This is a genomic window from Arthrobacter sp. MDT2-3 (genome assembly GCF_059090465.1).
The window spans coordinates 335,341-393,011 of record NZ_JBNHFS010000004.1 but is presented as its reverse complement, the minus strand read 5'-3'; the positions used below and the strand labels follow the sequence as shown (position 1 = coordinate 393,011).

The window sequence follows — 57,671 nt, the reverse complement described above, 5'->3', positions numbered from 1 at the left end:
TTCCGCGCAGACGGCGTCGTAGATGTCGTCGTGGACGTAGAGGCGCTTCAGGGCTGCGCAGGTTTGGCCGGTGTTCAGGAATGCGCCCCAGAAGATGTCTTCGGCGATGGCTTTGGGGTCGGCGTCAGGAAGGACGATGCCGGCGTCATTCCCGCCCAGTTCCAGGGTGAGCCGCTTGACGGTGTCCGCGGAGGATTTGATGATGGCGCGGCCGCCGGCGGTGGAGCCGGTGAACATGATCTTGCCGATCGCCGGGTGGTTGGTGAGGCGTGCGCCGACTTCCCGTCCGCAGGAAACGGCGGTAAGGATGCCGTCAGGGAGTTCCTCGTTGAGGACCTTGACCAGGGCCAGGACGGAGAGCGGGGTGTTGCCGGACGGTTTGACCACAACGGCATTGCCCATCCGCAGGGCCGGGGCGAGCTGCCAGACGGCGATCATCATGGGCCAGTTCCACGGGCCAATCGCACCCACGACGCCGATGGGCCGGTAGTGCAGCTCCGCACGGGTCTCACCATCATCAACGATGGTTTCAGGCTCCAACGGCAGGCTGGCCGTGGCCCGCAGCCAGGCCACGCAGGCACCCACTTCGAAGCGGGCATTGGGGCCGTTCAGCGGCTTGCCCTGCTCACGGGAGAGCAACTGGGCGAGTTCCTCGGCGGACCGTTCGACGGCGTCGGCTGCTTTCAGGAGCGCGGCGGACCGGGCATCGTGGCCCAAAGCAGCCCAGGCGGGCTGGGCAGCCTGCGCGCCGGCGACTGCCTGCTCGAGGTACTCAAGGTCATGAACGGGTGCCTCCCCCACAGCCTCGCCCGTCGCGGGATCAAAAATTGTCCGGCCGGTGCCGGCAGCGGGGGCAATGGACGCGAGAAGTGCATCGTAGGTTTCCAAGGGATACTCCACTTCGAGTAGCAAGGACGCCAGCCGGTCGGCGTAGCGGGTTGCTCCCAGTCTGGTTGACGGGCAGGGCCGGAGGCTTGTCTTTATGCGCAGGACAGTTGGAGCAGAGAGAACGCTCAAGCGTGACGCAGGCATGCTGTCCGGAACACCGGCGGGATGTCAGTTGGTATAGGGGTCGGTGATGCCGATGTATTGGGTGGTGGCGCAGGAGCCGGTTGAAGTAGCGGCTGTAGAGGTAGGACGCGAGGCCGTATTCGCTGGCGTTGGCCAGCCGGACCGCATCTGCTTCAGCGTCCAAAGCGGCGATGGCGTCATCGCTGGTGCCGGAGGCGAAGGTGGCGAGTACCGCCCGGTGGCGGGATCGTGCACGTCGAATGTGCCGCCGTCGGACGCTTCCCGCTCCGGTGAGATGGCAGGGGGCAGCGCAGACGTAACTGTCATTGAAAAAGCGTCCCTGGGAAGGGAAGGATCAGTAGCTGGCAGGGGTGTCGCCGCCTGGCTTCTGGATGTATCGCTTCGCGAGGGCTTCGGAGCCTCTCGCTAAAAGGGCGACGTCGGCGCCTACGAGGATGAAGTTGGCGCCGACGTCCAGGTAGTGGCGGGCGGTGTCGGGGTTGAAGGCGTTGACGCCGGCCGGTTTACCGGCCGCCTTCGCGGTGGTGAGGCAGTGTTCGACGGCGGCGCGCACTTCGGGGTGTTCCTGCTGGCCGAGCAAGCCCATGGACGCGGCGAGGTCGGAGGGCCCGATGAAGACAGCGTCCACGCCGTCGACTTTCAGGAGGTCCTCGACTGCCTCTACCGCGGAGGTGGATTCAATCTGGACGGTAACGCTGATGGTCTCGCTGGCCCGGGCCAGGTAGTCCGGGACCCGGTTCCACCGGGCGGCGCGGGCCAGCGCCGAGCCGACCCCGCGGACGCCGTGGGGCGGGTAGCGCGTGGCAGCCACCGCAGCCTCTGCCTCGGCCACGGAGTTGACCATGGGGATGAGGAGGTTCTGCACGCCCAGGTCCAGGTACTGCTTAATGACCACGGTGTCGTTCACGGGCGGCCGGACCAGGGTGTGGACCGGGTAGCCGTGGATGGCCTGGAGTTGGGCGAGGATGGATTCGAGCCCATTGGGGCTGTGCTCGGCATCGACCAGGAGCCAATCGAGGCCGGAGCCTGCACAGATCTCGGCGATCAGCGGGCTGCCGGAGCACACCCACATCCCGGCAAGGGGCCGGCCTGCTACACCCTTTTGCGCAGCCAGGGCGTCGCGGAAGGTGTCTTCTATTCGAAGCGGCATGTGACACTCCCCAGGGGTCCGTAGTCTGCGTGGACAGTATCGCCCTTGTACACCCAGAGGGGGCGGGTGAAGGAGCCGGCGAGGATGATGTCCCCGGCCTTGAGCGAATCGCCATGGGCGGCGATCTTGTTGGCCAGCCAGTGCACCCCGTTGGCCGGGTGGTCCAGCACGCCGGCGGCCACCCCGGTTTCCTCCACGGTCTGGTTCTTGTAGAGGATGGCGGAGACCCAGCGGAGGTCCACGGCGTCGGGCTTCACCGGACGGCCGCCGATCACCATGGCGCCCATGGCGGCGTTGTCGGAGATGGTGTCCACGATGGTCCGGCCCTCCATTTCGATCCGGGAGTCCAGGATCTCGAGGGCCGGGACCACGTAGTCGGTGGCGTTCAGGACATCGAAGATGGTGACGCCGGGTCCTTTGAGCCCGTCCTTGAGCACGAAAGCCAGCTCCACCTCCACCCGCGGGTGGGTGTACTGATCCCACTCCACCGAGCAGCCGGTCTCCAGCACCATGTCATCGAAAATGGCGCCGTAATCCGGCTCGGTGATGCCGGTGGCGTCCTGCATAGCCTTGGACGTGAGGCCGATCTTGCGCCCCACCAGGGTCCGGCCGGCTTCCTCGTTGCGGCGCCGCCACAACTGCTGCACCGCATAGGAGTCCTCCACGGTCATGTGCTGGTAGCGGGCAGTCAGGCGGGGAACCGGGGTGCGGGTGCGGCCGGCTTCCAGCAGCTCGTCCGCGATGGCCTCAATCGTCTTGGCATCCAGCATGACTACAGCTGCGCTCCGAGCTTGAAGCCCTCAGCCCCGGCTGCTTCGCTGGGCCGGGTGTAGGAGAAGCCGTCGGCGCCGACGGTGACGGCCATCTCGGACTTTTCCTCGCGTTCGATGACGGGTTGGGGGTTGCCGTCCAGGTCCAGGACGAGGGAGGCTTCGGTGTACCAGGACGGGACCACGGGGTTGCCCCACCAGTCGCGGCGCTGGTTGTCGTGGACGTCCCAGGTGATGGTGGGGTTGTCGGGGTCGCCGGTGTAGTAGTCCTGGGTGTAGATCTCGATGCGGTGTCCGTCCGGGTCCAGGATGTAGAGGTAGAAGGCGTTGGAGACGCCGTGCCGGCCGGGGCCGCGTTCGATCCGGTCGCTGATGCGCAGGGCGCCCATTTTGTCGCAGATCTGGATGATGTTGTGCTTCTCGTGCGTGGCGAACGCAACGTGGTGCATGCGGGGTCCGTTGCCGCCGGTCAGCGCCGTGTCGTGGACCGTCTGTTTGCGGTGCATCCAGGCGGCGTAGGTGACCCCGTCGGAGTCCTTGATGTCTTCGGAGACGCGGAAGCCGAGGTCCTCGAGGTAGGCGCGGCCGCGGGGGACGTCCGGGGTGACCTGGTTGAAGTGGTCCAGGCGGACCAGTTCGCCGGCGGAGTAGAGGTCGTAGCGCTGGGTGAGGCGTTCGACGTGCTCCACGTCGTAGAAGAACTCGTAGGGGAAGCCCAGCGGGTCCTCGACGCGGACGGAATCGCCCACTCCCTTGGTGAAGCCTTCCTTGCGGCGCTCCACCCGGCAGCCCAGCTCGCGGTAGTAGGCCTCGGCGGCGTCCACCTCGGCGGGGGACTTCACCCGGTAGGCGAACGCTGCGACGGCGGCGACGGGTCCCTTGCGGAGCACCAGGTTGTGGTGGATGAACTCCTCCAGGGAGCGCAGGTAGATCGCGTTCTCGTCCTCTTCGGTGACGTGCAGGCCCAGGACGTCCACGTAGAACTCGCGGGACTTGGCGAGGTCGGTGACCACGATCTCCATGTAGGCGCAGCGGACGATATCCGGGGCCGGGACGGTGGGGGTGGGAACAAAATTGGTCATGATGGTCTCTCTTCTTTGAGCAGTTTCTACGTAATTAAGGGGTTAGCCTTCGTTGGCCAGGGAGGCTTCGATGCTGCCGAACTTGGGGGTGTGGACGGTGCCGAGGGTGATGTGCACTGCCTGCTGATCGGTGTAGAAGTCGATGGAGCGGTAGCCGCCCTCGTGGCCGAGGCCCGAGGCCTTGACGCCGCCGAACGGGGTGCGGAGGTCGCGGACGTTGTGGCTGTTCAGCCACACCATCCCGGCTTCCACGTTCTGGGAGAAATTGTGGGCGCGGGTCAGGTTCTGGGTCCAGATGTAGGCAGCCAGGCCGTACTTGGTGTTGTTCGCCAAAGCCAGCGCTTCGTCGTCGTTCTCGAAAGGCGTGATGGCCACGACGGGGCCGAAGATCTCCTCCTGGAAGATCCGCGCGTCGGGGGCGACGTCGGCGAACACCGTGGGGGCGATGTAGTTGCCCTCGGGCAGGTGGTCCGGGCGGCCGCCGCCGGCCATGAGCCGGCCTTCGGACTTGCCGATCTCCACGTAGGAGGCCACCTTCTCGTAGTGCTCCGGGTGGACCAGGGCACCCACCTGGGTCTTGGGATCGTGCGGGTCCCCGACAACGATGTTCTTTGCCCGGGCGGCGTACTTCTCGCAGAACTCGTCGTAGATGGCGCGTTCGACCAGGATGCGGGAGCCGGCGGTGCAGCGCTCACCGTTGAGGGAGAAGACCCCGAACAGGGCCGAATCGATGGCGGCGTCCAGGTCGGCGTCGGCGAAAACGACGCACGGGGACTTGCCGCCGAGCTCCATGGAGAGGCCCTTGAGGTTCTCAGCCGCGTTGCGGAAGATCGTCTGCCCGGTGGTGGTCTCGCCGGTGAAGGAGATCAGCGGAACGTCCGGGTGCTTCACCAGGGCGTCGCCGGCTTCCTCGCCCAGGCCGTTGACCAGGTTGAAGACGCCGTCGGGCAGGCCGGCGTCCTTGAAGATGGTGGCCCACAGCGACGCTGACAGCGGGGTGAACTCGGCGGGCTTGAGGACCACGGTGTTGCCGGTGGCCAGCGCCGGTGCAAGCTTCCACGACTCCAGCATGAACGGGGTGTTCCATGGGGTGATCAGGCCGGCGACGCCGATCGGCTTGCGGTTCACGTAGTTGATCTGGGAACCGGGGACCTTCATGGCGTCATCGAACTGGGCCACGATCAGGTCCGCGAAGAACCGGAAGTTCTCGGCCGCGCGCAATGCCTGGCCCTTGGCCTGGGTGATGGGCAGGCCGGTGTCGAAGGTTTCCAGCTCGGCGAGCCGGGCTTCCTGCGCCTCGACGGCGTCGGCGATTTTGTTCAGGACGCGGGCGCGTTCGCGGGGCTTCATCTTCGGCCACGGGCCGTTGACGAAGGCTTCGCGGGCGGCGGCGACGGCGAGGTCGATGTCCTCTTTCTGGCCGGCCGCGGCGGTGGCGTAGTTCCGGTTGGATACCGGGTCCAGGACGTCGAAGGTCTTGCCGCCCACGGAGTCAACGAACTGGCCGTTGATGTAGTGCTGGATGTGGGTGGGAAGATCCTGCGGCACGTAGTGCGTGGCGGTTTCTGCAGAGGTCGTCATCGTTGAAGTCCTTACTAGTGCTTGGCTTGGGCGAGGTAGGCGTCCAGGGTGGCGGAACGGTGCAGGCGGGCTGCCTTTTCGATCGAGTCGGCGTCTGCTCCGGTTTCGATGAGCTGGAGCAGTGCCTCGTGTTCGTCCACGGAGTCGCGGGCGCGGCCGGGGACGAAGCGGAAGGTGGAGGACCGCAGTGCTGCGAGCCGGTTCCAGCCGCGGTGCACGAGGTCCAGGATGTGCGGGTTGGGGCAGTGCTCGAACAGGACGCTGTGGAAGTCCTGGTTGAGCCGGGTGAAGCGGACGGGGTCAAAGTGGTCCAGGCATTCGCGCATTTCCGCGTTCACGGCGCGGGCCCTGGCAATGGCCACCGAATCGATCAGCGGGGCGGACAGCGCAGTGGCGGCGCCTTCCACGATGCTCAGGGTCTGCATGGTGTAGAGGTATTCGGTGGGATCGATGCCGGCCACGGTGGCGCCGACGTTGCGTTCGAACGTCACCAAGCCCTCCGCCTCGAGCCGGCGGATGGCCTCCCGGACCGGGACAACGCTAAAGCCCAGGTCCTTGGCGATAATGCTCAGCACCAACCGGTACCCGGGAGTGTAGGTCCCCTCGATGATCCTGGATTTAACGGCCTGGTAGGCCTGTTCGGACTTGCTGCCGGGGGCAGCGGCAAGCTCAACCATTGCTTCAGTCACCAGCGTTGCCTGCCTTCCATTCCTTGTACCTTGCCTGCCACTCCGCGTTCATGGGGTAGAGGCCGTCCACGCTGTTGCCCTGCTTGACCATCTCGAAGATGAAGGTTTCTTCCTGCTCCTGCGTAATGCAGTCGTCCACCAGTTCCTCCGCGATGGCCGGCGGGATGACCAGGATGCCGTCGGAGTCCGCCACGATGATGTCGCCGGGCTGGACGGTGGCACCGCCGCAGGCGATGGTGATGTCTGTGTCCCAGGGGATGTGGCGGCGGCCCAGCACGGCCGGGTGCGGGTTGGCGAAATAGGTGGGCATCTCCAGGCCTGCCACGGCGGTGTAGTCGCGGACGCCGCCGTCGGTGATGATCGCCGCGGCGCCGCGCACCTGGGCGCGCAGGGCCAGGATGTCACCCACGGTGCCGGTGCCTTTTTCGCCGCGGGCTTCCATCACCAGGATTTCACCCTCGTTGACCGAGTCGATGGCGCGCTTTTGTGCGTTGAACCCGCCGCCGTGGATTTTGAACAGGTCCTCGCGGTTGGGAACATAGCGCAGGGTCCGGGCCAGGCCCACCACGCGCCGGTCCGGGCGGGTGGACTGCAGCCCGTCGATGCTGACGTTGTTAAGGCCGCGCTTGCGCAGCTGCGAGGACAGGGTAGCCGTGGCCACGCTTTCCAGCTTGGCCTTCAGCTCCGGGGTCAGGACACTTGCTGCCTCGGGCAGCCCGGCGGCCTCGCGGGACCCCCACGCCTCCTCCCGCTGCAGGTCATCAACCTTGGGCCCGGCACCGAATTCCGCGAACGGCGTCGTGCCTTCCTCCACCCGGGTGACCAGGCGGCCCGTGGTGAGGTCTCCTGCGGTGACCTCCACTTCGAGCACGTCCCCGGGTTTGGCGACGGACGCGCCGGCCGGGGTGCCGGTGAGGATAATGTCCCCCTCCTCAAGCGTCAGCAACTGGGACAGGTCCGCCACCAGCCGGGCGAACGGGAAGAGCAGGTCCTCCGTGGTGTCGTCCTGGACCATCTCGCCGTTGTGCCAGGTGCGGATGCGCAGTTTGGCGGGGTCGACGGCGTTTGCCGGGATCAGTGCCGGGCCCACCGGTGTGAACCCGTCCCCGCCCTTGGACCGTAGGTTGGAGCCCTTGTCCGCGTAGCGCAGGTCGTAGACGCCCAGGTCGTTGCTGGCAGTGACGGCGGCAACGTGGCTCCACGCGTCCTCCATGCCTACCCGGCGGGCGGCCTTGCCGATGACCAGGGCGATCTCGCCTTCGTAGCCGAGAAGTTCGCAACCCGCAGGGCGTTCGACGGCGTTGCCGGTAAGGGAGAGCGACGAGGACGGCTTGAGAAAGTAGGACGGCTGGGATGGTGTGCGTCCCCGCTGTGCAGCGCGGCTGGGGTAGTTGATGTGCACCGCGATCACCTTCCGTGCCGCTGCGAGGATGTCCTCTTTGACCTGCTCCAAAGCCGCTCCTTGTGAAGTACGAAATCGTATACGATCAGCTTCGCTCCGCGCGCCGCTGTTTGTCAAGCCCTTTTTTCGCGGCGAAATTGCGGCTCTTGTCGTCCGCATCACACGTGGCGTACAGTGTTTCTCCACAGCGTGGTTTTCTCATATGGAAACCGAAATTCTATTATCGAACACACAATCCGGCCCACCAGCCACACAACGAAGTGAGGATTCCCGTGCAGTTTCACCACCACGGTTACGTATCCGGAGACCCGCGGGTAAAGCCTGCGGCCGGCGTTGGGCTCACCCGCCCCGAGGAACTCCCGGAGGACGTCGATGTGCTGATTGTTGGTACCGGACCTGCGGGAATGGTGGCTGCGGCCCAGCTTTCGATGTTCCCGGATATCAGCACACGGATCATCGAACGCCGCCCGGGCCGGCTTGCTATCGGACAGGCCGACGGCATCCAGGCGCGCAGCGTCGAAACCTTCCAGGCCTTCGGATTCGCCGAGCGCATCATCGCCGAGGCCTACCGCATCACCGAGATGGCGTTCTGGAAGCCGGATCCTTCGGACCGCAGCCGCATCATCCGGACTGCCCGCACTCCTGATGACCCCACGGGCATCAGCGAGTTCCCCCACCTCATCGTCAACCAGGCCCGGGTCCTGGATTACTTCGCCGAATACGCCGCCAACTCACCCACCCGGCTGAAGCCAGACTTCGGGTACGAGTTCCAGTCGCTCAGCATTCAGGACGGTGGGGAATACCCTGTCACCGTGACGCTCCTGCACACCTCCGGTCCGAATGAGGGCCAGGAACGCGTGGTGCGCGCCAAATACGTGGTGGGTGCCGACGGCGCGCGGAGCAAAGTGCGCGCAGCGATTGGCTGCACGCTCGCCGGAGACCAGGCCAACCATGCCTGGGGCGTCATGGATACCCTGGCCGTCACCGACTTCCCCGACATCCGCACCAAGTGCGCCATCCAGGGCGAAAAGGGCAGCATCCTGCTGATCCCGCGGGAAGGCGGCCACTTGTTCCGTATGTACGTGGACCTGGGTGAGGTGGATCCCGCGACGCATCACGCCGTACGCAACACCACTATCGAGCAGATCGTCCACAAGGCCAATGAAATCCTCCACCCCTACACCCTGGACGTGCGGAATGTAGCGTGGCACAGCGTCTACGAAGTGGGGCACCGCCTCACCGACAGGTTCGACGACGTCCTGCCGGAGGACCGCGGCACCAGGACTCCGCGAGTGTTCATCACCGGCGACGCCTGCCACACTCACAGCGCCAAGGCCGGGCAGGGCATGAACGTTTCGATGCAGGACGGCTTCAACATTGCCTGGAAGCTTGGGCACGTGCTTGAGGGGCGCAGTCCGGAAAGCCTGCTTTCCACCTACTCCGCCGAGCGCCAGGTGGTGGCAAAGAACCTCATCGACTTCGACAAGGAATGGTCCACCATGATGGCCAAGAAGCCCGAGGAGTTCGAAAACCCCTCGGACCTCGAGGACTTCTACGTGCGCACCGCAGAGTTCCCGGCCGGATTTATGACCGAGTATGCGCCGTCCATGCTGGTGGCCCCCGCCAAGCACCAGGCGCTGGCCACGGGCTTCCCGGTGGGCAAACGCTTCAAATCGGCACCCGTGGTGCGCGTGGGCGACACCAATCCGATCCACCTCGGCCACCACGCCACGGCCGACGGGCGGTGGCGCATCTACGTCTTCGCGGACGCAGCCCCTGCCGGTTCGCACTCAGCTGTTGTTGACTTCGCCGAGTGGATCGCACACTCGCCGGACTCGCCTCTGGCCGCGACGCCGTCGGGCGCTGACCCTGACGCCTGGTTCGACCTGAAGGTGATCTACCAGCAGCCGCACACGGCCGTGGACATAGGACAGGTTCCCGCCGTTTTCAAACCGCAGGTGGGCCCGTTCAAGCTGACCGACTACGAAAAGGTGTACGCCACCGATCCCGGCGCCGACATCTTCGAGCTCCGAGGCCTGGACCGCGGCGGTGTGGTTGTGGTGGTGCGCCCAGACCAGTATGTTGCCAACGTTCTGCCACTCACCGCGACGGCCGAGCTCGGCGGGTTCTTCTCTGCCCTCCTGAAGCCGCGCCAGTCCTCGGATCATCAGCTGACGGTCTGAGCAGTCCTGTACTCCGCGGCGGCATAGACCCCAAGGATCCGCACCTCGGTGGTGAAGAAGTCCAGTTCCTCGAGGGCCAGCTTCAGCGGCAGGTCCTCGGGGTGGCCTTCGACGTCGGCCATAAACATGGTGGCCGCAAACTCGTTGCCCACCATGTAGCTTTCCAGTCGCGTCATGTTCACGCCGTTCGTCGCGAACCCGCCCAGCGCCTTGTACAGGGCGGACGGGACGTTGCGGACGCGGAACACAAAGCTGGTGACCGCCGGTCCGGGCAACTCGTCCCGGGCCGGCAGCGCCGCTTCCCGGGCCAGGACCACAAAGCGGGTGGTGTTGGAAGGATCGTCTTCCACCCGCGACGCCAGCACTTCGAGGCCGTAAATCTGCGCGGCCAGCGGGGGAGCGAGGGAGAGCTTGCGGGGATCGTTCCACTCACTGACTTCGCGGGCCGACCCCGCAGTGTCGCCGGCGATCACGGGCTTGAGGCCGTGCTCGCGGATCAGCCTCCGGCACTGGCCCAGGGCATGGATGTGGCTGTGGACCTCGGTGGCGTCCTTGATGGTGCTGCCCGGGATGCCCAGAAGGTCAAAGTGGATGGGCAGGAAGTACTCGCCCACAATCTGCAGGTTGGACTGGGGCAGCAGGATGTGGATGTCCGCCACCCGGCCGGCAATCGAGTTCTCGATGGGAATCATGGCCAGGTCCGCCTCGCCGCTGGACACGAGCTCAAACGCATCCTCGAAGCTCGCGCAGGGCACGCTTTCCATGTCCGGGAACATCTGCTGGCACGCGATATTGGAGTTGGCGCCGGGTTCACCTTGGTACGCAATCTTGGAGGCCATGATCCGTATGGTTTCACGCCCCGCGCCTACGGTCCCAACTGGGTAGCGCCAAGTGTCGTTTTGGGTGGTCGAAACGTCATTTGGCGCTACCTAGTTGGGATTATGAGGGGGTGACGCGCAACCAGACATACTGGCGCGGTAGGAGCGTGACGCCCTCGTCCAGTTTCAGCTCGGCTTCGGAGAGGAGGTCGACGGCGGCGCTTGAGTATCCGGCAAAAATTTCCGCAGGCAGGGTCTGCGGCAGGTCGCTGAAGTTGGCCAGTGCCAGAACCCGGGTGCGCTGCCCGACCCGCTGGTAAGCAAGAATCCCGCGGTTGTGGGTGGCGAAGTCCAGCAGCCGGGTGCCGGCCAGTTCAGGAGTGCTCGCCCGGACCTCGATCATTCTTTTCAATCCCGCATAAACGGCGCCTTCGGGACTGGAAGGATCATGGCGGCGGGCGTACTGCTCCATGGGGTAGTACGGCCGGTGGACCCAGCGGCTGTCCGCCTCGTGCCCGGGCTCGGAGGCGTAGCTGTAGTCGTTCACCTGGCCCACTTCGTCGCCTAGGTACAACAACGGAATCCCGCCGGTGCTGAAGGCAACCGAGTGGGCAAGCAGGATCCGCTCCACCGCCTCAGCCGGGTCCACCTCCATTCCGCACAGTGACGCCGTCGTGCCTGAGATCCTGCAGTCGCCTGTCTTGGGGTTGTCTTGGAAGGGAACTCCGCGGGCGAAGCTGCCGGGGAAGCGGTTCACGTAGAAGGAGTTCAGGAAGCGGCGGTGGTCGAAGCCGTTGATGCCCAGCTCGGCAGCGTCCTCGTCGGCGAAGGTCCAGCCGATGTCGTCGTGGCTGCGGACGTAGTTCACCCAGGACGTGCCGTCCGGGATGTTGTGCCGGCGCTCGAGTGCCTGGGCCAGGAGCGAGGCGTCGCGGGTTGCAATGGATTCCCAGATCAGGGCCATTTGCAGGGGGTTGTAGGAAATCTGGCATTCGGCGGGGTCGATGTAGCGGGCCACCTCGTCAGGGTGCACGATGGCCTCGGATTTGAACAGCAGGGATGGCGCCGCCAGCCGGCACACCGCATTGAAAGCCTGCAGCAGCGTGTGGGCTTCGGGAAGGTTTTCGCAGGGGGTGCCCAGCTGCTTCCAGATGAAGGCGACCGCGTCCATACGCAGGATGTCCACGCCCTGGTTGGCCAGGAACAGCATTTCGCCGGCCATGGCGCGGAAAACGTCCGGGTTGGAGTAGTTCAGGTCCCATTGGTAGGTGTGGAACGTGGCCCAGACCCAGCGGCCGTCCTCCATTTGAATGAAGGACCCCGGGTGGTTCTCGGGGAAGATTTCCCGGACGTTCTGTTCGAAGGCGTCCGGCATGCTGCGGTCCGGGAAGATCCAGTAGTAGTCGCTGAACTCGGGATCGCCGGCAGCGGCGCGCCGGGCCCACTCGTGTTCATCGGAGGTGTGGTTGAAGATGAAGTCAACCACCAGGCTGATCCCGTTGGCCCTCAGCTCCGCCGCCAGATCGCGGAGCTGTTCCATGGTGCCCAGCTTTGGGTTCACCTCCCGGTAGCTGGAGACGGCGTAACCGCCGTCTGAATGCGGCTCCGGTGCCAGGAACAGCGGCATGAGGTGAAGGTAGGTGAGGCCGAGTTCCTTGAAGTACGGGATGCGGCTCCGGACTCCTTCCAGGTTTTCGGCGTACCGGTCAACGTAGCAGACGCCGCCCAGCATGTTGTTGGCCTGGAACCAGCCGGGGTTCGCCTCCCGCTTGGCGTCGATGGCCTTCAACCCTGCCGGGCGGTCCTGCCAGGAGCGGGCGCACTGCAGGACGAGGGCCGTGAGCTGGTCCGCCCAATCGCTGCGGGACCCGTACAACGAATGGAAAAGGCGGTGCAGGTCAGGGAAATGCCGGTGGAACCGCTGCTCAAAGTCGGCTCCTGGTTCGATGCCGGCCTTGGCCATAGCTTCGACGGCGTGCTGCCGAACCATGTCGTCCACACCGACGAATTCCTGCATCACGGACCCCTTCCGACTGCCGGCCGGCTCATCCGGCAGGCACTGTTATCGGAGTATCCCATGCTGCGCTGCGCGGGTACGGCCGACGGCGACGCCGTTTACCGCGGAGCGGTTGTTCCGTTCCGGGCCTGCAGGTGCTCCGCGTGGATACCCTGTGCCCGAGTGTGCCGGGCCTGCGTGCGCCTGGCCAGTACGCCGGCAGCAAGGAAAAGCCCCGTCAATAAAACCGCCGCCCCGGCAGCAGCCCGAACGGTGTTTGGCCACCATCCGGCGATGCCCAGGACGGCCGGGACGGTGGCCGTGGCCTGGCTGGCCAGAACAAGCGCCCAGCCGGTGAATACGTCCACTTGTGCCAGGCCCAGGGCCATCGATACGAACAACAGCGCCCACAGTGCGGACCAGCCGAGCCACAGGACAGCAAGCAGCGGATCGTCGCGGAGCCAGGCGGCCGCCAGGAGCAGGCCGACCAAGGCCACCATGCCGCAAAACCAGCCAAGCCCTTTCGAGCCGAGGCCAAGTATCACGTCCAGCCCGGCATACGCGTACGTCAACCCAAAGAGGACCATGCCGGCTGCACCCTTCAGCGTGCTTGCGCTGCCGTCCGCCCCCGTGACGTAACCGACGGCGAGGGACAGCTGGACGGACCCCACCACCAGACTGAGGACGGCTACATCCCGGCGGGGCAGGCGCCCCAGTGTGGCCAGCCCGTTGACGAGCAGCGCGGCGCCGGAAAGGAGGAGGCATAGATATGGCATCAGCGCACCCCGCGCCTGCGTAAGTTGCTGAGACTTCTCGTAAAGTGGAATTCACTTGTCACAATACGGACAATAGAGGGTAATTGCGACGCTACCTAACGGTCAATGGTCGTAATCGGATAAGTTGACGCGTAAAGTTTTGGGACGTTGCCGCCTCCGGGTGGGCCGCCCCTTGCCCGGCCACGTAAGGAAGAATTCATGGATGCACGACTCGAGGCCGTGAAGGCGATTGTCCTGGCCCGGAGCCCTGGTGAGGCAGAATTCCATCAGGCCATCACTGAAGTCTTTGAAAGCCTCGGCCCGGTCCACGACCGCCACCCCGAGTTCCTCGAAGCAGCCATCCTGGGTCGGCTCTGTGAACCCGAGAGGCAAATCATCTTCCGGGTTCCCTGGACAGACGACGAGGGCCGGGTGCAGATCAACCGCGGCTTCCGGGTCGAATTCAACTCCGCGCTGGGTCCCTACAAGGGCGGGCTGCGGTTCCACCCCTCGGTCAACCTCGGCATCGTGAAATTCCTCGGTTTCGAGCAGATCTTCAAGAACGCCTTGACCGGCATGCCCATCGGGGGCGGAAAGGGCGGCTCCGACTTCGACCCCCGCGGCCGCAGCGATGCCGAAGTCATGCGGTTCTGCCAGTCCTTTATGACTGAGCTCTACCGCCACATCGGGGAGTACACCGATGTCCCGGCAGGCGACATCGGGGTGGGCGGGCGCGAAATCGGCTACCTGTTCGGCCAGTACAAACGCATCACCAACCGCTATGAATCCGGTGTGCTCACCGGCAAGGGCATTTCCTGGGGCGGATCACTGGTCCGGCCGGAGGCAACCGGCTTCGGTACGGTCATCTTCACCAACGAAATGCTCAAAACCCGGGGGTTGTCCTTCGACGGGCAGCGGGTTGTGGTTTCGGGGTCCGGGAATGTGGCCATCCACGCCATCGCCAAGGCACAGGACTTGGGCGCCACGGTGGTGGCGTGCTCGGACTCCAGCGGCTACATCGTTGACGAGGGCGGGATCGACGTTCCGCTGCTGCGCGAGATCAAGGAAGTGCAGCGCGGCCGGCTCAAGGAATACGCCAACCGCAAGCCCGGCGCCCAGTACTTCGAGGGCGGTTCGGTCTGGGATGCGGGCGCCACGGTAGCCCTGCCCTGCGCGACCCAGAACGAGCTCGACGGCGCTGCTGCCGCCGCCCTGGTCAGCGGCGGTGTGCTCGCTGTGGGTGAAGGGGCAAACATGCCCAGCACTCCCGATGCGGTGTCCGTTTTCCAGCAGGCCGGCGTGCTCTTCGGCCCCGGCAAGGCAGCCAACGCCGGCGGGGTGGCCACCTCCGCTTTGGAAATGCAGCAGAACGCCAGCCGCGATTCCTGGTCCTTCGAGCACACCGAGCAGCGCCTCACCGAGATCATGGTGGGTATCCACGATGTCTGCGCCGCCACGGCGGAAGAGTATGGTGCGCCCGGGGATTACGTACTTGGCGCGAACATCGGCGGATTCGTGAAGGTGGCAGACGCCATGCTCGCGCAAGGGCTGATCTAGCAGGCACCCGCACGACGGGTGCTCTGCCGTTTGGCGGGCTACTTGTTCTTTCCCCGGGCTGCCACGCTCCACCGGTCCACGAGTTGTCCCTGCCTTACGACGGCAACCTCGTCAACGAGGTTGATGGCCAGGCATACATGGTTGGGGATGACCCGCAGCCGGGTGCCGACGGGTGGCGGCGCGCCGCCGTCGTTCCATTCCACGGTGGCGTGGTGTTCGGAGAGGGCGGTGACCCTGGCTCCGGGGTGGTCGATCAAGCGGCCATATCCACTTGCCCAGGCCGGGCGGTCGCTGCCCAGGATCTTGCTGCCGGCGTCAACGATAAAGCGCGAAGGGGTGCCCGGCGGAGTGGTGTGATGGCTGACCACCGTGGTTGCCACCGTGAGGGAAATGTCTTCAAGAGCGCAGCGGCCCAGCTCGAATTGCTGGGCGTCACCAAACACGTAGACTCCGGGCCGCACTTCGGTGGCAACGGAACCCTCGGTGAGCAGTGCCGTGGGGGTCGATCCGCCGCTTCGGACCTTCGCCTCGAACCCTGCCGCCGCAAGGACTTCTGCCGCTTGCTTCAGTGCTGCCTGCTCCTGCGCCGCCGCCTCGGCGGGCATCCCCGGGGCGTAGCTGTGGCCCGGGAAGGTGAACACGCCTGCCACCCGCAAACCGGCGTCGAAGGCTGCCCGGGCCACCTTTGCCGCCGCTTCCGGCGGGACACCGCTGCGGTGGTGGCCGCTGTCGATCTCCACCAGCACGGCCACGTCCCCGGCCTGGCCGCCTAGGCCGGCCCCAAGCACCGCCGCGCCGGATGCGGAGTCCACACCTACTGAAATTGCTGCCGTTGCCGCCAGCCGCCGGAGGCGCCCGGCTTTTTGGGGCGAGAGCCACAGTGGGTAGGCAATGAAGATGTTGTCTACACCCCGCGACGCAAACACCTCCGCCTCGCCGATGGTTGCCACTGTCAGCCCGGCAGCACCAGCCGCGAGCTGCCGGGCAGCGATTTCGGGGATCTTGTGGGTCTTGGCATGCGGGCGCAGGGCCAGGCCTTTTGCCTGGACGGCCCGGGCCATTTTGGCGATGTTCCGGTGCAGGACATCGACGTCCACCATGATTTCCGGTGTATCAATGTCCGGGGGAATGATTGCGGCATCGGCATCGGCATCCTCGGATCCCAGCCATGGCTCGTTATGGTCAACACTCTTTGGCACCGCAGCCGCTCCTGCACGTCGTTCGCTGATATTCCGAAGCTACCCTACGGAACCCCCGCGCAGCACGGCGTGGAAGGCGTAGGCGGCGTTGCTCCAGACCACGAACAGCAGCGGCGCCGGTGCAAGGGCCACGCCCAGGACCGGCTGGAGCAGTGCCGCCGAGACGATGATGCCGAGCAGCACCAGCATGGCAAGGCTGAGGTACCAGCGCTGGACGCACAGGTAGAGGGATGCTTTGAGCAGGCTCTTGAGCCCTGCGTCCGGGAGCAGCACGGTCCCGGCGAGGGCCAGCACTGCCACGCCGACAACGACGGCCGCCGCCACCACGATGACGGGAACCAGCACTGCCCCGGCGGGCAGCGACTGGACAATCATGAGGTCGACGCCGAGAAAAAGGAGGGCGGCGACGGCTGCCGACCCCAGCGGGGCTGCCCGCCGGAAGCTCCGCCTGTACCCGCGGAGGAACGCGACCACGGGCCTAACGGCAGTGCCGTCGTCGTTGAGTGCCTGAAACGCGGTGAACAGGCCGGCGAGCGACGGCGGCACTGTCACCGAGAGGGCCAGGAAAAACGGCCAGGCCGCGAAGGGATCCGCCACCAGGGCGAGGCAAAGGACCAACGGAGCGTTGGCCAGGGCCAGCAGGACGTTCCCGGCGAGGAACGTGTACACGAAGCCGAAGATGCTGCCGAAGGTGTCAAACCCCAGCCCGGAATTCCACCCCGCCCTCCGGCGCCGCTGCGGCCCTGCCAGGTCCTTCTGCACGGTGGTCATCCCTTCATGCCGCTCGTCGCTATGCCCTGGATGAAGTAGCGCTGCCCCACCAGGAAAATGAGGAGGATGGGGATCACGGAGATCACGGAGCCGGTCATGATCATGGCGTATTCGGCGTCGAACTGGCCCACGAAGGAGCGGAGCCCAAGCTGGACGGTCCAGAGCCGGTTGCTGGTGAGGTAGATGAACGGGCCCATGTAGTCGTTCCAGGTGTTAACGAACGTCAGCAGCGCCAGGCTGGCCAGGGCCGGTTTGGACAGCGGCAGGATGACGCGCGCCCAAATCCCGTACTCGCTCAGGCCGTCGATGCGGGCAGCTTCACACAGTTCATCGGGAATGGTCATGTAGTACTGGCGCATCAGGAACACACCGAAGGCGCCGAACGCCTGGAGCAGGATCAGGGCGTTGAAGCTGTTGGTCAGGCCCAGGTTCTGCATCATGATGTACTGCGGCACCATGTACGCCTGCCAGGGCACGGCAATGGTGCCGATGTAGGCCAGGAAGAGGACGTCGCGGCCCGGAAAGCGGACCTTCGAGAAGCCATAGGCCGCCAGCGACCCGGTCAGGACCTGCAGGCAGGTGATGATGACTGCCAGGTACAGCGAGTTCTGCAGATACCCCATCATCGGAATCCGGGTCCAGATGTCGCTGTAGTTGCTCCACACGAACTCGGTGGGAATCCATTGGATGGGAACAGTAAGGACCTGGTTGTTCTCCTTCAGCGAGGAGGAGACCATCCAGATGAACGGCACCATCAGTGCCACCACCAGCACGGCCAGAACCGCGTAGATCACGACGTCGGTGGTGCGGGCCTTGCGTTCTCTCGTTGAGCGTTTGCGCTGCGAACGGCGGTGGTCTTCCGGAGTGGATGTGAGGCCGGTTCCGGCGAACGGTGCCTCGGCTTTGACGTCTTCGGCCATGTTGGTCATCAGCGTTCCCTCCGCTGTTGGATCTTGAACTGCAGGACGGTGACCGTCAGGACGATGAGGAACAGCACCAGCGAGATGGCGGACGAGTAGCCGAACTTCCCTTCGCCGATACCTTCCTGGTAAATGAGCTGGGACAGCACGGTTGTGGAGCGGCCCGGCCCGCCGTTGGTCATGACCACAATGAGGTCGAAGACCTTGAAGCTGGAGACTGTCAGCATCACCACCACAAAGAAGGTTGTGGGCCGCAGGGACGGGATGGTCACGTTCCAGAAGCGCTGCCATGCGCTGGCGCCATCCACCTCGGCCGCCTCATAGAGTTCTGCGGGGATGGCCTGCAGGCCGGCCAGGTACAGGACCATGTAGTAGCCCATGTCCCGCCAGACGCTGGTGATGATGACGGCGGGCATGGCCCAGTCGGAGCTGGAGGTCCAGCCGGGGGTCTCGGCGATGCCGATGGAGTTCAGGAACTGGTTGATGGGGCCGCTGTCCGGGCTGAACAGCATGTTCCAGACGACGGCGACGGCCACCAGGGAGGTGATGTAAGGGAAGAAGATGGCCACCCGGAAGAAGCCGATGCCCTTGAGTTTGCGGTTGAGGAGCATGGCCAGGAGCAGGGCCAATGCCATGGTGAGGGGGACGTGGCCCGCAGCGTAAACCACGGTGTTGCGCAGGGCCACCCAGAAGGTGTCGCTTTGGAACATTCGCTGGAAGTTCTCAAGCCCAACCCAGCGGGGCGCCGTGAACGAGGTCCATTCCATGAAGGAAAGTGCGAAGGCTGCGATAACGGGGATGAGCGTGAAGGCCAGGAAGCCCAGGAAGTTCGGCAGGATGAAGGTCCAGCCGATCAAGGTATTGCGCCGCGCCTGCTTGCGGTTGCCGCTGCCGTGCCGGGGCAATGCCGGGGCGGCAGCCGGCTCGAGTGTTTCAGTAGTCATGATGACCCGCTCCCGGAAACCGGGGGCGTTCCTCCAATTCAGGATCGGAAAGTTCTGGTTTCCCGGGCCGGCGCTGCCCGCTGGGGGACGCCGGCCCGGGGAAGGGCTACTGCCTGGCCTACTTGCCCAGGACCTCGCCCTTGACGCGCTTGCCCATTTCATTGACGCCGTCGGTGACAGAGCGCTCGCCGACCATGATCAGGTCATGTTCCTGGTTAAGGATTTTGTCCGTAGCTGCGGACTTATCGCTCACCGGCATTTCGAGGGCGGTTTCGTCCGGGGCGAAGGCCTCCTTGGACAGTTCGTCAGTGGGCAGGCCATCCAGCTTGAAGTACTCAGCGGTGACGGACTCATTCTGCAGCGCAGGGACAACACCGATCTTGGAGATTGCCTTGGCGCCCTCCTCGCCGGCGGCCCATTCGATGAACTTTTTGGCTTCATCGGAGTGGGCGGCGTTCTTGTTGACCGCGAAGGCCGTGGGGGAGCCGAAGGTGGTGACCTTGCCGTCCGCTTCCTTCTGCGGCAGCGGAGCCAAGCCCCAGTTGACGTTGGACTTGCCGTCCTTCTTGGCCTGCAGGATGCCGGCGATGTACCAGGTGCCCATGGGCATCATGGCCGCCTGGCCGGTTTCGAACATGGTGCGGTAGCTGGTCTTCTGGCTCTTGGCCGTTCCGAAGTCCAAGGTGGCGCCGCTCTTCTGCAGGTCCAGGGTGGTGTTGTACTGGTCCTCCATGAAGCTGTACTCGCCGCTGTTCTGGTCGGCGCTGTTCTGGGCGGCCGCGATGGCCTGAACCGTGGAGCGCCAGATGTGGTGGTACGTGCCGTAGACCTTCTTGCCGCCCGCTTCTGAGCTGAGCTGCTTGGCGATCTCCGCGTACTTCTCCCAGGTCAGATCCTTGGGATCTTCGATTCCGGCGGCCTTGAAGAGGTCCTTGTTGTAGTACAGCAGCCAGAAGTCCTGCCGGTAGGGTGCTGCGAAGTACTTGCCGTCAATGTCGAAGGCGTCAATGCCGGCGAGGTTGTCCTTGCCAACGGTGTCCACCACGCTGTTGATTTCCTGCAGCTGGCCGTTGTTGGCGTACCGGGCGTAGTCAATGACATTCTTCATGGTCAGGACATCAGTGGTGTCACCGCCGGCGAGCATGGTGGTGACCTTCTGCGGGTAGTCGTCAGCGAGGATGTCCACGGGCTCGATGTCCACGCTGGGGTTCGCGGCCTCGTAACTGTCAAACAGGGCCTTGAATTCCGGTGTGCCTTCATAGTTCCAGACGGAAACCGTCAGGCGGGTCTTGCCGTCCTGGCTTTGGGGCTCGGCAGGGCCTGCGGCACCCGCGCAACCGGTCAAGCCAAGCCCGGCCGTGACGGCCAGGGCGATGGCGGCGAGGGTTGTGCGCTTCATTGCGTTCTCCTTTGTAGGGTTCCAAGTTTGCCGTAATGGCGGTGGTTGTACTTTGGTCAGGCGCTGAGCGAGAGGTCCTCGTGGAGCACTTGGGCGAGGAGCTCCTGGCCGGTGAGGTACCGTTCCAGGTCGTCCAGGGCGGCGTCGGACATCCTCCGGGTTTCCGTTCCCAGCGAACCTGCGATGTGCGGGGTGATGATCACGTTGGGGAGGCCGTACAGCACGGAATCCGCGGGCAGGGGTTCCGGTTCGGTGACATCCAGCAGGGCCGTGATGCGTCCGGTGGCACACTCGTCTTCCAGGGCTTTGGTGTCCACCAGCGAACCCCGGGCTGTGTTGATAAGGGTGGCGTGGTCCTTCATGGCCTGCAATTCAGGGGCGCCGATCATGTGCCGCGTTTCAGGCAGGGCGGGGGCGTGGACTGTCACGACGTCAGAGGCCGACAGCAGCTCCTGCAGCGGAACGAGGCGCCCACCGGCGGCCGCCACGGCCCGTGGATCCGCATGAGGATCGCTGACCAGGCAGGTCACGTCCTGCAACTGCTGCACCAACTGCACCACCCGGCGTCCAATGCGCGAGAAGCCGATCACTCCGATGACCCGCCCGATGTTTCCCAGCTCCCCGCGCCGGGTACTGTAGCTCCAGTCCTCGCGGAAAGTGCGTGCGTCATTGGACAGTACGTGTGCCTTCTTCCCTGCCAGGATGATCGAGGCAAAGGTGAACTCTGCCACCGGGATGGCGTTCGCGTCCGCACCGTTGGTCACCAGAATCCCGCGCTCCCACAGTTCCTCACTCACAAAACTGCGGACCGTGCCGGCACAGTGGAAAACTGCCCGAAGCTTGGGCATCCGTTCCAGGCGTTCGGCGTCGAGCAGGGGAACGCCCCAGCTCGTCAAAAGGATTTCGACGTCGGAAAGCCGCTCCGTGAGCTCCGCACCATCGAGTGAATCCGTCCATGGGCTGGCCCCGAGGTCAACCACCTTTCCCAGCCTTTCCAGCCGGGTGCAATCAAATTGATCGGCAAAGGTTCCACTATTCATGACCAGCAGTGCCTTCGGCTTCAGTGACATCAGGGACCCTCCTTTCGCATTCTTGGCCTGAGCCGTTCCGGTCTGAACATGTCTTGCATCACATCTAACATTCCGTACATACTCATAAACAAGGCAGATCATTCAAGCTGCTCCTAATCGTTCCGAAACATTCATAGTCGAACAAGCGAAAGTAGCCATGGCCCTTCACTCCGTGCCAGCGGGCACCCTTGAACCACCCTTGGCAGCCGCCTGGGGCAGCAAGGCCGCCGGCCCGGAACTGGCAAGCCTGCTGGCCGAAGCGCGGCAGCGCGTACGGGTCCGGCCTGCAAAGGAAGCTGCGTGGGAAGGGGTCCCCGCCGCGCCGCTGGAAGCGCTGCGCCGGCAGGCCGCCAGGGAGAAAGGCACCGCGTGGCCGCAGCCCCTCGTCTCGCATTACGCCCGCTATTTCCGGGACGGCAACCGCACGGCTTACGAAGGCCTTGTAGCGGCACGCCAGCAGCGCCTCATCCGGGCGGTGGTGATGTCATTGCTTCCCGGCCCGGCAGCAGAAGGGGCAGCAGAAGAGGAGAGCTGGATTGATGAGGTGATCGACGGCGTGTACCTGCTGTGCGAGCAAAGCTCGTGGAGCTGGGCTGCGCATGATGACGTATTCTCCCGCTCTGGCGAGGTGGTGCCCAGAATCTCCAGGCCCTACCTGGACCTGGGGGCGGGGGAAGTCGCGGCGCAGCTGGCCTGGCTGGACCACATCCTGGGGGATCGTCTGGAGGAGAGGGCCCCTGGTCTGCGCCTCCGCATCCGGGAAGAAACCGCCGAACGGGTCATCCTGCCCTTCCTGGCTCGCCTCGACTGGCATTGGCTGGGGCTGCACGGCGACGTCCACAACTGGAATCCCTGGATCCATTCCAACCTTCTCGCGGCCGCCATCTTCCTGGTGGAGGATCCATCCGAACAGGTTCGAACAGTCGAACGGTGCATTGAAGGACTGGACCGCTTCCTCGCCTCCTTGCCCCCCGACGGCGCCATTGACGAGGGCTTCGCCTACTGGTGGAACGGGGCCGGCAGGGCGCTGGAAGGACTCGCGCTGCTGGAAGAAGCCACCGGAGGTGGACTCAATGCGGACCTTCCGGTGATCCGTGAACTGGTTGCCTTCCCGCACCGGATGCACATCGGAACGAACTGGTATCTGAACGTCGCCGACGGCCCCGCCCGGGCAGCCCGGGCGCTGCCGTGGGACATGCTGCACCGTTGGGCTGTACGCCTCGGGGACCAGAACGCCACCCGCCATGCGGCGGCCATGGTTTCCCCGTGCCCCGAGCCGGCTTCGGGCCTTGGAAGAGTCCTGCACTCGCTTCTGGGTGCGGCGGATACGACAAGCCCGGACACCCCGCCGCTGATTCCTTTCACGTACCTCCCGTCGGTGCAGATCATGGTGGCCCGGGAGTCCGCAGGCACTGCGGAAGGCCTGTTTGTGTCCGCAAAGGGCGGACACAACGGCGAACACCATAACCACCGGGACGTGGGCTCGGTGGTGGTTGCGGTCGACGGCGTTCCGCTGCTGGTTGACGCCGGCCAGCCCACCTATACGGCGAAGACGTTCAGCCCGGACCGCTACCACATCCGGGCCATGCAGAGCGCCTGGCACAGCGTCCCGGCACCGTTCGGACTGGAGCAGGGCACCGGCAAAGAGTTCGCTGCCGAGGCGCTGCGGGCGCCGAAGCCGGCGGACCGCACGCTGCAGCTGGCCTTGGGAGCGGCTTATGGACTGCACCCGGACCAGTGGATCCGAACGTCATCCCTGGACCGGAAAGCCCGAAAGGTTCTGGTGGAGGACCGCTGGGACCTGGGACATGCCCCGCCGGGAAGAGGAACGTCCGACGTCGACATCGCCTACCTTGCGGCCGGCACCGTTACGGTGGGGCACGGGACGGCCACGGTCCTGCCCGTGGGCATTCCCTCCGCCGGCGGCACCCGCGGAGCCCTCCTGCGCTGGGAGCCAGCCGCCGCCGTCGTCCTCGTTGACGAGTGGCTCCTGGACGATCCCCTCCTCGCGGACATCTGGGGCGCCAAGCTGACACGCCTGCGCTTCCGACTGCCCGCTGCATGCCTGCCGGAACATTCAAACGCTGAACATCCCAGCGCCACCGGCGCATTCACCCTCACCGTGGAGGCAACATCATGAGCCCTGATCAACCGCATGAAGCAGCAGGAAAGGCCCTGTTTTCGCTCCAGCGCAGGGAACGGTTGATGGAGGAACTCCGGGCCCACGGCGCCATCACCGTCCGGGATATCGCTGCGAAACTTGGAGTCAGCGAGTTGACCATCCGGCGCGACGTCAACCTCCTGGCGGACGAAGGGCGGGTATCCCGGGTCCATGGTGGTGCAACGCTGCCCAGCAGGCTGGACCGCTCAGCGGCCGCGGGCCGGCCGCAGCCGCACAGCTACGCCATCGGCATGGTGGTGCCTTCCCTCGACTACTACTGGCCGCAGGTCATCAGCGGCGCACGGGCGGAAGCGGAGGAGCAGAACCTCCGGATCCTGGTGCGCGGATCCGCCTACGATGCCGCGGACAACCGCCGCCAGGTCCAGGCGCTCCTGGACAACCAGAACGTGGACGGGCTGATCGTTGCGCCGGACATGACCGGCGAACAGGGCCAGGAGCTGCTGCGCTGGCTCAACGCGCTCCCCATTCCCGTGGTGCTGGCCGAACGCAGGTCGCCCATAGAAATCCCTGCGCACCGACTGGAATGGGTGGCTACTGACCACACCTTCGGCGCCGGTATGGCGGTCCGGCACCTCTGGCAGGAGGGGCACCGGAGGATTGGCTGCCTTACCGATTCGTCCAGCCCCACCAGCCCGCATGTGGTGCGAGGCTGGCGGCAGGCACTTGCTGCCCTGAAGATTCCGCTGGAGGGCTCGGTGCACGAGGATTCGGCCAAGCAGGAAAACGGGGAACGCGCCCAACACTTCGACCACGTCCTGGAGCTGTGCGAAAAAACCGGAACCACGGCCATGCTGGTCCACTCCGACACCCAGGCGGTGGCCTTCGTGCAGCACTGCGTGGACAGGGGGCAGCAGGTACCGGGAGACATGGCCATTGTGGGCTACGACGACGAGGTGGCCTACCTTGCCGAGCCAGCCATTTCTGCCGTGCGGCCGCCCAAGCAGTACGTGGGTAAGGTGGCTGTGCAGCTGATGGCAGCCCGCCTTGCCGAGGGGCGCATGCGCCCGGTCCACCGGATCGAGTTGAATCCGGAGCTGATCCTGCGTGAATCTTCCGTTGGCCCACCGCGCCTGCCCGGCTCCAGCGTGCTGCAGGAGTCCCGGTGACGGCGGGACTGACGCCGGAATCTCCCTCGTTTGACGGGGCCGCACGTCCGAAAGCGTTGCTGTTGAGCGGCACTGGCAGGTACGCCGACCCGTGGCACCCGTTCGCTGAAACGTCCACTGCGTTGGCGGATTTGCTCCGGGAGGCGGGATACGACGTCGACTTCCCCGCGGACGTGGACGCCGCCTTGGCGGAACTTGCCCGTTCTGGCGAGGTGGACCTGCCGGATCTCCTGGTGGTCAATGTTGGCCTGCCCCGTGATGGGCTGCCGTCCCCCGGCATTCCGGAGGCCACGGCGGGACTAAGACGCTGGGTGAACTCGCCGCGTCCCATGCTCGCCAGCCATGTCAGCGCCACCAGCTTCGTGGACCTGCCGGATTGGGAGGACGGGTTGGGCGGCCGCTGGGTCCGCGGGACATCCATGCACCCTGAGTACGGGCCGGCCACAATCCACATACGGCAGGACTCAGGCCCCCTCGTGGCAGGGATCCCGGACTTCACACTGCCGGATGAGCGGTACTCCTGGCTGCGGACCGCTCCGGACATTAACATCCATGCAACGCACACCCACGAAGACGCGGAACATCCCGTGGCCTGGTCATTCGAACGCCCCGTGCCCGGCTCAGAACCGGCCGGCCGGACCTTCTACGATGCCCTGGGACACGACGGCGCCTCCTATGAGTCCGCCGAACACCGGGAACTGCTCCGTCGAGCCATCTCCTGGCTGGCCCTGCCCCCAAGACCCGCTGCCCCCAAGACCCGCTGCCCCCAAGACCCGCTGACGCCCTGAAACCGCTGACGCCCTGATACCCCTGAGGAATCCATGCCCGCCACAACTCCTCCCGTGTCCCTGACCCTGTCTGCTCCGGACCGGACCCTTTCGCCGTACACCGGACTCACCCGCGAGCACTGGTGCGCCTACGCGGACTACCTTCTGCGCTCGGCCCACCGCTATGCGACGGATGATCACGCCAACCTGCACCTGCCTGGGGCCAACAGCGCCTACGGACCACGAAGCGATTCGCTGGAAGCCTTCGCCCGGACCTTCCTGTTGGCATCCTTCCGGATAAAGGGTGACCCGGAGGGCACCGGCTGGATTGCTGACTGGTATGCGCAGGGGCTGGACGCCGGCACCAATCCGGCCAATCCGGACCGGTGGCCAACCCCCGGAGAACTCGGCCAGGCAAAAGTGGAGGCGGCGTCCCTGGCGGTGGGCCTCGCCCTGACCCGTGACCTCCTGTGGGACAAACTTTCGCAGCGGGTCCAGGAGCAATTGGTCGCATGGTTCGAAACAGTGATCGGTGAGGAGTACCCGCCCATTAACTGGGTCTGGTTCCAGATCGTCGTCGAAACCTTCCTGGCCTCCGTTGGCGGCAGGTACTCGGACGAGGACATAGACGCAGGCCTGGCCATTCACGACTCCCTGTACCGGGGCCATGGCTGGTTCGCCGACGGACCCGAACGCGCCTACGACCACTACGTGGGTTGGGCCTTCCAGGTCTACCCGCAGCTGCTGCAGCTCATGGCACCGGAGGATCCACGGGTCAAGGCCCGGGCAAAGCTCGACGCGGATAGGCTCGCCGACTTCCTGGACGACGCCGTGCACCTGGTGGGGGCCAACGGTGCCCCGCTCATCCAAGGCCGCAGCCTCATCTACCGTTTTGCCGCCGCTGCCCCGTTCTGGTCCGGCCAGCTGCTGGGTAACACCCGGCTGAGCCCGGGCGTCAGCCGGCGGGCAGCGTCAGGCATCCTGGACTACTTCGTCAAGCGTGGGGCCATCACGGAGGACGGGCTGCTCTCCATCGGTTTCCACGGCGAATTCCCGGGGATGAAGCAGTCCTATTCGGGCGCCGGCTCGCCGTTTTGGGCTGCAAAAGGCATGATGGGCCTGGCCCTGCCGGCTGACCACCCCGCCTGGACTGCTGCCGAGGAGCCGCTGCCTGTGGAAACCGGGGACACGCGGCGGCTGCTGGCCGCCCCCGGCTGGCAGGTGGACGGGACTGTTGCCGACGGCGTGGTCCGCATCCGGAACCACGGAACGGACCATGCCAACGCCGGCGCTGCCGTGGCGGACTCGCCCCTCTACGCCCGGCTGGGCTACTCCACATCCACTTTCCCGGACCTGGAGCCGTCGTCCCTGGACAACGCCGTCGTTCTCGTGGACAACGCGGGAAGAACCACCCATCGGACAGGCTTTGAGTACCTCGGTCAGCAGGACATGGGCTTCGCGTCGGTGGGGATCTCCCGAGGCACCTTGAATTGGATAGCCGTTGACCCCGACGCCGGACCGGACCACGGCAGCGGCGCCAAAGGCACAGCGACGCCGGGGCCGGAGGTGACGGTTGTTTCCATAACGCGGGGTGCTGTTGAGTTGCGGCTGGCCCGGGTGCGGGGCACGGACGCGACTGTGGAAGGAAGACTTCGGATCGGGGGCTGGCCGGTGGACGCTGCATCCGGGCTGGTCAGCGAGGTCCGTCCCCTGCCGGGCTTCGGGGTGCCCTTGACCGACCTCGGAGCCTGGCGCCGGGACGGGCCGCACCCCATGGGGGAGCAGCTCGCCATTCCCTGGCTTGGCACCTCCGCCGCGGCCATCGACGGCGACTATGCCGCCGTTGTCATTCTCGCCGGCAAGGGAAGTGCGGAAACCGGCGCCGTCCGCTATGTCCCGGCGGAAGGATTTGAATTTGTTGACGGCACCGTCCTGAGCGTCGCCGACGCATTGGAGTTTTTGTCCGGATAAGACGACTTACAGGCCTCCGAAGCCCGCGCAGCTGGATAAACTCCTAGGCTTCTTCGAACCAGCCGCGGGCAGGGTTGGTCACTTCCGGGACCGAACGGTGCAGCTCCGGCTGGGCGGCCCAGCGGACCCCGTTGGCCAGCACCCGCTGGATTTGCGGGTGGTGGTACACCGGGTATTCCTGGTCGCCGGGGCTGAAGTAGAAGATGCGCCCTTTGCCCCGGGTGAAGGTGACGCCGGAACGGAACACCTCGCCGCCCGCGAAGGAGCTGATGAAGATCAGGTCGTCGGGGTCCGGGATGTCGAACAGTTCCCCGTACATCTCCTGCTCGGGGATAACGATGGGGCTGTCCACGCCTTCGGCAATGGGGTGCGACGGCTTCACGGTCCACACAAGCTCGCGCTCGCCGTCGTTGCGCCACGCGAGGGAGCAGCTGGTGCCCAGCAGCTTGGTGAAGACCTTGGCGAAGTGCCCCGAATGGAGGACGATCAGGCCCATCCCGCCCAGGACGTGGCGGTGGACGCGTTCGACGACGGCGTCGCTCACCTCGTGGTGGGCCATGTGTCCCCACCAGAGCAGGACGTCCGTCTCCGCCAGAACCTCCTCGTCAAGGCCGTGTTCGTCGTCGGTGGCCAGGACCGCCGTCGTGATCTCCGCCTCGGGATAGTAGGAACGGAGCCCTCCGGCGATGGCGCCGTGGATGCCGTCCGGGTAGATATCCCCGATGTGGGACGGCTCGTTGATGGCTTCGTGGACGCCCTCGTTCCAGACCCTGATCCGCAGTTTGCCGTTCATTAGAGACGAACCTCCTTTTGCTCACGCGCGGACTGGTAGCACGCGTCGATGATCTGTGCCCGGTAAAGGGCCAGGGATCCATCATGCTCACCCCAGACATCCTTGCCGCCGCGCACCGCCGTCACGAAATCTTCCACAACTCCGTCATGCGCGCGGCCCGGCAACACCGGCGGCACGTAATCGGCGGAATCGCCGTCCTTTTCGGTGAACACCCGAAGCTGGCCCACGGGTGGAAATGGTGCGCCCTGCACCTTGAGTTCGGCGCCGCCGTCCGTCCCGTAGACCGTAAAGTCCAGGAGGTCGTCGGTTTCGCGGTAGGTGGCCCAGCTCGCCTCGATCAGCAGGGTGCCGCCGCCTTCAAGGCGGAGGAATGCGGACGCGAAGTCTTCCACCTCAAAGGCGTGGCTGGAGGCCAGTGCTGAGTACGCGCTGCCTCCACCCCGCCCCTGCGGGCCCAGCTCCGAGTGGGTGGCAGCGGAGACCGCCACCACTTTGGGTTCGCCGAGAAGATGCAATGCGTAGTCCAACGCGTGGACGCCGATGTCTGCCAGCGGTCCGCCGCCTGCCAGCTCAGGATTGGTGAACCAGCTGCCCAGCGTAGGGATGCCGGAGCGGCGCAGCCAGGAAGCCTTGGCGTAGTACGGCCGGCCCAGCCCGCCGTCGTCGATCACACCCTTCAATGCCTGGATGTCGCCGCGGCGGCGGTGGTTGAACGCGACGTCCAGGACGCGTCCTGCCTTGCGCGCCGCGTCCACCATGGACTGGCCTTCGGCGGCGTTGCGCGCGATGGGCTTCTCACTCAGCACGTGTATTCCGCGTTCCAGGGCGGCCACGGCGATGGGTGCGTGCAGGAAGGTGGGCACTGCCACGCTGACCGCGTCCAGGCCGCCATGCTGCAGCATGTCTTCCCAATCCGCGAATGCATTGGGAATGGAGTATTCAGCCTGCAGGGAGTCGCGGAGGTCCTGTTCCATCCCTGCCAGCGACACGATGCGCACGCCTGCCAGCGAATCGTAGGCTTTGAGGTGCTGCTGACCGGCCCAGCCAATGCCGACGACGCCCACCCTCAGTTCTTCTACTGGCTCGTTCTCCGGGGGAGCGGCGCGCTGTCCCGGCGATTGGTCGTTGTTCACTGATCTTCCTTATCTCTTGGAGGCGGGGGAAGGTTTCGAAGGTGCCGTGTCCGTGCCGTGCGAGGCTGCGTGGGTTTTCAACAGCATAGCTGCCTGTTACTTACACCGATGCGGAACCGCGGCTTCGAAGGACAACGCAAACGGCCGTTGCGGCACCACGTGCGGGTGCTGCAACGGCCGTCCCTGCGTTTCGCCCCGAAAGGCTCAAGGCAGTTGCCTCAGCGGCTAGTTCGCAGTGAAGTAGCTAACGCATTCCCCCAGGTTCTTGAACGTTGGTGACGGGCTCGTCGTCCAGCCGCCGTTCTTGCATGCGTCCTTGCCGGTGGAAAAGGTGAGGCGGTACTCCTTCGTGGTGCCGTCCGGCGCCGTCACGGTGACTACCGCCGCCGGGCTTTCAGCCGTTGCCTGCTGCACCGTCACCTTCGCGTTCGTGTCCAGGGGGTAGCCGACGACGGCGTGCGCCGCCGACCCGGCCAGCACCCGGTAGTCAGTGGTTCCAGGGGTAAAACCGACCACCGAAGCCTGGCTCACGAGCAACCTGCCGAGGTCTGCGAGGCCTGCTTTACCCAACCGGCTGCCGGCAATGGCAACTTCGGCGACCTTCGTGTACGAGCCCGTGGTAACGAACACAACCCGGATGCCGCGGGTGGTGACCGGGTCAAAACGGACGGTAACGGGTGCCGCCGTCGAAAGTCCCGTGATGGAGCCGGCGGACGTGTCCTGCCAAGCGCCGGAAGAGTCCTGGTATTGGACCTTGAGGCTCTGGGCAGCCTTCTCGGCGGAAGCCAGTGTCACCGAATCCACGGTGTAGTCGCGGCTGAAGGCGAAGCTCAGGCTGTCGCTGTTGCGGCCGCCGCTCACCCAGTTGGACCAGCGGGTGGAGGTGTCCGCGTCGCAGGTGTTCTTGGCGATGTACGAGCCTTCGGTGTAGCTGGCGGACACAGCCGTAGCGGGGTCGTCCTTGCAGATGTTGCTGCTCGGAACGCGGTCCACCACCAGAACGGTCAACGTGGCGTCAAGCTCACCAGCTTTGCCCGGAACGGCCAGCGTTCCAGTCGCCTGCAACGCCGACACATCGAGCGAAGCCCATTCCCACACCACATCCAGCGGGTTGCGGGCAGGACCGTCGCCGATCTGCCCGGGGACGCGGGTGGGGGCAGCTGCCTGGACCGCAGCCAGCGTGGAACCAACACCGACGGTCACTGACGCCGGGTCAGTTGCCACGTACCTGCCCACCGTTACGGTGAGTTCAGCATCATCGAAGGCCTGCCCGTACGGATCCGTACCGGAACCCCGGACAGTTACTTTGCCTTCCTTCTGCCATGCGGCAGGGTCGACGTTCTCCCACGTCACCGCCAGCGGCTTACCTGCACCCGCCTCGTACAGGGGGGTCGCCGTGGCGGGGAGGGCAGGTGCGACGCCGATGGGCGTGCTCAGCTGAATGGGTTCCGTTCCCAGGAGCACAAGGTCCGCCAGATCGGTGAATCCCCATGCCTGGTGAGGGCTTGCAGTGGCGGTTGCCGTGGTGCCGATGGAGGAGCCTAGGGAGACCCCGGTTCCGGCGCCGGTCTGGTTGCCTGAAACCTGCAGGGCAATCGCCGCTGCAGCGTTCACCAGGGACCACTGCTTGCCGTTTTCGGTGGTGACGATCCATTGTGCAGCCGGATTTGCCTTCGCCTGCTCAAGGGTCATCGCCGAAAGGGAAGCGGGGCCGGACTGGCTGCCGTTGAGGACACCGCCATTGCCAGTAAGGACCCGTCCGTCCTTGTTGGTGACCACCCAGCGGCGGTCGTTTGCGAACTCGTCGTCGCTGTTCACGGCGTTGAAAGTCCAGACCTGCGGCGTAACGCCTGCAGCGTCCATGCCCAGTTCCTCGATCGACGCCGTTCCATTGGCACCCGCCGTCAGGTACTTGCCGCTGGCCTCACCGCCGAGGTGGTAACTGTGGCCGTCCTGGACCGGTGCGGCGTCGTTCGAAACTCCACTGACGCCGTCGACGACGAACGTCACCACGGATGCCGCAGGAACGTCAAGCGTCACGGACTTTGCCGTGATATCGACTGCGACCGGGGCGCCCTTCACGAGGGCGTTCTTCTCGATGTCATCCAGGGGCGATTTGGTGGTGACCACGGGTGTGACGGTGGCACCGGGCGCGATGCTGCCGAACCGGCTGAGGTCGATGGTGACCTTCTCCGCCGTCGGGGTGTCATTGAAGTGCACCAGCGTAGCGCCGTTCCCGTCTGCGTCCAGGGCGCTCGCCGTCTTGGCGTTGTCGTTCTGGATGAGGAAGTCGCCGGGGCGGATGTAGTGGGTGAAGTTCCGGGTGGTGTTGTATTTCTGGTTGGTCAGGACCCGGCATTTGGCCTGATCCGGGGAGGCGCCGTCGTTGAGCCGCCGGTTGGAGAACCCTTCGCGGCCCTCGTAGTTGCAGTCGAAGTCCACGTAGATGGATCCCCAGCCCTTGTCGGCCTTTTCCTGCTTGTAGGTGTCCTCCACCGGCTGCCAGAACACCCAGGCGTCCGGTTCAAGTTCGCGCAGGTCATTGACCATGCGGCCGGCGATGCCCAGGCCGTTGGTGATGTTGGAGCGGTCCCAGCCGCTGGTGGAGTCGCCAAGCGCGGGATTTCCGGTCCAGAAGCCGCCCACTTCGCTCATCCAGAGGGGCTTATCCGTGGAGCTCGCCAGGTCGCGGACGCGCCGGCGGTCGTTGGTGCCGTACGTGTGGACATTCAGTTGGGCAACGGCGTCCTTGGCCTGTTGGCTGTAGCCGTTCCAGTTGGTCATGAACTTGTTCGGGTCGGTCTCATCCATCGCGGAAATGACTGCGTCTGTGGTGGTGCTGTCCTTCGCCAGTTCGGCGGCGAGGAGCCTGGTGACGCGGTCCTGGGCCGCCGGATAGATCAGGGCGCCCTCCTGCTTCTGGGTGTACGTGGTGGGCGGCTTGCCGGTGGCAGCGTTGATGTCGGTACCCCAGTAGCCGGAGTTTGGTTCGTTGAACGGATCGATGGTGTCCACGGTGATGCCGCTGCCCTGTTCGAGCAGTTCGACGGCGTGCTTCATGTAGGTGGCGAACTTGGCTTCTGCTTCGGGCAGCAGGTTTTCGCCCTTTTTGGTGTTGACCTGGCCGGATACGTAGCCGCTCCTGGTCATGAACCAGGGCGGGGAGTTGCTGAAAGCTTCCCAGTGGGTGATCTGCTGGTCTTGCGCAAGACGCTCCACCCACCAGCGCTGGTTCTGGTCTGCGTCCGGGTTGTACGAGGCGGGGTCATGTGGGTTCCACTGTTCCAGGAACGCCAACTTGTTGGACTGCGCGGGGTCCACGGTGCCGTCCGGGTTGTAGAGGTTGGAAGCGGCGGTTCCTGCCGGAGGCTCGGTGACCGGATTCCACCAGCCCTCCACGGCGCTGCCGTCGTTGAGGTAGTCCGCGACGTCGGATGCGTTGCCGCCGCCGACGTTGTAGCGGGCAATGTTGAGGTTGAGTCCGTCCTCGCCAAACACCTTTTGGTAGAGCTCTTCGCGCAGCTCGGGGGAGTAGCCCGCCGTCGCGTTGGCGAACCAGACGAGGCTGGTGCCCCAGCCCTGGAAGGCTTCGCCGCGGCTGGCCGGGTTGGGTGTGATGGTCACTGAGGTGGCTTCGGCTGCTGCCGCCGGCGCGGGCGGCAGGAGGGCGAGCCCGGCCGCTGCTGTTGCCGCGGCTGCCAAAGCGGCCACCGGCCTGCGTGATCTTCGGGCGGAAAACGTCATTGTTGTACCTCGTATGTCAGGGGCTGCTGGTCCGGCCGTTGATCGGGTGCGATGCCGTGGAATCCCTTGGTGGTGATCCCGGGAAGCCGGTTCAGCGAGACTATGGGCGGCATGGCGCTGTCACAAGCGATCCGTACAGGCTCGATCGGGCTCGGTCACAGCTGGTCTCCCACGCTCCGGTACGGACGTGAGGGGTTGAGTCGCGATGAACGTCGGCTACAACGGGATGCCATCTAGAAGTGAAACTCCGAGTGGCTGGTGCTTGGGCGAGGAACGCACCGCCGGAACAGGACGCCCGGCTCAGGGCTCCCTAATTCCGAACGCGGTACGTCATGAGGACACAGCCGCCGGCGATAGTGCGCGACTCTGTGAGTTCGAGGACAATCCGACGGGTTTGGTGGAAAAACGGGACACCTTTACCGAGCAGCACCGGATGCACGTTGAGGCTGATCTCATCTATCAGGCCAGCTTCGAAGAGCGAGCCGGCCAGCTCCCCGCCGCCCATCAGGCAAATACCTTTGCCCGGCTGGCCCTTGAGGTGCTTCACGAAGCCGGCTGCATCACGCGAGACGAGTTCCACTCCGGGCGGGCTTTCCGTCAGCGTGCGGGAGAAAAGGTAGGTGGCAACAGCGGGAATGCCGGAGCCGTCGTTGCCCCCGGAGGGATTTCCGGAGTCCGGCCCGCCGCCTTGCTTGCCGCCCATGCCTTGGGCCACCGCAAACTCCCAAGTCTTCCGGCCCATCAAAACGGCATCCACGGTGGACCAGTACTCGCCCATCACTTCCTCGACGTCGCGGCTGAAGTGGAGCCAGTCGAGGGCTCCGTCGCTGCCCGCGATGAACCCGTCGAGGCTGCACGCCGCACCATATGTCACGGTCCGCATCGGCCTTTCCTTCACTCCCGCGCCCCCCAAAAAAACATTAGGCCTGAGCCGGCAAGTTTGGCTATGGGGGATCCTTTGGCGCACGCCGGCACCTCCCGCATGCCCGGGGGCCGTCTGCGATCAGTGGGACACCTGAAACTCGCTCGTGAATGAACGAAACCATCATTTAACACACCGGAAACCCACCCCGAAACGGCCCCCATACAGTTGGAACCAGACGGCAATAGCTGCCCTCCGATGAACGTGGTACTGACTCTGCGTCCCTCCTCCGGAGTGGCTCCAACGGGCGATTTCCGTCCTCTCCTCGCATCACGAAAGGGGTTTCCCATGGATTCGGGAAATGTCGCTTGGATTCTGGCCAGTTCCGCGCTGGTCTGCATGATGATCCCCGCCCTTGCCCTGTTTTATGGGGGCATGGTGGGCTCGCGCCGCATTCTTAACATGATGATGATGTGCTTCGGCGGCGCCAGCCTGGTGGCCGTCCTGTGGGCACTCTTCGGATACTCGATGGCCTTCGGAAATTCGGTAGGCGGACTGGGGCTCATCGGGGACGTCACCGAATTCCCGGGTATGGGGCAGCTGCTCGCCGCAGACGAGGGCGCTTCCATCCCGGTGGCCCTCTTCGCCGCGTTCCAGTTGTTCTTCGCCTGCGTCACCACAGCCCTGGTTGCCGGGGCAGCAGCCGGGCGGATGAAGTTCGGCGCGTGGATGCTGTTCGCAGGCATCTGGGCCACTATTGTCTATTTCCCCATCGCGCACTGGGTGTTCGCCTTCTCCTCCCCTGACGGCACTGTCACCGGCGGCTGGATCGCCAGCGGCATCAAGGCCATTGACTTCGCCGGCGGAACCGCTGTGCACATGAACGCCGGCGCTGCTGCCCTGGCTTTGGCCCTCGTCCTGGGCAAGAGCTCAGGCTGGCCCAAGGTGGAACACGCGAAGCCGCACAGCCGTCCCCTGGTGCTCATCGGCGCCGGTCTGCTGTGGGTGGGCTGGTTCGGGTTCAACGCCGGCTCCGCACTTTCAGCTGGCCAGTCGGCGTCGGTGGTTTTCCTCAACACAGCTGTTGCTGCTGCGGCGGGCCTCCTCGCGTGGGCACTCGTCGAGCGCGTCCGCCGAGGGGCAGCCTCCAGCATGGGTGCGGCGTCCGGCCTGATCTCGGCACTGGTCGCCATTACGCCCGCCTGTGGTGCCGTCAGCCCCCTCGGCGCGGTGGCCATCGGCGCCATCGCCGGGGCCGTCTGCTCCCTGGCCATCGAACTGAAGTTCCGCCTGGGCTATGACGATTCGCTCGACGTCGTGGGCGTCCACCTGGTGGGCGGCATCCTCGGAACGCTGCTCATCGGCCTGTTTGCTACCGACGCCGCACCCAACGCCGTCAACGGACTGTTCTATGGCGGGGGCGTCGAGCTCCTGGGTGTCCAGGCCCTCGCAACGGTCACGGTGCTGGCTTACTCCTTCGGCATCACCTGGATCCTGGCGAAGATCCTGGACAAGACTATTGGCCTGCGCATCCATCCCGAGGACGAGATGCGCGGCATCGACCTCGCCGCCCACTCCGAACTGGCGTACCTGACGGACGAAGATCCGGTGGAGCTCGGCTCGCCGCAGCGGACCTGACGGGTACTTGAGAAGACCGGGCCGGGCGCCCGGAGTACGCGTCAGGCAGAGGGCCAAACCTTGGACCGGTGCCGGCAGCAGCCGGCTTATAGTTCCAGGGTTTGGCCCTTTGTCATGATTCCCGCGCGGGATCGGGTCCCGTTATCAGGGCTCGCTGCAGACCAGGTTGCCGTCGCGGACTTCCAAGACCGCCGCCCGGACATGGCTAAGTCGGGTCCTGGGGTCAGGTGCCATGGCGTCGATGTCTTCGCCGCCCCAATGGGGGTGCGTGAAGTAGACCAGCAGGGCGCGTTCCCTGCCGTCCTCCCCGGCTTCCAGGGGCACCACGTCAGCATGGCGCCCGACGACGGGCCTGCCGTCCACGTGCTCCGGTTGCGTCAGGATGAGCCCGCCCAAGTGTTCCTGCCGGATCCAGCCGCTGGCGGCGTTCTCCGAACGGTAGATCGACTGGCCCCGCCATTCGTCCACGATCATCCAGTAGGTTCCCTCGAGCTGGAAGACCTTCGGCCCTTCATGCGGTCGGCCGGGAATGGTGGGTCCTTCAAGACTCCATGACGAGGGGTCCTGCGGTCTGTCGCTGACCGCGCTGTACGTGTTGGAGCCGCGGGCTTCGTCCTTGTACCAGAGGCGGTATCGGCCATCCCCGCAGAGTGTCACGGCGGCGTCAATGACCCGCGGGGAATCCAGATCGATTCCGCCGAGGTACTCCCACGTTACGAGGTCGTGGCTGGCCAACTGGACGATGGACGCGGTGCCGGTCCAGTCCGTCCGTACCCCGCCGAGCACGGTCAGGTACATGATCCACCGTTCGCCAATTCTTACGACGTCGGGAGCCCAGAGAGTAGCGGGCTGTTCCGTTTCCGGAGGCACCAGTCCGTCCACGGTGCCTTGGTACCTCCAGCTTCGTCCGCCGTCGGAGGACCTCGCAACGCCGATGGCCGTGCCGTGAACCCACTCGACTCCGGTCAGGCCCGGCGCCGTGGCACGGCGCTGGGTGTAGAACAGCACCCACTCACCGGTGAGGTGGTCCGGAACCAGGATCGGGTCGGTGGGGCCGTCCCAGACGGGGTCACGGTAGGGAGCGGCGAAGGCGTCCGGGTGCAGGGGAGTGAGGGCTTTGACTAGCTGTTGTGACACGCGCTTCTCCAACGTTGTAACTTCCGTTACATCCAGCATATGTGGTGTGGATGAAGCGCACGTGCTCGAAAAGACCTCGCAGGGCTATTCCTGGAACAGCCCTGCGAGGTCTTCGGCGGTGATGGCACCGCCGGCCAAGGCGTCGCCTTCCATTACGTCGGCGAACAGCTGCGACTTCCGGGCCTTGAGCGCCATAACCTTCTCCTCGATGGTGTCCTTGGCGACGAGCCGGTAAACCATCACGTTCCGGGCCTGCCCAATCCGGTGGGTCCGGTCCACCGCCTGCGCCTCGGAAGCCGGGTTCCACCAGGGATCCAGCAGGAACACGTAATCTGCCTCGGTGAGGTTCAACCCAAACCCGCCTGCCTTCAGCGAGATCAGGAATACCGGGGCGCTGCCGTTCTTGAACTCGCTGACCACGTCGGCACGGTTGCGGGTGCCGCCGTCGAGGTAGCAGTACTCGATCTTCTCCTCGTCCAGCCGCTCCCGGACCTTCCCCAGGAACCCGGTGAACTGGCTGAAGATCAGGGCCCGGTGGCCTTCCGCGACCAAGTCCTCAAGCTGCTCAAACAGCACGTCGAGTTTGCTCGAGCGCACTGACGAAAGCGCGGGATCCACCAGGGAGGCGTCCAGGCTGAGCTGCCGCAACAGGGTCAGCGACTGGAAGATGGTGAAGCGGTTCTTGTTGACGTCCTCGATCAGCCCCAGGATCTTCTGCCGTTCGCGCTGCAGGTGCGTCTGGTAAACCTTTTGGTGGCGCGGGTTCAGCACCACTTCCAGGATCTGCTCCTGCTTCGGCGGCAGGTCCTTGATGACCTGGTCCTTGGTGCGCCGCATCATCAGCGGCCGGACCCGACGGCGGAGCTTGTCCAGTTGCCCCTTGTCGCCGTTTTTCTCCACCGGCTTCTGGTAGTACTCGGCGAAACGCTTGGGACTGGAAAACAGCCCCGGCGCAACGATAGAGGTAAGCGCCCAGAATTCCATGAGGTTGTTTTCCAGCGGTGTGCCCGTAATGGCGAGCTTGAAGGCCGCCGGCAGTTTGCGGGCGCACTGGTACGCCTTGGACTGGTGGTTCTTCACGAACTGGGCCTCGTCCAGCACCAGGCCGGCCCATTCGCGTGAGGCGTACGCGTCATAGTCGATGCGGAACAGGGCGTAGGAGGTGATCACGATGTCGGCTCCGGCCAGTGCCGCAGCCACGTCCTGCCCGCTCTTTCCAAACGTCTCACCGACCGCCTGGACCTTCAACCCGGGAGCGAACCGCGCTGCTTCCAGGGCCCAGTTGCCCACCACGCTGGTGGGGGCAACCACCAAAAAGGGAGCGACGGCCTTGGGCTGGCTTGCTGCTGCGACGGCCTCGGCGGAATTATCACCTGCAGGGCCGGCGCCGTCGTCGGGCGTATTGCTGCTTCCAGCACTGGCCAGAGCCAGTTCCTTCGCCGCGCACATCAGGGCGAGGGCCTGCACCGTCTTGCCGAGGCCCATGTCGTCCGCCAGGATCCCGCCCAGGCTGTGCCGGTACAAGAAGGTGAGCCAGTTGAAGCCCTCCAGCTGGTAGGGGCGCAGCTCCGCGTTCAGGGTAGCGGGCAGCGGCAGGCCGTCCACGCCGCCCTCGAGCAGGCCGCCCACCGCCGAGCGCCAAGCCGCCGCCTGCTCGTCAACGATCCCCAGCTGGGCCAGCTCGTCCCACAGTCCTGCCTGGAACCGGCTGATTTGCAGGGGCGCGTCCTTGTTGTCCTGCAGGGAGCGGGCCTCTTCGATCAGGGCCCGCAACTGGTGCAGTTCGGGCAGGTCCAGGGAGAAGTAGGCGCCGCTGGGCAGCAGCATCTTGGTCTGCCCCGCAGCCAGTGCGGAGAACACCGCGGCGAATGAAACCGGCTGCCCCTCAAGGGAGATCTGGATGCCGAGGTCGAACCAGTCGCGCTGCTCCGTGGCCTTGGTGGAGATGGAAACCACCGGCGCCTCTTCAGCCTCGCGGTAGTCGGCGATGTCGCCCACGGTGTCCACGTCGACGTCGGGAGCCTGCCGCAGGCGGGGCAGCACTTCCTCGGTGAACGCCAGCGTGTCCAGGCCCTTCAGCTCCACCGACGCCGCCAGCCGGGGTGTGCCCCAGCCGCCGGTGGCGGATTCGCCCAGGGCCGGAACCACGTCCCAGGGCTGGCCGATCCCTTCAAGGATCCGGGCCTCGGCGGTGTCGTCACGGTAGCCGTGGTCGCCGGGGTGCCGCCACAGCGGCTGGGCGGTGACCAGGTTTCCCGTTTTGTAGTGCCATTCCCAATGCAGCCGCACCCGGTGGTCAGCACCGTAGTTCGCCAGCAGGGAGAGTGTGGGGACAGCCAGGGTGGGCAGCTCAACGGACTCGTCGCGGGCAGTGACCCGGGCCGTCTGCTTCAGCTTGGGGTAGAAGCCGGTGAGGAAGCGCGATTCGTCCTTGGCCGGAATGTGAAGGGTGCTGCCCGCGGTCACGAACGACAACAGTTCCTCGCTCAGGCCGCTTTCCAGTGGCGCCAGCGTGATCACCGCGTCGCCGGCCTGTGCCTCGCCCACCCCGGGCAAGGCTTCGCCCGGCAAGGCTCCCGGCGCCAGCGCCCCGCCGTCGGACGTGACAAAAATTCCGTGCGCCGGCCGGCCGATGGTTCCAATCGACGCCGGATCCACCTCAACCCCCTCAATGGTGACGGTGGGCGCAAGCTCCAGCCCGCCATCTGTACCGTCCCCGTCAGCAGCAGCGCCGTACCTTCCCAAGTTAAGCCCGACGGCGGCGGGGGACTCCGCGAGGCGCACCGGCTCCGTGCCGCGCGAGTGGACCAGTGCCAGGCCGATCTTTTTGGCGTCGGCCAGCAGACTCCAAAGGTTCTTCCCCGAGTAGGTGTTCAGGCCCAGCCAGAGGCCGGAGGAGTTGTGCATGCGGCTGGCCGAGGCGGAGTGGGCAGCCAGGAACTCCTGCATCCACTCCACATGCGACTCATTGCACTCACGGCGGAAATTCAGGTAGCTCAGGGTGTTCCAGGAGACGTCCCCGCGGATCCATTTGCCCTTGGCCCCCATGACCACTGGACGGGCCTTGAGCTGGCGGACACTACGGAGCGGATCCCGGCGGCCTGTGTAGGAGAAGTGGGGTGCCGGCTCCTCGATCTCGAACTGGAGGGCCAGGGGGACGCCGTTGCTGGACGGAGCGGCACCGGGCTGCGAGATGAGCGGGCTGAGGGCGCGTTCCCAGTCAGAAACGGCACCGGATGGTTCGCGTGAGACCTGGGTGGCGGTGGCCGGCGAAAGCAGCTGGACGCGGGTGGCCGGGTTGTCCTCCGCCGCGAAGAGCAGTGCCGCCACGTGCTTGCAGTCCTTCCGGACCGGGCAGCTGCACACACCCACGGTGCAGCTCCAGCCGCCCCCCTTGCGGACCAGTTTGGCGGTGGTGGAATAGGGCAGGTCCGCACCGCCGCGGACCTTGCCCAGCATGAGCCCGGTAGCAGCGTCGAACGAGATACCGGAGACGCGGCTTCCCATGGCATAAGCGAGCCCGGCCGCGAGGGAACGGTCGTTAATGGCGGGGGTCTGTATTGCCAGTGCCGCACTCTCGTCCGGTTGGGATGGCATGGTGCGCGCTACTTTCAGCAGGCCACGGCGGGGCCGGGGCCGGTGGTTGGTTATCTGATCCATCTTAGTTCGCCCAGGAGGGAGGGCGTGCCGCCGTTCCTTTCGGGCGGAAGCCATGGCCGGACAAACAACAGGGTGAAACAGCAAAGGCCGTGGCGTGCCGCTGGACAGAACAGCAGCACGCCACGGCCAGTGCTTCACGAACTTCGCGCAGGCAGCAGTTGCGGGACTAGGAGAACCGCTCCGGCCGGAAAGTCTCCAGCATCGGGTGCCGCGCTCCGGTGAGGATCTCCCCGGCCAGGAGCTCGCCGGCAATCAGCCCGAGGGTTGCCCCCGAGTGGGTGAAGGCGACAAAGCAGCCGGGGACTTTTTCGAGTTCGCCGAAGACAGGCTCGCCGTCGCCCGGAATGGGTTTGTAGCCGATCTTCCACGACGCCGGCTTGAGCTCCGGGTTGCCTGCGATGAGCTTGGAAGCTTCGTCGGCGAGTTCCTGCACCACGTCATCAGGGATGCTGAAGGTTCCGTCAGCGTGTTCGGTGATGCTCTCCTCGTACCAGTCGTGGTCAAGGGCAAGGGTGTTTCCGGGGTTTGGCCGGACAGCGGCCCGCGGCGTGTTCAGCACGGGCGCCAGGCCGTGGTCCGTGGGCTTCGTGATGACCAGCATCGATACCGGCGAGCCGTTGGGAATGTCCACTCCGAGGGGGGCCACGACCGACGGGGTCGCAGCACCGCAAGCTACCAGGACGGCGTCGGCATCATGCGCAGCACCCGAAGCGGCCTGAACGCCGACAGCGCGCCCGCCTTCAACTACCACTGAGGCTTTTCCTGCGTTGAGGACCAGTTCACCGCCGAGTTCGTGGAACTCCGCCATCAGGAACTCCACCAGATCCGGCAGACTCACCCAGCCTTCGCCCGGGTTGAAAATCGCGTTGTCAGGAACGGCGGAGGCATCCACCCCGGGAGCCACCGATGCGATCTCCGCCGGTGCCAGCAGCTTGGAATCGTAGCCCTTGTTCAGCTCATACTGGTGGCGGGCAGCCGTGGCGTCAGCCTGGCCCGCCGGGTTCCACATCAGGCCGCCACGGAACTGGAGCCACTCGCGGGTGGGGTCCGAGGCGAACAGCGTCCGGTACCTGTCTACTCCTGCCATGCGGAGCTGGTGGTAGGGCGTGGAGCGTTCGCCCGCGGAATTCAGCCACGAGAGCGACCGGCCTGAGGCCTCGCTGGTCAAGCCGCTTTCGGTCAGGAGGACTACTGAAGCGCCTGCGCGCAGGAGGTTGACGGCGGTGGAAACACCAAGGATTCCGCCGCCGATGACGGCAACTTTCCTGGCGGGGCTGGTGGAGGACATGGGGACTCGCTTTCCTGTGTTCAACGATGTGCCGTGACGGGGTGCGTCAGGCGAGGGCATGGACTTCTTCTATGACTTTCAAGACTTCGACGGCGTCTGCCGGGTCAACCGGGACCGGTGCGCCGCGCAGGAGGGTATCGGCGAGGAGCCGGTAGAACCGGGGATAAGCACCCCGCTCGGCGGGAACGGCGCTTGTTGCACCATCCACTCCCAGGACCCCCCAAGAGTCCTGGGGTTCGACTCCGTAGGCGGGGTCGCCGGGGAGGACCCCGGCGTCGAGCGCGGGTTCCTGGCCGTCCAGTCCCCACTTTGTGTAACCGGCGGCCGAGCCGAGCACGTGGAACCTGGGGCCCGTCAGTGCGGCTGCACCGTTCATCCAGAGCCGGGAGCGCACGCCCGAATCATGCAGCAGGGACACAAAGGCTTCCTGTTCCGGTGCTGACTGCTCCCCGCTCTGCCCGGCTGTTTCGCCGTAGCTGCGTGCCACCGGCCCAAAGAGCTGGATGGCCTGGTCAATGAGGTGGGCGCCCAGGTCGTGGAGGATGCCGCCGCCCTCCGCCGTGGTGGCAGAGTCGCGCCAGTTCCCGAAACCTTCAGGGCGCCACCACTCGAACCTCGATTCAAAGGTCTTGATCCTGCCCAGCGCACCGGCATCCAGGAGCTTCTTGAGGGTGAGGAAATCAGCGTCCCACCGGCGGTTCTGGAAGACCGTCAGTTGCACGCCGGCCTCGGCCGCGGCGGCCGAAAGCTCCTCGCCGTGGGCTGACGTGGTGACGAATGGCTTGTCCACCACCACATGGAGCTTGTGGGCGATCGCCGTCGACGCCATCCCGAAATGGGTGGCCGGAGGCGTTCCCAATACCACCAGGTCAAGGTCCGCGGCGAGCGCGAACAGGGCCTCTGCCGTGGGGACAATGCGGGCGTTTGGGTAGCGGGCCGCCGCTGCGGCGGCACGTTCCGGGTCGGCGGTAACTATCACATCCAGTGAATACGAAGGGTCCGCCTCGATCAGGGGTGCATGGAAGACACGTCCGGAAATCCCAAAACCGACGACGGCGGTACGGATGGGCGCGCTCCCTGCTGTCCCCATCACAGGACCTCCGAGAGGAAGCGCTGGAGGCGTTCACTCTTGGGGTTGTCGAAGATCTCCGCCGGAGTTCCGGCTTCAACCACTTCGCCTTCATCCATAAAGACGACCTGGTCAGCGACTTTCCGGGCGAAGCCCATTTCGTGCGTTACCACAACCATGGTCATGCCCCGCTTGGCAAGGGATGCCATGAGGGTCAGGACGCCCTTGACGAGTTCGGGGTCCAGGGCGCTGGTGGCCTCGTCAAAGAGCATGACTTCCGGTTCCATGGCGAGGGCACGGGCTATTGCTACGCGCTGCTGCTGCCCGCCGGAGAGGTCCCGGGGGCGGTGGTCGGCGCGTTCGGCGAGGCCCACTTCTGCCAGGCGGCGGCTTGCGCGCTCCCGTGCCTCTGCCTTGGACATCTTCTTGACGCTCCAGAGGGCGAGGGCCACATTTTCCAGGGCAGTGTGGTCCGGGAAGAGGTTGAAGTGCTGGAACACCATCCCGATCCGGCTGCGCAGAATGTCGGGGTTGACCTTCAGGGCGCTCTCGCCCGCCAGGAGCACGTCACCGCTTTTGGGCTCATGCAGGCGGTTCACTCCCCGTAGAAGGGTGGACTTGCCCGAACCGGAGGGCCCGATGATGCAGGTGGTGGTGCCCGGGGCCACCGTGAGGCTGACGTTGCGGAGGACCTCGATGTCCCCGTACGCCATGGTCAGGTTCTGCAGTTCCAGGCTGGATCCATGGAAGGTCTGGATGTCAGCGGTGGGGTTGGCGCTGGTGCTGGTGATCATGTGTTGCTCCCGGTAGTGAGCGGCGAGGCCGCGTCGAGTTCCTTGACTTCGTTCAGGCCGCTGGAAGGTGCGGTGGGCCGGCGCTTTCCTGTCCGGAAGCGGCTGTCGAAGTAGTTCACCAAGTGCGTGAGCGGCACGGTGATGATGAGGTAGAAGATGCCGGCCATCACCAGCGGGGAGAGGTTTCCGGAGAGTACCGCGGCGTCCTGGCCGACGCGGAAGAGTTCACGCTCGCTGACCAGCAGTCCGAGGAAGTAGACGAGCGAGGAATCCTTGACGATGGCGATGAACTGGTTCACGAGCGCCGGCAGTACGCGGCGGATGCCCTGGGGAATGACCACGAGTGCCATGGATTTGCCGTAGCTCATCCCAAGGGCGCGGCAGGCCTCGCCCTGGCCCTTGTCCACGCTTTGGATGCCGGCGCGGAAGATCTCGCCGATGTAGGCGCTGGCGATCAGGCTCAAGGCGATGATCCCCAACGGGTAGGGCGAGGGGCCGAAGATGGACTGGCTCAGCCGGGCAAACCCCTGGCCAATCAGCAGGATGGTCAGGATGGCAGGCAGGCCCCGGAACAGGTCCGTGTAGATGCGGGCCGGGATGCGCAGCCACCGGGACGGTGAGATCCCCATGACGGCGACGATCATGCCGAGCACGACGCCGATAATAGTTGCCGCGACGGAGATGATGAGGGTGTTCAGGAGGCCCACAGCGAGAAGCTGGGGCAGGACTTCGGCCATTGCACCGAAGTCGAAGAAGGTGCGGATGATGGTGTTGAGCCAGTCCATGGTTGCTCTCAGACGTTGTTAGCTGGTGGAACGGGGGCGGCGCTGCCGGCGGTGATCCGGTGGCGGGCCGCCCCCGCAACCTTGGGAGGGTTACTTGCTGGGTGCCGGGCTGGAGGTTTGTTCAGCCTTGGGAAGGTACTGCTCGGGCATCGGGGAGCCCGGGAACCACTTTTCGTAGAGCTTCTTCCAGGTGCCGTCCTCCATGGCTTCGGCCAGGCCCTTGTTCAGGGCCTCCTTGAACTCGGTCTTGCCCTTGGCGACGGCGAAGCCGGCCGGAGCGTCGAAGGAAGGGATGTCAGCAGCGCTCACCAGCCCGAACTGTTCCTGGTATGACTTGGCGGCCTCGTAGTCCAGGAAGTGTGCGTCGACCGCACCGCTGTTGACGGCCGAGACTGCAGTGTTGTTGTCGGGGAAGCGCACCAGGCTTGCGGAAGTGAAGTTCTTGACGGCGTAGGCTTCCTGCAGCGTGCCCTGGACAACGCCCAGGCGCTTGCCGGAGAGACCTTCCGGATCGCTGATGCCGGACGTCTTGGTGGTGATGATGGTCAGGTATCCGGCCAGATAACCGTCGGAGAAATCAACGGTTTCCTTGCGCTTGTCCGTGATGCCGATGGCGGCGACACCGGCGTCGAACTGCCCGTTGGCGACGGCGGCGAGCAGGCCGGAGAAGTCCTGTCCGGTGAAGACCACGTTGTCTACACCGGCCCGGCGGGCTACGTCCGTGAAGAGTTCGACGTCGAAGCCCGTGAACTTACCCTGGGCGTCCGTGAAGGTGTACGGCTTGGAGTCGCCCAGGCTGGCGACACGGATGGAGCCGGGCTCAATCAGGCCGTACGGGTTGTCTGCGGACGAAGATGAAGCAGGAGTGGAGGCTCCGCAACCGGACAGCGCCACGACCGCGGCGACGGCAGCAGCAACGAGCGTTGCGGGGCGGAAAGTCTTTCGAGTAAACACAGCGAGTTTTCCAATCGAGAGAAGCGGGAGATGGAGGATCAAGATCCGCCGTGGTGGTGGTGCTTTGCCGGTGCCTCTTGCTGAGTCCGGTCTCAGTCCCTACGATTGAGACCGGACTCACACCGATTGATAAGAATGTAACCCAAGCCACAAAAGGGCGTCAAGCGCCCGGTAAGAAAGGCCGACATGAGTAATGACGCTTCACGGCGGCGCGACGTCACAGTCGCCGACGTCGCCAAGGCCGCGCAGGTATCCAAAGCCCAGGCGGCACGTGCCTTGGGCAACTACGGCGCTGTCAGTGACGATGTGAGGGAGCGCGTGCTGGCCGCGGCGGAAGAGCTGAGCTACCGGCCCAACGAGCTTGCGCGAAGCATGAACACCGGAAAATCCAACACCATCGGCGTGGTGGTGGGCGACATCGAAAACCCACACTTTGGCCTCGCCACCAGGGGCATCACCGACACCGCCAAGAAAAGCGGCTTCAACGTCATCCTGGTCAACACCGATGAGGACACCGCGGCCGAAGTCGACGCCGTGAAGGTTCTGCTGGACAAGCGCGTCGACGGTCTGATCATTGCTCCGGCGTCGTCGGTTGATACCAGGCACCTGGAAGGCGTTCACAAGTCAGGGCGGCCCTTGGTGCTCCTGGACCGCAAGGCACCGGGGCTCGAGGTGGATACGGTGGCGGTGGAGATGGAGGGGATCTCCTATGAATCCACCAGCTACCTCATCCAGGAAGGGCACAGCCGGATTGCCTTCATTTCCACTATCCGAACGGATGAGCCCTACTTCGCCGGGTTGTCCTTGGAATCCTCGCAAATTTCCGATCGCCGGGACGGCATGAAGCGCGCCTTTGAAGAAGCGGGGCTTCCCCAACCCGAGGACTTGGTCCGCCTCAACGCCGGCAGCCCGGAATCAATAAAGAAGATCACGCGGGAACTGCTGCAGCAGCCCCATCCTGCCACCGCGATCATCGCGTCTGACGGGCTTATCGGACTCAGCGTGGTGGAGGCAATCCAGGACCTGGGGCTCTCGATCCCGGACGATGTCTCGTTCCTGATGTATGACGACTTTGCCTGGACCCGCCTCACTACCCCGCCTCTGACGGTCATTGCCCAGCCCGTCTATGAGATGGGCGTGGCAGCCGCTGAAGCCCTCATTCGCCAGATCCAGGGCAGGAAAGCGCCGGTTGCCAAACCTGAATTTTCCGCAACCCTGGTGAGGCGGGGATCTGTCGGCGCGCGGCCCAACAGCGGTGGCATTCCGGTCAACTAGGGGAAAAGTTCACACGCTGCGTGATGCCGTCCCCGAATGCGTTGAGGCACTTCTGGAAGGCGGCCCGGGGATCGATGGAGTACGACCCGTCGCCGAAAAGTTCGAAGGTGAACGATTCCCTGTACCCCAGGTGCCCTAATCCCCGCAGAATTGCTTGCAGGTCCAGATTGCCGTCTCCCCACGCCATATGACCGGCGGGGGAGCCGTCTATCAGGTGTATGTGCCGCACCTTCCCACCAAAGGACCTGCCGTAATCACTGATCGCATCTCCTGCCACCGCCAAAGCGACGGTGTCTATGACAACACCGAGGTCACGATGTCCGACGTCGCCCACCATACGTTCCAGTGACCTCAGATCGGTGACCAGGTTCGACTCCACCCGCTGCAGCGGTTCCAGTACGCAGGAAACGCCCAGTTCTGAGGCCCGTTCAGTGATCGACTGCAGGGCAAGGACACTCCGTTCCCAGGCTGGCTCCAACGGCTCGTCCTCGTAGCCGCGGCCGGAGGTGAGGAACAGCAGGGGGGATTCCAGGTCACTGCAAATCTCGGCTGCGCGAAGGAAGAGCTGCAGACTGCCCTCCCGCAGCCACGTCTCGCCTGACGCGATGTTGACCGGGTAGGCCACCTGCTCAGGCGTTATGCATGCCACAGAAAGCTCACGCTCATGGAGCAGCTTCAGAACATTCCTGACGTCATGCTTATCTGCGTTCGGGATGTGCAGGTGGGGCGCTATGCCCCACAACTCCATCTTCGTGCGTCCCAGTTCCACCATGTCGTTAAGGCAACGCTCAAGAGTGTGGTGCTGATAAGCAAAATTGGAACCGCACACCTGGTCCACCTCCAGGTTGCCCATTGCTACTTCCCCACACCGTCAGCAAGGCCGCGGATGAAATACCGCTGACCCGCAAAGAAGAGCACAATCACCGGAACGGCGGCGATGGCCATTCCCGCGAACACCACGGGGTAGTCCGTGCCATGTTTGGCCATGAGGTTGGTTAGTCCCACCGGCAGCGTCTGCAGCGTGCCGCCGCTCGTGAAAATCATGGCGAAAAGGTATTCGTTCCAGGTGAAGAGAACGTTCAGCAGGATCGTGGAGATGATGATTGGCCGGCACATCGGAAGGATGACCTGCCAGAATGCCCGTGCCTTGGAGGCGCCGTCCACTGCTGCTGCCTCGTCTACCTCGAGGGGCAAATCCAGCATGTAGGCACGGATCAGGAAGGTGGTGAAGGGAACGCGGAACGCCGTGTAAAGAATCAACAGAGCCCAGAAGCTGTTGTAGAGACCCAGCGCCTGGAACATCTTCACGAGGGGAATCAGGGCCACGGTCGGCGCCAGCATCAAACCGGCCAGGATCAGAATCAGGATGGTCCGGTTGAACGGAATCTTGACCCTGGTCAGGCCATAGGCTGCCCAGGCACTGATCAGCACGGTGGCGGCGGTGGATGCGACGGTGACGAGGACGCTCGTGGTGAGGTAGTCGCCAACACCCCGGTTCCAGGCGGTCACGTAGTTTTCCCACCGCCACGTTTCTGGGAGCGCAAACGGATTGGCGAACAGTTCCGAATTCGACTTCACACCGTTCAGCAGCATCCACAGCAGGGGGTAGATCACAACGATGGCCAGGGCAACCAGGAAGGCCTGGACAAAAACCCGTCCCAAGAGCATCAGTACTGACGTCCGTGTCACCATTCCACCCTCCTGCGCTTGGCCCGCCGGAGCTGGAGTACCGCGAGGACCAGTGTGATGACGAAAACAGCCGTGGCGATGGCCGCGGCATAACCGAAATCGTTGCGGACAAAACCGCTGCGGTAGAGCCAGGTGCCAAGGACCTGGCTGGAATTGTTGGGGCCGCCTGTGGTCATGACCATCACCTCATTGAAAACCTGGAACGCCCCCGAGACCGTAACGATCATCATCAGGCTGCTCATCTCACGGACAAGGGGCAGGGAAATGGAGAAGAACCGGCGGACGGGGCCAACGCCGTCGATGGACGCCGCTTCGAAAAGCTCGGAGGGAATACGTTGCAGCGCCACTGCGAAGAGCAGGGTGCAGTAGCCGAAACCTTGCCACTGGCTCATGGCGATGATCCCGAAGATTGCCGTGTTTTCCTGGCCGAGCCAGGCTTGTGCGAAGTTTCCCAGCCCCAGGGTTTCCAGCGCTGCATTCAGGATGCCCATACGCGGTTCGTAGATGAAATAGAACAGGAGCCCGGCCACCGTTAGGGATATTGCCGAGGGAACGAAATAGATCGCCCGCAGGGCACCACGCCAGCGCGGACTGGGCAGCCCCTCTACGAGGGCTGCCAGAACCAGCGCTCCGAACACCTGGAAGACGATTGAAATTCCGGCATAAAGGGTGTTGTTGAGGAGTGACTTCCAGAAGATCGCGTCATTGAACATCTTGAGGTAGTTATCGGCACCAACGAAGGTCTGCCGTCCGCTGTAGATGTCCCACTTCAGGAGGCTGAAGCCCAAATTCTGCACGAGGGGCAGGTAGCAGAAGGCACAAAGCAGCAAAACCGCGGGCAGGACCCACACCATATTGCGCCACCCGCGGGCCCTGCTCCTGGCCGCTTGCCGGCCTTTGGATAAACCCTTGGCGTTGGATCCGGAGGCTGAAGGCGCAGGCCTCCGGATCGCGTTCGAAACTGTCATGGCAGGTCTGCTACTTGACTGCGCTGGAAGCGGAACGCACAGCGTCAAGGACTTGTTGCGGGGATTGGGTTCCGGCAACAAGGGCCTCGCCGCCTGCCAGCCAGGCATCGGCCACCTCCGGAACGGTAACCGAGTCAAGCCAGATGATGGCTTCGGAGGCGTCATTCACCTGCTTGATGCCTTCGACAACGGGTCCGGTGGAGTTCTGTTCCGAGACCACGCCCTTGACGGCACTGGGCTGACCATAGGGCGGTGACGAAAGTTTGGTGGCATTCTCCTTGCTCGTGGCGAACTTCATGAAGTCGACTGCCAGTGCCGCGTTCTCCGACTTGGGGTTGATCAGGTATCCCTCCGGAGAACCCTCGATTGCCTTTGTGTCCCCCTTCGCCCCGGCTGAGGCAGGCAGCTTGAAGATGCCCAGGCCGTCGTTCTTAAGCTGGGATCCATCCGACGCCGTTGTGTCGAATTCGAGGACCTCCTGGTAGTACATACCGGCGGTACCCGTAGCCAGTGCCTGCTGTGCCGTGGTGTAGAGGACCCCGTTTGAGTCTTTTCCGCTGCCGGTGCACTCGTTGATCAGCTCGGTGAACTGCTCCATGGCCCGGAGATAACCCTGGTTCTCGAGCTTCGCCGTGCGGGGGTCGAAGTCCGCTTCCAGTTCTTCGGCAGGCACCTCATAGGCGAACAACTGCTGCAGGTAGTGCAGGCCCGGCCAGCCGTCCTTATTGCCAAAGGCAATAGGCTCGTAGCCGGCATCCTTGAGCACGGAGCAGGAGGAAATCAGTTCCTCGAAGGTGGACGGCGGGTTAAGGCCCAGCTCCTTAAAAACCTTCTGGTTGTAGCCCATGAATTTTCCGTTGTTGTACAAGGGAACGGCAAAGAACTTGCCGTCTCTTTCAAAGGCTTTGAGTGAAGATTCGCCGAAGGTGCTTCCCCAATCAGTGCCAGGGGCGATAACCGGCGTCAAATCCGCTGCGAGGCCGCCGTCGATGAAGTTGTTTGCCCAGTTCCCCGCCCACGTGAAGTAGATGTCCGGCAGGGCCTGGGATGCCGTAAGGGTCTTGGTTTTGTCCTTGATGCTCTGGTCAGTCTCCTGGATGAGTTCGAAGGAGACATCCGGGTGGAGTTTTGTGTACTCCTCGGCCAGGTCCTCGAAGTATGGTTCCAGGGGATCGCCGCCGAATTTGGTGAGAATACTCAGGGTCCCGGAATATTCGGGTTCTTTCTGCAGATCCAGCTGAGCAACAGGCTCGCTTCCGCCGGCGCAGCCGGTCAGGGCAAGGGCTGTGCCCGCCAGCAGGGCTGTCAATATGTGCGTGCTTTTCCGCATCGTTTTCTACTTTCGCTCGGATGGCTAAATAGCCGAGGTCCACAGGGCGAAGAGTGCTGCCCTCCGTTGGATGGCACCTGCGCCAAGTGTGCGTTTTTGGGAATTGTGATACCGGTACCACAGTGAATCACGATTGCGGTCCCGGGGGAAGGGTTTCAGGAAGAAATACTTGCCGGCGGTTTATTCGGCTGCCCGTGAAGGCGCGGGGCCGTCCGAGGAGCGCGCAATAAGGGTGGAGGGCAGGACGTGCTTCCTCGGTGCGGAGGAATCGCCCTCGATCCGAACGAGGAGCTGTTGTGCTGCCGCGGCGCCAAGTTCGCGCATAGGCTGCTGGATCATGGTCAGGGGTGGTTCCATGACTGCTGCCCAAGGGCTGTCATCGAAGCCGATCAGCGACACGTCCTTGAGGATCCGGCGGTTGTGCGTCCGTAATGCATGAAGGGCGCCCACCGTTGCCTCGGTTTCCGTCGTGAAGATGGCAGTGGGGGGATCCGCCAGGGCGAGCATCCCGCCGATGGCCCTGGTTGCCTGTCTTTCATTTTTCAGGACGTGGGTTACCAAGGCAGTATCGAACGGTATTCCGGCCGCTTCCAGGGCATCCAGGTAACCCCGAAGGCGTTCGCCGTCACTCCAGAGTGCCTCATCAAGGATGCTGTGCATCTGCTGCAGGTCTGTTGCGGGGCTCAGGGTCACCGGGCCCCAGGCGAAGGCAATCCGCTGGTGGCCGTTCGCAATCAAGGATGCAACGGCGGAGCGGGCGGCTTCCCGGTTGTCGATGACCACCGAGTCGGTATCCAGGCCGTCCACCAGACGGTCAATGAGGACCACCGGTATTCCACGTTCCATCGCGGTGGATAGGTGCGAGACGTCGTCGTTCCTTCCCGCCGCCGAAGCGACCACAAGGCCATCAACTTGTTTGGCCAGCAGGACCCTGATGGCGTCCCGCTCCAGGTCCAGCTTCTCGTCCGTGCTCAGGATGATGGCATCGTAACCAGCCTGTTTTGCCGTTTCCGAGATGCCCCTGAGGACCCCCGAAAAGAAGGGATTCGCCACGTCCGCGAGAACAATCCCCAGCGTTTTGGTGATGCCGGTGCTCATGCTGCGCGCCAGCGTATTGGCCTGATAGCCCAACCGTTCGGCAGCCAACAGGACCTTTGCCCGCGTGGCATCGCTGACGGACCCATAGTTGCCCAGGGTACGGGCGACGGTGGCCCTGCCGACCCCAGCGGCAGCGGCAACTTCCGAAATGGTCGGAGCGCCCCCGTGCTGATGATCCGGCGACATCCGGTTCCCTTCTGGTCTTGGAATCGCCGTGGCGCGGTTCCGGTGAGGACAGGCTCTGATTCAGATCCTAGTTGCTGCAGCAACGGGACGGCCGTACCCGAATGCAGCTTCAACGTAGCACTGTTCCGCAGCCGATTCGGCGGCAAAAGCAAGGGCGGGGTGCAGCGAATCTGCAGTCGGCGGGGAGTCCCGGGCCCAGCCTGACCGCAGGAGGCTCACAACCAATCCGGTGACGAACGCGTCCCCGCAGCCCATGGTATCGGCGAATCTTCGCGGGTCCGTGGGCGCCGCTCCTTGCATATGGAACCGCTCGCCGTCGTACAGTACCGCGCCGGCGGCCCCCCTGGTGGCAACCGCGAGCGAAGCGCCCGCCGCCGTCACCCGCACAAGCTCATGTTCAACGGCCTTCAACGGTGCGTTTCCCAGCGACAGCAGTGCCAAGTCCACGAAGGGGGCAGTGCGGCGCAGGTAGCTGTCAGTCCTGCGCTCCGGTTCCCAGGAATAGTCAAAGCTGACCAAGGGGCCGGCCGCGCGCACCGACGGGAGCTGGCCTTCCGAGGCGGAGTAGACGCTCGAATGGACAAGGGCTGCTGTGGCCAGGTAGCTCCGGTGTTCGGGCCCGAGCATGAAGGGTTGGCTGATGGTGACACCGCCTTCATTCCAGCCCAGGAAGACCCGGTCGCCGTCGATAACCTTGATCTCGGTGACGCCGTTGGGGCCTTCGCGGGTCTGGCACCTGCTGACATCTACTCCTTCCGCTTCTATGGCGGAACGGACAAAGGCGCCCAGCGGATCGGAACCGAAGACACCCATGTAGGCGGACTCCAAGCCCCGGCGGCGTGCCAGGACCGCAAAGTTCACGCAGTTTCCGCCCGGGTACATCACTCCCCGGTCCAGGAAGCGGTCCACGATGTTGTCCCCGAACCCTATTACTTTCATGCTCATCCTGTCTTGACGGCGGTGTCCCCGGCTTGTGACCGGGTAACGCTGCCGCGCCCCAGGCCGGGGCGCGGCGATGGGAGTCTGTCAGTATTCAACGACCCGGTAGTACCGGCGCAAGTCCAGCGAGTGGTTGCGGACCCGTTCCAGGTGCTTGCTGATCCGGTCCGCTACGGTGTCCAAAACCAAAGGTGCCAGAAGGCCCCGGAACCGTGCACTGATTCCCGCCAGCTCGTAATCCTTGGTGTCGAGGACGGTGGTGTTCTTGTTGTAGTTTTCGGCGAACTTGACCACGCGTTCCATGAGGGGCCGGCTTTCGTCTTCACCCAGGAAAAGCACCAGGCTGGTGTCCTCCTCGATAAGTTCGAGGGAGCCGTGGAAAAACTCGGCGCCGTGGACACGCGTGGTGCGCAACCACTGCATTTCCTCGAGGATGCACATTGAGTACAAATAGGTGAAACCCCAGAGATTGCCCGCGCCGACGAGGAAGTGGTAGTCCGCCTCCTTGTTCCGTTCTGCAAACGCTTCTGCCACCGGTTCTGCCTGGCGTGCCACCTCAAGGAGGACGTCGGGAATGGTCTGGAGCTCAGCGGCAAACTCTTCGTACCCCTCAAACTCTCCCCGCGCAGCCAAAAGGCGGGTGGACAGTAGCAGCAGGGGGATGTCGAACGGCCAGGTCTTCGGTTCGGTGACCAGGGTGACATCCAACGCCTTGGCAAAAGGACTGTCCCCGAAGCCGGTAAAGCCAACGGTAAAGGCGCCTTTGGCTTTGGCGAATTCGATCGCCTCGATGATGTCCTCCGTTGTTCCGGAGACAGAAGCAAAAACGGCGATGGATCCGGGCCCGAACGCCGGGTCGCCGGTCAGCATCAACTCCTTCCCGATTGCTGCGCGTACGGGAAGGGTGGACCGGGAGCGGATGAAGTGTTCGTAGGGCAGCATTGCGGCGTAGGTGCCACCGGCGCCGATGAGGAAGAGGTTGTCAAAACCCCGCTCCTGGATGGAGTCCACGAACTGTTCGATGTGTCCCTGCAGCGCAAGTGCGCTGCGGGTCTGGGCGAGGAATTCCTCTTCTTTGAAGCCGAGCACGGGCTGTCCTTTCGTCTTTTGTGGTAATTGAGTGTGATACGTATTGATACCGGTATCACAACTGCTCATCATCGTTTCACGCGGCTGGCAACGGGTCAATAGTTTTGTTGGCGGGAATTTTGGCGCAGCCCATGCCCTGCAAAAAGTGAACGTCCAACCTGCCGTCCCCAAACTTCGCCGGACGTTCACTTCCCCCTCACGCCTCGAAGGAACGGCGCACGTAGCGTGAAAAGCGTACGAGCACCACCCGCTAACAGCAGTGAGGATTGCCATGATCACAAGCCAGCAGCCCGTCGTCCTGACCAGCAGCAGCATCGAATCCAGCGACGAGGACGTCGTGGAGGCCAACATCAGCATTGTGGACGCCATGCACACGGCCCTGCTGCGCACCGAAGAGATGTCACCGGTAGCGCTCCGCGGCTACTACGTGGACTTCTACCTCACCCAGGCGCTGGAGGGTGGCTTCGCGCAGTACGTTTTCACCGCCGTCGACCGGGCCGAAACGGACACGCTGATCCGCGAAGGCATGGCAGGGATGGGTGCGGCAGCCCACCTTGACCTGTTCAACCGTACGGTTGCGGTTTACGACAACCTGTCCGAGGACGATGAAGAGCAGTACCTCGACGGAGGCCTGGATGAGTCAGGGGAAACGCCCGACGGCGTCCTCCGGATGGAAGAGCTCGACGGCGAGTTTGAGGAGCTGCTGGAGCGGGAGAACATCACTTCCCTCAACGCCGACTGGCTGCGGGGCCAGGCCGACCTTCTGGTGCTGGACGACGAGGAAGTCGGCGCCCACATTGAGCGGCTTGTGGCGCAGATCCCTGACCTGCCGGAGCGCCAGGCGCAGGCTGACGCCGAGGCCCTGGAAGACGCCCCGGACTTCGAGATCGTCATCCGCGAGCTCTGCAGCATTGCAGGGTATGAACTGGTCAAGATCACCATGGGCGACCCCAACTATGTCCATGGCGGCGGGAAGACCCTGGCCTGGCACTTCTCCACCGACCACGGCGACTTCCTGATGGTCGAGGAGGAGGACGAGGCTTTTATGATCAACCCCGAGACACAGGAAATCGTCGCAGCGGTGGAGTTCGAGGAAGCGGACTTTGAGGAAGCAGACGCCGAGATGGTGGGCGCGTCCAGGCGCTAGCGCAGCTGTAACCGGCTGATAGTGACGGCGCCTTCCAATACCAATCGGAAGGTACGTGCTTCATCGAACGGTGAAGTGCCGGAAGCCAGCGGAACCCGAAGCTCGCCGCTGAAACCGGGCGAGATGCGGGCGGTGCCAATCGTGTTCCAGGTGTCGGCAGGTCCCGGCACCTGGACACGGAGCACGCAGCCGGTGCCCGATGTGGCCGGGCTGCAGGACACGACGTCAGCCAGCACAACGTTCTCCCTTTGCGGCTCCGCTGCATTCCCGAAGCGGTAGGTCGCCCAGGCGGGGCGGACGGCGTCGGCAGGGGTAATGGCAGTGCCCGCCAACCGGGTCTCGGGAACCAAGGCAACGTTCCCGCAGGAGTCGAAGTTTTCCGAACGGAACCAACGGCCGGCGCTGCGGCTGCGGCCGGGTGCTCCTGGCACTGCCAGTGGCACTGCCAGGGGAAGGTTCTCTGCCGAGGAACCCACCAGCAGCTGGTAGGCGCCGGGCTCCACCAGCATCCGCTCCTCCACCACGCTGTAGGTTGCCAGGCGGTCCAGCGGAACAGCGATTGTGGCCGTTGCTGTTCCGCCGGCCGGCACCTCCACCCGCTGATGGCCCACCAGAAGGCGGCGCGGGAATTCGAAACGGTGGCCGGGGGCGGACGCGTAGACCTGCACCAGCTCGAAAGCCGGGCGGCTACCCTCGTTGCGCAGTTCCACCGTTAGATCGGCTACGTCTGAGCTGGTGGTTCCTCCGCCAGGCATCTCGCGGAGGGCCACCGACCCGTACTGCACATCGCCGTACGTCAGGCCGTGGCCCAGCGGGAACTGGGGCTCGGCACGGCTGTACAGGTATGTGGAGCGTGCGGTGATGATGTCGTAGTCCAGGATGTCCGGCAGGTCTGCATCCCGGGCAAACCAGGTCTGCGCCAGGCGTCCGGTCGGTTCGGCGTCGCCACTGAGGACATCGGCCACACCGCTGCCCAGTTCCTGCCCGCCATGGCTGCTCCAAACGATGGCGGGAGTGTCAGCCAGCGCACCCAGGGCGTAGGGGTAGGAGGACACCATCAGGAGTACTGTCCGCGGGTTCGCCTCACGCACAACACGCACAAGTTCCTGCTCGGCCAGCGGCAGTTCCAGCGTGCTGCGGTCCAGCGTTTCCCTGCCGCCGAGGTGGGGATCATTACCGACAACCACCACGGCGGTATGGGCTTTGGCTGCGGCTTGCCGGGCGGCCTCGTGTCCGGACTTGAGTGTCCGGAGCACAAACCGTTCAGCCGTGGCGCCCTCCGGAACCAAGGCGGCGCTGTTCGTTCCTGACTCAATCCGAAGCCACTTTCCGGTCCCGACATGCTGCAGGGCGGCTGTGCCGTCAGCAGCGCGGTCCAGCCGGAAGGTCTCCTGCACCACCCAGCCACCAACCCGGTCTGCCTCCGCCCGAAGGTAACCGTCACCCGTGTCCGTCACGAATTTGCCGGTCAGCATCGACTGGAAGGTTACCTCCCCGGCACCCCAGTCCTTCACGGTGAACGATTCCGCCAGGCCGGGTGCGGTGGCGGCGGCGGTGAGGACCTCGCCCGGGCCGCCACCCAGGTACCCGCCCGTCCTGACGCTTCGCAGGGCAACGACGTCGGCACCTTCTTCGGCAACGACGCCGGTCCCGTCCGTCCCGCCGTAGCGGCGGGTAAGTCCTTCAGCGATGCTGACGGCGTCCTGCAGGGTTCCGCTGTACCAATCACTGAGGACGCGCGATCCGAGGCTTCCGATGACGGCGATGGTGCCGGGTGCGTCGCCCAGGGGAAGGATGCCGGCGTCGGCATCGTTGCGCAGCAGCACCACGGACTTTGCAGCCGCTTCCCGTGCCAGCTGCACGTGCGCCGCCGCGCCGACTTCTTCCGGTCCGATCGAGGCGTAGGGGTGGTGTGCAAATTCACCAGTCCTGGCCCTGAGGGTGAGGAGCCGCAGGACAGCCCGGTCCACGTCAGACTCGCTGATCAGCCCCTGCTCAAGCGCCTCAGTAAGGTAGGCGATGGACGGTGCGGGGTTATCGCCGTCGTCCGTGAAGCTGTCCACCCCGGCCTTTAGCGCGGCTGCGTAAGCTGCCGGGCCGCCGTCGAAATACTTCTCGGCACGGAAGAGCGAACCGGGAGCGCCGGCGTCCGTGACGATGGCCAGGGTGTCCCCGTTCCGCCATTGCCGCAGCTGTGACTGCACCAGGTCCGACACGTGGGCCGGCCTGCCATTGACCAGGTTGTAGGACAGCATTACCGCCCCGGCTACCCCCTCTTCGATGGGGGAGCGGTAAGCGGGGAGCTCATATTCATGAAGCACCCGCGGGCTGAGGTTGCTGGAGGTGACGTTCCTGTCGAACTCGTTGTTGTAACCGAGGAAGTGCTTGAGCGTGGGAACCGTCAGCCACGTGTGCGGGTCCTTGCCCTTCAGCCCCCGGCAATAGGCACCGGCCAGCTCCGCCGTCAGGTGCGGGTCCTCAGAAAAGCCCTCCTCGTTCCGCCCCCACAATGGATGCCGGAGCGGATTCACCACCGGCGCCCACACGTTCAGGCCCACGGAGGAATCTTCCGCCTTCTTGCCGCGAAGCTCGCGGCCCGTGGCCCCGCCGAGCCGTTCAATCAGGTCAGCATCCCAGGTGGCGGCCATGCCCACGGGCTGGGGAAAGACGGTTGCCGGGCCCAGCCAGGCAACTCCGTGCGCAGCCTCTGCACCGGTATGGAAAGACGCCAGTCCCAGCTCCGGGACAG

Annotated in this window: 45 protein-coding genes (2 of these 45 only partly in view); 9 read left to right on the top strand and 36 right to left on the bottom strand. The window is 64.6% G+C overall.

The window, feature by feature from the left end; genetic code table 11:
* The 8 genes from AC5RUQ_RS14585 to AC5RUQ_RS14550 all read right to left on the bottom strand — a co-directional run.
* Positions 1-888 carry the 5' portion of an aldehyde dehydrogenase family protein gene (locus AC5RUQ_RS14585; protein ID WP_493948043.1) on the bottom strand. It extends 522 nt beyond the left edge of the window, so 888 of the gene's 1,410 nt are visible here — the first part of the coding sequence; its start codon is at positions 886-888; its stop codon lies off the left edge, out of view.
* 168 nt (positions 889-1,056) lie between these two features.
* Positions 1,057-1,338, bottom strand: a complete 282-nt coding sequence (locus tag AC5RUQ_RS14580) for a hypothetical protein (protein ID WP_493948042.1) — start codon at positions 1,336-1,338, stop codon at positions 1,057-1,059.
* Between the two features lie 28 nt (positions 1,339-1,366).
* Entirely contained in the window at positions 1,367-2,182 is an 816-nt protein-coding gene (locus tag AC5RUQ_RS14575) for an HpcH/HpaI aldolase family protein (RefSeq protein WP_493948041.1), read from the bottom strand.
* Positions 2,167-2,952: a 2-oxo-hept-4-ene-1,7-dioate hydratase gene (hpaH, locus tag AC5RUQ_RS14570; RefSeq protein WP_493948040.1), complete on the bottom strand. Its 786-nt coding sequence runs from the start codon at positions 2,950-2,952 to the stop codon at positions 2,167-2,169. Before hpaH ends, AC5RUQ_RS14575 begins: the two co-directional genes overlap by 16 nt.
* Before the next feature lie 2 nt (positions 2,953-2,954).
* Positions 2,955-4,034: a 3,4-dihydroxyphenylacetate 2,3-dioxygenase gene (gene hpaD / locus AC5RUQ_RS14565; protein WP_493948039.1), complete on the bottom strand. Its 1,080-nt coding sequence runs from the start codon at positions 4,032-4,034 to the stop codon at positions 2,955-2,957.
* Positions 4,035-4,076: 42 nt separating this feature from the next.
* Complete coding sequence (gene hpaE / locus AC5RUQ_RS14560; protein WP_493948038.1) at positions 4,077-5,615, bottom strand: 5-carboxymethyl-2-hydroxymuconate semialdehyde dehydrogenase; 1,539 nt, start codon at positions 5,613-5,615, stop codon at positions 4,077-4,079.
* 14 nt (positions 5,616-5,629) lie between these two features.
* The gene (locus AC5RUQ_RS14555) at positions 5,630-6,292 is read right to left on the bottom strand and encodes a GntR family transcriptional regulator (RefSeq protein WP_493948144.1); all 663 of its coding nucleotides are present in this window, start codon (positions 6,290-6,292) and stop codon (positions 5,630-5,632) included.
* A 4-nt stretch (positions 6,293-6,296) separates the two neighbouring features.
* The gene (locus AC5RUQ_RS14550) at positions 6,297-7,757 is read right to left on the bottom strand and encodes a fumarylacetoacetate hydrolase family protein (protein ID WP_493948037.1); all 1,461 of its coding nucleotides are present in this window, start codon (positions 7,755-7,757) and stop codon (positions 6,297-6,299) included.
* 221 nt (positions 7,758-7,978) lie between these two features.
* On the opposite strand from AC5RUQ_RS14550, the gene AC5RUQ_RS14545 reads away from it, so the two are divergent.
* Entirely contained in the window at positions 7,979-9,889 is a 1,911-nt protein-coding gene (locus tag AC5RUQ_RS14545; protein ID WP_493948036.1) for an FAD-binding monooxygenase, read from the top strand.
* Here the strand turns inward: AC5RUQ_RS14545 and AC5RUQ_RS14540 are convergent.
* The 3 genes from AC5RUQ_RS14540 to AC5RUQ_RS14530 form a co-directional block, all read right to left on the bottom strand.
* The gene (locus AC5RUQ_RS14540) at positions 9,874-10,728 is read right to left on the bottom strand and encodes a prephenate dehydratase (RefSeq protein WP_493948035.1); all 855 of its coding nucleotides are present in this window, start codon (positions 10,726-10,728) and stop codon (positions 9,874-9,876) included. The two genes, AC5RUQ_RS14545 and AC5RUQ_RS14540, sit on opposite strands and share 16 nt — an antisense overlap.
* Before the next feature lie 100 nt (positions 10,729-10,828).
* The gene (locus tag AC5RUQ_RS14535; RefSeq protein ID WP_493948034.1) at positions 10,829-12,724 is read right to left on the bottom strand and encodes an alpha-amylase family glycosyl hydrolase; all 1,896 of its coding nucleotides are present in this window, start codon (positions 12,722-12,724) and stop codon (positions 10,829-10,831) included.
* A 98-nt stretch (positions 12,725-12,822) separates the two neighbouring features.
* Positions 12,823-13,479: an AmiS/UreI family transporter gene (locus AC5RUQ_RS14530; protein ID WP_493948033.1), complete on the bottom strand. Its 657-nt coding sequence runs from the start codon at positions 13,477-13,479 to the stop codon at positions 12,823-12,825.
* A gap of 198 nt (positions 13,480-13,677) precedes the next feature.
* On the opposite strand from AC5RUQ_RS14530, the gene gdhA reads away from it, so the two are divergent.
* Positions 13,678-15,015 carry an NADP-specific glutamate dehydrogenase gene (gene gdhA, locus AC5RUQ_RS14525; protein ID WP_493948032.1) on the top strand — a complete coding sequence of 446 codons (1,338 nt, stop codon included), beginning with the start codon at positions 13,678-13,680 and terminating at the stop codon, positions 15,013-15,015.
* Positions 15,016-15,053: 38 nt separating this feature from the next.
* On the opposite strand, the gene AC5RUQ_RS14520 is transcribed toward gdhA, so the two are convergent.
* The 6 genes from AC5RUQ_RS14520 to AC5RUQ_RS14495 all read right to left on the bottom strand — a co-directional run bounded on the left by AC5RUQ_RS14520 (position 15,054) and on the right by AC5RUQ_RS14495 (position 21,318).
* Complete coding sequence (locus AC5RUQ_RS14520; RefSeq protein WP_493948143.1) at positions 15,054-16,115, bottom strand: alanine racemase; 1,062 nt, start codon at positions 16,113-16,115, stop codon at positions 15,054-15,056.
* Positions 16,116-16,253: 138 nt separating this feature from the next.
* A complete protein-coding gene (locus tag AC5RUQ_RS14515) occupies positions 16,254-16,985 on the bottom strand; it encodes a hypothetical protein (protein WP_493948031.1) in 732 nt (243 codons plus the stop codon).
* A complete protein-coding gene (locus AC5RUQ_RS14510) occupies positions 16,982-17,914 on the bottom strand; it encodes a carbohydrate ABC transporter permease (RefSeq protein ID WP_493948030.1) in 933 nt (310 codons plus the stop codon). Before AC5RUQ_RS14510 ends, AC5RUQ_RS14515 begins: the two co-directional genes overlap by 4 nt.
* Entirely contained in the window at positions 17,914-18,849 is a 936-nt protein-coding gene (locus tag AC5RUQ_RS14505) for a carbohydrate ABC transporter permease (protein ID WP_493948029.1), read from the bottom strand. The genes AC5RUQ_RS14510 and AC5RUQ_RS14505 overlap by 1 nt, the downstream gene beginning before the upstream one ends.
* Before the next feature lie 118 nt (positions 18,850-18,967).
* Positions 18,968-20,248 carry an ABC transporter substrate-binding protein gene (locus AC5RUQ_RS14500; protein ID WP_493948028.1) on the bottom strand — a complete coding sequence of 427 codons (1,281 nt, stop codon included), beginning with the start codon at positions 20,246-20,248 and terminating at the stop codon, positions 18,968-18,970.
* 56 nt (positions 20,249-20,304) lie between these two features.
* Positions 20,305-21,318 (bottom strand): hydroxyacid dehydrogenase, encoded by a 1,014-nt coding sequence (locus AC5RUQ_RS14495; RefSeq protein WP_493948027.1) that lies wholly within the window; start codon positions 21,316-21,318, stop codon positions 20,305-20,307.
* Between the two features lie 157 nt (positions 21,319-21,475).
* Between AC5RUQ_RS14495 and AC5RUQ_RS14490 the strand changes: the two genes are divergently transcribed.
* The 4 genes from AC5RUQ_RS14490 to AC5RUQ_RS14475 are packed head-to-tail and all read left to right on the top strand — an operon-like array spanning position 21,476 to position 27,344.
* On the top strand, positions 21,476-23,458 hold the full coding sequence (locus tag AC5RUQ_RS14490; RefSeq protein ID WP_493948026.1) for a heparinase II/III family protein: 1,983 nt from the start codon (positions 21,476-21,478) through the stop codon (positions 23,456-23,458).
* Positions 23,455-24,606 (top strand): LacI family DNA-binding transcriptional regulator, encoded by a 1,152-nt coding sequence (locus tag AC5RUQ_RS14485; protein ID WP_493948025.1) that lies wholly within the window; start codon positions 23,455-23,457, stop codon positions 24,604-24,606. Before AC5RUQ_RS14490 ends, AC5RUQ_RS14485 begins: the two co-directional genes overlap by 4 nt.
* Positions 24,603-25,394 (top strand): ThuA domain-containing protein, encoded by a 792-nt coding sequence (locus AC5RUQ_RS14480; protein WP_493948024.1) that lies wholly within the window; start codon positions 24,603-24,605, stop codon positions 25,392-25,394. The genes AC5RUQ_RS14485 and AC5RUQ_RS14480 overlap by 4 nt, the downstream gene beginning before the upstream one ends.
* A 33-nt stretch (positions 25,395-25,427) precedes the next feature.
* Complete coding sequence (locus AC5RUQ_RS14475; protein ID WP_493948023.1) at positions 25,428-27,344, top strand: DUF2264 domain-containing protein; 1,917 nt, start codon at positions 25,428-25,430, stop codon at positions 27,342-27,344.
* A gap of 43 nt (positions 27,345-27,387) precedes the next feature.
* Here the strand turns inward: AC5RUQ_RS14475 and AC5RUQ_RS14470 are convergent, their stop codons facing one another.
* The 4 genes from AC5RUQ_RS14470 to AC5RUQ_RS14455 all read right to left on the bottom strand — a co-directional run bounded on the left by AC5RUQ_RS14470 (position 27,388) and on the right by AC5RUQ_RS14455 (position 33,897).
* Positions 27,388-28,137, bottom strand: a complete 750-nt coding sequence (locus AC5RUQ_RS14470; RefSeq protein ID WP_493948022.1) for a ThuA domain-containing protein — start codon at positions 28,135-28,137, stop codon at positions 27,388-27,390.
* Positions 28,137-29,270 carry a Gfo/Idh/MocA family protein gene (locus AC5RUQ_RS14465; protein WP_493948021.1) on the bottom strand — a complete coding sequence of 378 codons (1,134 nt, stop codon included), beginning with the start codon at positions 29,268-29,270 and terminating at the stop codon, positions 28,137-28,139. Before AC5RUQ_RS14465 ends, AC5RUQ_RS14470 begins: the two co-directional genes overlap by 1 nt.
* A 225-nt stretch (positions 29,271-29,495) precedes the next feature.
* Positions 29,496-33,014, bottom strand: coding sequence for a discoidin domain-containing protein (locus AC5RUQ_RS14460; protein WP_493948020.1), 3,519 nt, complete (start codon positions 33,012-33,014; stop codon positions 29,496-29,498).
* Between the two features lie 310 nt (positions 33,015-33,324).
* Positions 33,325-33,897, bottom strand: a complete 573-nt coding sequence (locus AC5RUQ_RS14455) for a dihydrofolate reductase family protein (RefSeq protein WP_493948019.1) — start codon at positions 33,895-33,897, stop codon at positions 33,325-33,327.
* A gap of 327 nt (positions 33,898-34,224) precedes the next feature.
* On the opposite strand from AC5RUQ_RS14455, the gene AC5RUQ_RS14450 reads away from it, so the two are divergent.
* Positions 34,225-35,514, top strand: a complete 1,290-nt coding sequence (locus tag AC5RUQ_RS14450; protein ID WP_493948018.1) for an ammonium transporter — start codon at positions 34,225-34,227, stop codon at positions 35,512-35,514.
* A gap of 144 nt (positions 35,515-35,658) precedes the next feature.
* Here the strand turns inward: AC5RUQ_RS14450 and AC5RUQ_RS14445 are convergent, their stop codons facing one another.
* The 7 genes from AC5RUQ_RS14445 to AC5RUQ_RS14415 all read right to left on the bottom strand — a co-directional run bounded on the left by AC5RUQ_RS14445 (position 35,659) and on the right by AC5RUQ_RS14415 (position 45,201).
* Positions 35,659-36,651, bottom strand: a complete 993-nt coding sequence (locus AC5RUQ_RS14445; protein ID WP_493948017.1) for a family 43 glycosylhydrolase — start codon at positions 36,649-36,651, stop codon at positions 35,659-35,661.
* Between the two features lie 84 nt (positions 36,652-36,735).
* Positions 36,736-40,248 carry a DEAD/DEAH box helicase gene (locus AC5RUQ_RS14440; protein WP_493948016.1) on the bottom strand — a complete coding sequence of 1,171 codons (3,513 nt, stop codon included), beginning with the start codon at positions 40,246-40,248 and terminating at the stop codon, positions 36,736-36,738.
* A 229-nt stretch (positions 40,249-40,477) separates the two neighbouring features.
* Positions 40,478-41,599 carry an NAD(P)/FAD-dependent oxidoreductase gene (locus AC5RUQ_RS14435; protein WP_493948015.1) on the bottom strand — a complete coding sequence of 374 codons (1,122 nt, stop codon included), beginning with the start codon at positions 41,597-41,599 and terminating at the stop codon, positions 40,478-40,480.
* Positions 41,600-41,645: 46 nt separating this feature from the next.
* Complete coding sequence (locus tag AC5RUQ_RS14430; RefSeq protein ID WP_493948014.1) at positions 41,646-42,689, bottom strand: Gfo/Idh/MocA family protein; 1,044 nt, start codon at positions 42,687-42,689, stop codon at positions 41,646-41,648.
* Positions 42,689-43,462 (bottom strand): amino acid ABC transporter ATP-binding protein, encoded by a 774-nt coding sequence (locus AC5RUQ_RS14425; RefSeq protein WP_493948013.1) that lies wholly within the window; start codon positions 43,460-43,462, stop codon positions 42,689-42,691. Before AC5RUQ_RS14425 ends, AC5RUQ_RS14430 begins: the two co-directional genes overlap by 1 nt.
* Entirely contained in the window at positions 43,459-44,247 is a 789-nt protein-coding gene (locus tag AC5RUQ_RS14420) for an amino acid ABC transporter permease (RefSeq protein ID WP_163167823.1), read from the bottom strand. The genes AC5RUQ_RS14425 and AC5RUQ_RS14420 overlap by 4 nt, the downstream gene beginning before the upstream one ends.
* 90 nt (positions 44,248-44,337) lie before the next feature.
* Positions 44,338-45,201, bottom strand: coding sequence for an ABC transporter substrate-binding protein (locus tag AC5RUQ_RS14415; RefSeq protein ID WP_493948012.1), 864 nt, complete (start codon positions 45,199-45,201; stop codon positions 44,338-44,340).
* Positions 45,202-45,387: 186 nt separating this feature from the next.
* On the opposite strand from AC5RUQ_RS14415, the gene AC5RUQ_RS14410 reads away from it, so the two are divergent.
* Positions 45,388-46,476, top strand: coding sequence for a LacI family DNA-binding transcriptional regulator (locus AC5RUQ_RS14410; protein WP_493948011.1), 1,089 nt, complete (start codon positions 45,388-45,390; stop codon positions 46,474-46,476).
* Here the strand turns inward: AC5RUQ_RS14410 and AC5RUQ_RS14405 are convergent.
* The 7 genes from AC5RUQ_RS14405 to AC5RUQ_RS14375 all read right to left on the bottom strand — a co-directional run bounded on the left by AC5RUQ_RS14405 (position 46,469) and on the right by AC5RUQ_RS14375 (position 53,775).
* A complete protein-coding gene (locus AC5RUQ_RS14405) occupies positions 46,469-47,329 on the bottom strand; it encodes a sugar phosphate isomerase/epimerase family protein (protein WP_493948010.1) in 861 nt (286 codons plus the stop codon). The genes AC5RUQ_RS14410 and AC5RUQ_RS14405 overlap by 8 nt on opposite strands.
* A gap of 2 nt (positions 47,330-47,331) precedes the next feature.
* Complete coding sequence (locus AC5RUQ_RS14400; protein WP_493948009.1) at positions 47,332-48,168, bottom strand: carbohydrate ABC transporter permease; 837 nt, start codon at positions 48,166-48,168, stop codon at positions 47,332-47,334.
* Positions 48,162-49,133, bottom strand: coding sequence for a carbohydrate ABC transporter permease (locus AC5RUQ_RS14395; protein WP_493948008.1), 972 nt, complete (start codon positions 49,131-49,133; stop codon positions 48,162-48,164). The genes AC5RUQ_RS14400 and AC5RUQ_RS14395 overlap by 7 nt, the downstream gene beginning before the upstream one ends.
* A gap of 10 nt (positions 49,134-49,143) precedes the next feature.
* Complete coding sequence (locus AC5RUQ_RS14390) at positions 49,144-50,463, bottom strand: ABC transporter substrate-binding protein (RefSeq protein ID WP_493948007.1); 1,320 nt, start codon at positions 50,461-50,463, stop codon at positions 49,144-49,146.
* Between the two features lie 180 nt (positions 50,464-50,643).
* Entirely contained in the window at positions 50,644-51,747 is a 1,104-nt protein-coding gene (locus AC5RUQ_RS14385) for a LacI family DNA-binding transcriptional regulator (RefSeq protein ID WP_493948006.1), read from the bottom strand.
* 60 nt (positions 51,748-51,807) lie between these two features.
* The gene (locus AC5RUQ_RS14380) at positions 51,808-52,686 is read right to left on the bottom strand and encodes a PfkB family carbohydrate kinase (protein WP_493948005.1); all 879 of its coding nucleotides are present in this window, start codon (positions 52,684-52,686) and stop codon (positions 51,808-51,810) included.
* An 87-nt stretch (positions 52,687-52,773) separates the two neighbouring features.
* On the bottom strand, positions 52,774-53,775 hold the full coding sequence (locus AC5RUQ_RS14375; RefSeq protein WP_493948004.1) for an SIS domain-containing protein: 1,002 nt from the start codon (positions 53,773-53,775) through the stop codon (positions 52,774-52,776).
* A 271-nt stretch (positions 53,776-54,046) separates the two neighbouring features.
* On the opposite strand from AC5RUQ_RS14375, the gene AC5RUQ_RS14370 reads away from it, so the two are divergent.
* The gene (locus tag AC5RUQ_RS14370) at positions 54,047-54,922 is read left to right on the top strand and encodes a DMP19 family protein (RefSeq protein ID WP_493948003.1); all 876 of its coding nucleotides are present in this window, start codon (positions 54,047-54,049) and stop codon (positions 54,920-54,922) included.
* Here the strand turns inward: AC5RUQ_RS14370 and AC5RUQ_RS14365 are convergent.
* On the bottom strand, positions 54,919-57,671 hold the 3' portion of the coding sequence (locus tag AC5RUQ_RS14365) for a glycoside hydrolase family 3 C-terminal domain-containing protein (RefSeq protein ID WP_493948002.1). The gene runs 142 nt beyond the window's last position; 2,753 of the gene's 2,895 nt are visible here — the last part of the coding sequence; its start codon lies off the right edge, out of view; the stop codon is at positions 54,919-54,921. The genes AC5RUQ_RS14370 and AC5RUQ_RS14365 overlap by 4 nt on opposite strands.

What these genes read in the sequence shown, in the direction of transcription:
- AC5RUQ_RS14515 (WP_493948031.1), bottom strand. Translation starts at nt 16,985, where the DNA reads ATGACCACCGTGCAGAAGGACCTGGCAGGGCCGCAGCGGCGCCGGAGG.
- AC5RUQ_RS14395 (WP_493948008.1), bottom strand. Translation starts at nt 49,133, where the DNA reads ATGACAGTTTCGAACGCGATCCGGAGGCCTGCGCCTTCAGCCTCCGGA.
- AC5RUQ_RS14530 (WP_493948033.1), bottom strand. Translation starts at nt 13,479, where the DNA reads ATGCCATATCTATGCCTCCTCCTTTCCGGCGCCGCGCTGCTCGTCAAC.
- AC5RUQ_RS14435 (WP_493948015.1), bottom strand. Translation starts at nt 41,599, where the DNA reads ATGTCCTCCACCAGCCCCGCCAGGAAAGTTGCCGTCATCGGCGGCGGA.
- AC5RUQ_RS14385 (WP_493948006.1), bottom strand. Translation starts at nt 51,747, where the DNA reads ATGTCGCCGGATCATCAGCACGGGGGCGCTCCGACCATTTCGGAAGTT.
- AC5RUQ_RS14450 (WP_493948018.1), top strand. Translation starts at nt 34,225, where the DNA reads ATGGATTCGGGAAATGTCGCTTGGATTCTGGCCAGTTCCGCGCTGGTC.
- AC5RUQ_RS14575 (WP_493948041.1), bottom strand. Translation starts at nt 2,182, where the DNA reads ATGCCGCTTCGAATAGAAGACACCTTCCGCGACGCCCTGGCTGCGCAA.
- AC5RUQ_RS14430 (WP_493948014.1), bottom strand. Translation starts at nt 42,689, where the DNA reads ATGGGGACAGCAGGGAGCGCGCCCATCCGTACCGCCGTCGTCGGTTTT.
- AC5RUQ_RS14510 (WP_493948030.1), bottom strand. Translation starts at nt 17,914, where the DNA reads ATGACCAACATGGCCGAAGACGTCAAAGCCGAGGCACCGTTCGCCGGA.
- AC5RUQ_RS14475 (WP_493948023.1), top strand. Translation starts at nt 25,428, where the DNA reads ATGCCCGCCACAACTCCTCCCGTGTCCCTGACCCTGTCTGCTCCGGAC.
- hpaH (WP_493948040.1), bottom strand. Translation starts at nt 2,952, where the DNA reads ATGCTGGATGCCAAGACGATTGAGGCCATCGCGGACGAGCTGCTGGAA.
- AC5RUQ_RS14540 (WP_493948035.1), bottom strand. Translation starts at nt 10,728, where the DNA reads ATGGCCTCCAAGATTGCGTACCAAGGTGAACCCGGCGCCAACTCCAAT.
- AC5RUQ_RS14370 (WP_493948003.1), top strand. Translation starts at nt 54,047, where the DNA reads ATGATCACAAGCCAGCAGCCCGTCGTCCTGACCAGCAGCAGCATCGAA.
- AC5RUQ_RS14555 (WP_493948144.1), bottom strand. Translation starts at nt 6,292, where the DNA reads ATGGTTGAGCTTGCCGCTGCCCCCGGCAGCAAGTCCGAACAGGCCTAC.
- AC5RUQ_RS14485 (WP_493948025.1), top strand. Translation starts at nt 23,455, where the DNA reads ATGAGCCCTGATCAACCGCATGAAGCAGCAGGAAAGGCCCTGTTTTCG.
- AC5RUQ_RS14505 (WP_493948029.1), bottom strand. Translation starts at nt 18,849, where the DNA reads ATGACTACTGAAACACTCGAGCCGGCTGCCGCCCCGGCATTGCCCCGG.
- AC5RUQ_RS14535 (WP_493948034.1), bottom strand. Translation starts at nt 12,724, where the DNA reads ATGCAGGAATTCGTCGGTGTGGACGACATGGTTCGGCAGCACGCCGTC.
- AC5RUQ_RS14380 (WP_493948005.1), bottom strand. Translation starts at nt 52,686, where the DNA reads ATGAAAGTAATAGGGTTCGGGGACAACATCGTGGACCGCTTCCTGGAC.
- AC5RUQ_RS14500 (WP_493948028.1), bottom strand. Translation starts at nt 20,248, where the DNA reads ATGAAGCGCACAACCCTCGCCGCCATCGCCCTGGCCGTCACGGCCGGG.
- AC5RUQ_RS14460 (WP_493948020.1), bottom strand. Translation starts at nt 33,014, where the DNA reads ATGACGTTTTCCGCCCGAAGATCACGCAGGCCGGTGGCCGCTTTGGCA.
- AC5RUQ_RS14405 (WP_493948010.1), bottom strand. Translation starts at nt 47,329, where the DNA reads ATGGGCAACCTGGAGGTGGACCAGGTGTGCGGTTCCAATTTTGCTTAT.
- AC5RUQ_RS14470 (WP_493948022.1), bottom strand. Translation starts at nt 28,137, where the DNA reads ATGAACGGCAAACTGCGGATCAGGGTCTGGAACGAGGGCGTCCACGAA.
- gdhA (WP_493948032.1), top strand. Translation starts at nt 13,678, where the DNA reads ATGGATGCACGACTCGAGGCCGTGAAGGCGATTGTCCTGGCCCGGAGC.
- AC5RUQ_RS14495 (WP_493948027.1), bottom strand. Translation starts at nt 21,318, where the DNA reads ATGTCACTGAAGCCGAAGGCACTGCTGGTCATGAATAGTGGAACCTTT.
- AC5RUQ_RS14490 (WP_493948026.1), top strand. Translation starts at nt 21,476, where the DNA reads ATGGCCCTTCACTCCGTGCCAGCGGGCACCCTTGAACCACCCTTGGCA.
- hpaD (WP_493948039.1), bottom strand. Translation starts at nt 4,034, where the DNA reads ATGACCAATTTTGTTCCCACCCCCACCGTCCCGGCCCCGGATATCGTC.
- hpaE (WP_493948038.1), bottom strand. Translation starts at nt 5,615, where the DNA reads ATGACGACCTCTGCAGAAACCGCCACGCACTACGTGCCGCAGGATCTT.
- AC5RUQ_RS14410 (WP_493948011.1), top strand. Translation starts at nt 45,388, where the DNA reads ATGAGTAATGACGCTTCACGGCGGCGCGACGTCACAGTCGCCGACGTC.
- AC5RUQ_RS14455 (WP_493948019.1), bottom strand. Translation starts at nt 33,897, where the DNA reads ATGCGGACCGTGACATATGGTGCGGCGTGCAGCCTCGACGGGTTCATC.
- AC5RUQ_RS14390 (WP_493948007.1), bottom strand. Translation starts at nt 50,463, where the DNA reads ATGCGGAAAAGCACGCACATATTGACAGCCCTGCTGGCGGGCACAGCC.
- AC5RUQ_RS14440 (WP_493948016.1), bottom strand. Translation starts at nt 40,248, where the DNA reads ATGCCATCCCAACCGGACGAGAGTGCGGCACTGGCAATACAGACCCCC.
- AC5RUQ_RS14400 (WP_493948009.1), bottom strand. Translation starts at nt 48,168, where the DNA reads ATGGTGACACGGACGTCAGTACTGATGCTCTTGGGACGGGTTTTTGTC.
- AC5RUQ_RS14420 (WP_163167823.1), bottom strand. Translation starts at nt 44,247, where the DNA reads ATGGACTGGCTCAACACCATCATCCGCACCTTCTTCGACTTCGGTGCA.
- AC5RUQ_RS14520 (WP_493948143.1), bottom strand. Translation starts at nt 16,115, where the DNA reads ATGGTGGACGTCGATGTCCTGCACCGGAACATCGCCAAAATGGCCCGG.
- AC5RUQ_RS14580 (WP_493948042.1), bottom strand. Translation starts at nt 1,338, where the DNA reads ATGACAGTTACGTCTGCGCTGCCCCCTGCCATCTCACCGGAGCGGGAA.
- AC5RUQ_RS14425 (WP_493948013.1), bottom strand. Translation starts at nt 43,462, where the DNA reads ATGATCACCAGCACCAGCGCCAACCCCACCGCTGACATCCAGACCTTC.